The sequence below is a fragment of the Bailinhaonella thermotolerans genome (genome assembly GCF_003594875.1).
Taxonomy (GTDB): Bacteria; Actinomycetota; Actinomycetes; order Streptosporangiales; family Streptosporangiaceae; genus Bailinhaonella; species Bailinhaonella thermotolerans.
Genome location: NZ_QZEY01000005.1, coordinates 115,108 through 170,793, shown reverse-complemented (window position 1 = coordinate 170,793; position 55,686 = coordinate 115,108). Strand labels below are relative to the sequence as shown.

Genomic DNA, 55,686 nt, shown 5'->3' with positions numbered 1-55,686 from the left:
GACGAGGGCCGCATCACCGAACAGGGCGACCACGCGTCGCTGATGCGGGCGGGAGGCGTCTACGCTGACCTCTTCACCCTCCAAGCCGCCGGGTACCAGTCAGCCGGAGAGGTCTCATGAAGCGAAGCCGCATCGTCCTCGCCGCCGTCGCCGTGACGGGCGCGGCCGCCGCCCTCTGGGCTCGCCACCGGCTGCTGATCACCGACGTCACCGGCCCCAGCATGCGCCCCACCTACCAGGACGGCGACCGCCTGCTCTCCATCCGGACCACCCGCAGGACGCTCCTCACGCCGGGCCAGGTGGTGGTCCTGCGCAACCCCCGTCCCCACGGCGTGGAGGGCTCCAGCGAGACGCCGTACCTCATCAAGCGCATAGCCGCCGTGGCCGGTCAGCCCGTGCCGCCCGACGTCCCCGGCCGGACCGTCCCCGAGGGGCAGGTCGTGGTCCTCGGCGACAACCCCGCCCAGAGCCTCGACTCCCGCCACCTCGGCCCCATCCCGCTGACCCACGTCATCGCCCGGGTCTACCGCCGCATGACCCGCTGACCCCGCCCCGCCCTCCCGGCCCACCAGCGCCCCCGCTCCCCGAGGTACGGCCTGAGCCGGGAGGAGAGGCGGGGAGGCGGGGCCTTGGGCGTACGGCCCTGCTGATTCCGGTCCCAGTACGGCCGAACCGGTGGGAGAACCCGGTATCGGCGCGACGTATCACGTATGACGGCGAGAAGTGGCACGTATGACCCGGCGACCGGGCGCGGCGGGAGCGCCCGCCTTCTGCCGTACGGCCCGAGCCGGGATGGCTTCGGGCGGCGGAGAGCCGCGCCGTACGGCGGCGGGGCCCAACGTGAGCCTCCGGACGGCGAGAGCGCCCGCCGTGCGACCTGACCCAGGCCCGCCGTGCACCTGGCCCGGGGGCGCCGTGCGGCCTGACCCGGGATCGCGGCGCGGCCTGAGCCCGGGGGAGCCTTGGAGCGGGAGGATCGCACGCCTTACGGCCGGAGCCCGGCCGGTGCGGGCCCGGCGAGAGGCGGTCTTCCGGTGTGCGGCGTGAGCCCGGGGGCGGGCTTCGGTGATCTGGGCGGCCGGGCGCGAGGGGGTGATATCCGCGCGAAGTTCCACGGATGAGGAGATATGGCGGAGGTTCCTCACTTTTCCGGTGCGAGGCGGGGTCCCGGCCGCGGCGCGTTCCTAGCCTCGGGGCGTGGACATCGTCAGGGCCTGGTGGCGGATGGCGGCGTTGCCGGCCGTCGTCCTCGCCGACGCGCTGCTCATGCTGGCGGCGGGCTGGATCGTGGCGAGGACCCCACCTCGGGGCGAACCGTGCGAGGGAGCGAGCGTACGGTGCGCGGGCGCGGACCCGACGCCCGCGGGGTGGATCGCCGAGATGGACTTCCGGGTGGCGGTGACCTTCTGGTCGTTCGGGAGCGTGGCGCTGATCATGCTGGCGAGTGCGCTGTGGGGGTGGCGGCACCGGTTCCGGGCCCTGGCCGTGGTCCAGCTCCTGGCCCTGGCCGTCCCCGTCTACGTCGTCGCTCTCGGAGTGCTGAGCTCCTACCCCTCGCTTCGCTAGAGCCGGCGGCGGGCACGGCCTGCGGGAGGGAGCAGATTCCCGGGGTCCCTAGGCGGGAGCGGCCACGACGTGGATCTCGAAGTCGTCGCCGGTCACGACCATGCCCGGGCGGATCTTCCGGGTCTTGCGGAGTTCGAGTTCGCCGTCCACCTCGACGTTGCCGTCGGCGATGAACTGCTTGGCCGCGCCGCCGGTGTCCATGATGTCGCAGACCTTGAGCAGGTCGCAGAGCGCGATGTGGTCGCCGGTCAGGTCGAAGGTGAGTCTCACTCGTTCAGGATAGGTGCGTCGTCGGCGACGTTCTCGCGCAGGCGCGCGAGGAGGGCGTGCAGGGCCTCCAGGTCGCCGGGCGCGAGGCCCCGGCGGAGGCGGCTGTCGAAGGCGACCGCCGCGTCGGCCAGCCGGCGGAAGAGGAGCTCGCCGGGCTCGGTGAGCTCGACGACGTGGACGCGGCGGTTGGCGGGGTCGCGGCGGCGGGTGATGAGGCCGCCGGACTCCATGCTGTTCAGGTGGTGCGTGAGCGTCGCGCCCTGGATGCCGATCGCCTCGGCCAGCTCGCGCTGGGTGCCCAGGCTGCGCGTCTTCAGCGAAATCATGATCAGCCAGACGGGCAGCGAGCCGCCGGCCTCGGCGAGGGCGCGGTCGAAGGCGCGGCTCACCGACTTGGCGGTCTGGCTGAGGTCGAGCCCGATCGGCGGCGGCATGGTGACGAGGGTATCACTATCGGTAGAGATGAAAGCGTTTGATATCTAATCATTAGATGTCTATCGCCGGAGAGATCGCACACAGGTCGTGCTCAGGTCAGGGAGGAGACGCCATGACGTTCGAGGGAAAGGTCGCGCTGGTCGCGGGAGCCAGCCGCGGGATCGGCGCCGAGACGGCGCGGGCGTTCGCGCGGGCCGGGGCGGCGGTGGTGCTCGGCGCGCGGGACGAGAAGGCGCTCGGCGCGGTGGCCGGGGAGATCCGCGCCGAGGGCGGCCGGGCGGTGGCCGTGCGCACCGACGTCGGGGACGCCGCGTCGTCGGAGGCGCTGGTACGGCGGGCGCTGGAGGAGTTCGGACGGCTGGACGCGGCGTTCAACAACGCGACGGACGGGCCGCTGCCGGCGCCGCTGGCCGAGATCGACCCCGAGGAGTTCGACCGGGGGATCCGGACCAACGTGCGCGGGACGTTCCTCGGCATGAGGTTCCAGATCCCGGCCATGCTGCGCACCGGCGGCGGCGCGATCGTGAACATGGCCTCCGTCGCCGGGGTCCAGGCCACCGCCGGGCTCGCGGCGTACGTCGCAGGCAAGGCCGGGATCATCGGCCTGACCAAGGTCGCCGCGCTCGACTACGCCGACCGGGGCGTCCGCGTGAACGTCGTGGCTCCGGGCCCGATCCTCACCCACCACCTGGAGGCGGCGGGAGAGGAGGCGCGGCGGCTGGCCGGGCTCGCCACGCCGATGCGCCGCACCGGCCGCCCCCACGAGGTGGCCGACGCCGTGCTCTGGCTCTGCTCGGAGGGGTCGTCCTTCGTCACCGGGGCGGTCATCCCCATCGACGGCGGTCAGTACGCGGGCAACAAGCCGCCGCGGATGTACCGGCAGGGGCACTCCATGGAGCCCGGCGCCGCCTGAAAGCCCGGGCCGGGACGCGCCCTACAGGGGGAGCGGGGTGTTCTGGTCGTGGAGGAGGAGCCAGCCCTCGGCGGTCCGGGTGAAGACGAGGCTCACGAGGTTGCGCTTGTGGATGGGCGCGCCTGAGGCGTCCACGTCGCGGTAGTCGGCCTCGAAGAGCGCGGAGAGCGTGCCCTCGGTCTCCACCAGGGAGAGCGGGTGCAGCTCCTGCGTCCAGTCGAGGTCGGCGAACCACTCGCGGTGGAAGTCCTCCACGGATCGGCGGCCTTCGAGGCGGTTGCCGTTCGGCAGCACCACGATGACATCGTCGTGGAGCGTCGCGGAGTAGGCCTTCAGGTCGCGGTCGGCGATGGCCGCGAGGTGGATCTGGACGACGGACTCATCAGAGGTCATCGCCCAAGCTTAGGGATATTCGCCCCCATTTCCCGATCACTTCGCGCCCCGGTTTTCCAGCCGGCCTCAACAAGCTCACACCGGCCGCCCTCCCCGGCTCGCCCCAACGCCCTTTCCGTCTCGCCGGCCCACGTTCCCCGGCTCACGAGCGCCCTTCCGGCTCGCGCCGGCCCACGCTTCCCGGCTCACGAGCGCCCTTCCGTCTCGCGCCGGCCCGTCCTCCCCGCCTGGGCCGCACCCGGCTCGCGCCGGCCCGTCCTCCCGGCCCACGCCTGGGACCGAACCCGGCTCGCGCCCGGGGTCACACCCCGGCTCGCGCCCGGGCTCACCAGGGGCGGCCCGTCTTCACCTCGTCGAGCTGGGGTCTGGACAGGTGGAGCACCTCGTAGTGGTCGCCGCCGACCTCCTCCACGGACTCCTGCCACAGCGTGAAGTGCACCATCTCCCAGTGCCGCGGATCCACCGCCAGCACCGTGGCGTAGACCCCCGGCATCCGGGCGCGCGCGGCCAGCTCCTCCGCCGCCTTCGTCACCGCCGCCGACGGGTCCTCCAGCGCCGGGATCGCCCGGACGTATCGGCTGGCGGCCCGCGGCGGTGACGCGCCGTGAGCGGGTCCCCGCTCCCACTGCACCCCCGTCCAGTGGTGCACGGCGGGCCGGCCGAAGTCGCGCACGATCCCGGCGAACCCCGCCCCGCCCCACAGGAACCGGTTCATCCCCCCGGTGTCGTCCCACAGGTAGAACGGCGCGTACTGGTTCACGGGCGACCCGGCCGCGCGCTCGCGTATGAGGTAGGCCTTGAACCCGAGCCCCTCGAAGTCGTCGAGGGCGTGCCCGCGTGTCGCGACCCGCTCGCGGATGATCCGCATGTCGTAGTCGGCGGGCAGCGTGATCTCGTACTGCATGGCGTACATGGGGCCTCCGATCAGCCGGGCTGTATCGACGACAAGACGCTATGGTCCGGCTTTCATCCCGTCCACGAGCGAACCCCGTTCTGTGGACGGCGCCCCCGCCATCCCTAAGCCTGTGGACAATTCATCCACAGGCTGTGGACAACCCTAGAACTCCGACCCGCTGGGCCGCTCGCGGGGCGGCTCCTGCTCCTCGTCGCTGTGCCATTCGCCCGGGAGCCCACCCTTCCTCTCCTGCTCCGGCGGATGCTCGCGCCCGCCGTACGGCGGTCCGATGGGCGTCTCCCCGGGCCGCCCGCCCTGCGGAGCCCGCTGCCGCCGGGCCTCCGCGTCCTTGCGATCCTGCTCGGCGGACATCTCCGGCTCGTCATTATCCGAGGCCGGGTAGTCGGGTCCGGTCGTCATGTTCCCTCCTCGACTGCGGGCGGCGACAGGAAGCGCCGCCATCAGCGCTACCCGCGACCGTTCCAAATAGGCGTCCCCGCTGGTCGGGCGGCATGAGGGGCGAATGAAGCGCCCTTAACTTAATGCCCTGAATTTTCAAGGTATTAGGCGCGCATTGACACTAAAGCCGCAAGTGCCGTGCACTTCCTCTAATCCCCCAACCCCGAGACGGTACGCAGAAGCACCCTTTCACGCAAATCCCCCGTTGTTAGAGGAGCCCCCGCGTGAGACCAACCCCCAAGTTCGCCGGTCTGGCCCTGGCCGCGGGCCTCGCCGTGGCACTGGCCGTGACCCCGGCCGGCGTCGCCTCGGCCCAAGGCCGTACGCAACACGCGCCGCAGCAGGCCGACCCCAAGGCCCAGGCGGCCGCGGCGGCCGACCGGCTGATCGCCGCCAACCCCGGCGTCTTCCACAAGTCCGCGAAGGACACGATGGAGCGCCAGGCGGTCACCGAAGGCGGCGGCCTGTACTACGTCTCCTATGAGCGGAAGTACGCCGGCATCCCCGTCGAGGGCGGCGACTTCGTGATCGTGGTGGACGGTGCGGGCAAGGTACTGAGCACCTCTGTCGCCCAGACCGAGGCGCTCAACGTCCCCACCACCCCCAAGCTCTCCGCCGACCAGGCCGACGAGAAGGCCCGGGGCCGCGCCGCCGCCGGGATCCGCGACACGTCCGAGCCGCGTCTCACCGTACTCGCCAAGGGCGACGGCGTCCTGACGTACGAGACGGTCGTCGAGGGCGAGCGGAACGGCCGGCCGTACAAGCTGCACGTCTACGTGGACGCGCAGACCGGTGAGGTCGTCGAGACCTGGGACGAGGTCCGCGAGGGGCAGGGCAACAGCTACTACCACGGCCCGGTGACCATCGCCACGACCCAGTCCGGCACGCAGTACACCATGGCCGACCCGGGCCGCCCGGGCATCCGCTGCGGCGGACAGGACGGCGGCACGTACTCGGGCCCGGACGACAACTGGGGCAACGGCACCGGCACGAACCTGGAGACCGCCTGCGTGGACGCGCTGTACGCGGTCCAGAAGCAGTGGGACATGCTCGGCTCGTGGCTCGGCCGCAACGGCATCAACGGCCAGGGCGGCGGGTTCCCGGCGCGCGTCGGCCTCGCCCAGGCGAACGCCTACTGGAACGGCAGCTTCACCAACTTCGGCCGGTCCCAGGACGGGCAGCGCCAGGCCACCCCGACCGACGTCGTGGCGCATGAGTACGGCCACGCGATCTTCCAGACCACGCCCGGCGGCTCGACCGGCAGCAACGAGACCGGCGGCCTCAACGAGTCCACCGGCGACATCTTCGGCGCGCTGACCGAGTGGTACCTCAACGAGCCGCGCCGGCCCGAGCCGCCGAACCTGGACCCGCCGGACTACGACGTGGGCGAGGAGGTCAACCTCGTCGGCCGCGGCCCGATCCGGTACATGAACCAGCCGTCGCGCATCTCCGGGCACCCCGACTGCTTCAGCTCCAGCGTTCCCGGCATGGAGGTCCACGCGGCCGCCGGCGTCCAGAACCACTGGTTCTACCTGCTGTCCGAGGGCTCCAACGCCAACGACCCGGGCAACGGCCGCCCGAACAGCCCCACCTGCAACGGCTCGACCGTCACCGGGATCGGCATCCAGAAGGCCGGCAAGATCTTCATGGGCGCCCTGAACCGCAAGGTCTCCTACTGGACGCACTCGCTCTCCCGCAAGGCGTCCCTGGAGGCCGCGATCCAGCTCTTCCCCGGCTCCTGCGCCGAGTTCGAGGCCACCCGCGCCGCCTGGAACGCCGTCAGCGTCCCCGCCGCGTCCGGTGAGCCCACGACCTGCCAGGGCGGCGGCGACACCTTCGACATGACGATCAACCCGGCCTCGGCCTCGATCACCCCCGGCCAGTCGGCGACGTCCACCATCACCACCCGCACCACCGGCGGCAACGCCCAGACCGTGACGTTCCGGGTGTCCGGCCTCCCGGCCGGCGCGACCGCCACCTTCAACCCGCCGTCCGTCACCTCCGGCGGCACGTCCACGATGACCATCGCCACGAGCGCCACGACCCCCGAGGGCTCGCACCAGGTGACGATCACCGGCGACGGCACCGCGCAGGACAAGACGGCGGTCTTCACGCTCAACGTGGGCACCACCGGCGGCCCGGTCTTCTCGGACGACTTCGAGACCGACAAGGGCTGGACCGCGGGCGGCACGGCGACCTCCGGCCGCTTCGAGCGCGGCAACCCGCAGCCCACGAGCTACTCGGGTACGGCGTTGCAGCCCGACACCACCCCGAGCGGCGTGAACGCCGTGGTGACCGGCGCGGCGGCGGGCGCGAGCGCCGGTGACTACGACCTCGACGGCGGCGTGACCACCATGCAGTCCCCGGCCATCGCCCTCCCGTCCGGCGCCAACCTGACGCTCAGCTTCTCGTGGTACCTGGCGCACCTGAACAACGCGAGCAACACCGACTACCTCCGCGTCAAGGTCGTCTCGGCGACCACCGGCACCGTCTTCGAGCAGCTCGGCGCGGCCACCAACCGCGCGGGCACCTGGAACACCGCCACGGTCAACCTCTCCTCCTACGCCGGCCAGTCCGTCCGCATCCTCATCGAGGCCGCTGACGCCGGCACCGCCAGCCTCGTAGAGGCCGGCGTGGACAACATCTCCATCACCCGGAGCTGACCCTCTCCACCCCCGAAAGACCGGCGGGACGCCATACGGCGTCCCGCCGGTCCCCTTTCCGCCCCGGTACGGCCCACGCCCGCGCTCCCCGGGCGTACGGGCCGGTTCGGCCCGCGCCCGCGCTCCCCGGGCGTACGGCCGCCGCGAGCGCGGGCCGTACGCCCAGGAGAGCGGGCCCGGGGGAGGCCGGTCGGCGCGGGGCCGTACGGCGAGAGCGAGTGGGGGCGCACGCCGGGAGCGAGCGGTCAGGTGCCGTCGTAGGTCAGGTCGCGGGCCGTGTCGGTGACCCTGACGGAGCGCACCTTCGGGTCCTTGAGCAGCGCCGACAGGTCCTTCACCCGCAGGTCCGAGACGAGGAAGGCGTAGACGCGTTCCTCCCGGAGGGCCTCGTCCCATCCCGGCCGCTCATGCCAGAGCCCCTGCTCGACCAGCTCGTCATGCCACATCCGGGCGTACTCGAACGGCGATCCGGGGCATGGGCGGTCCTTCTCCGCCTCGTGGCCGCAGTCGGCGTACCGGGGAATGAGCACGGGCGGATGGAGGGGTTTCCGGGGCGATTTCGAGATGGCCAGAGTGTGCGTGATCGCTCCCGGAGGGGTGTGCGGCAGGTCCCCGAGGGGCAACGGGTGTTCCAGTTCGACCACCGCCGCCGCGAAATCCCCTTCCGGCAGCCGGTCGAGGATCCGCCGGCTCCGCCGTCGCTCCTCGGCCGTTTCGTGCGGGAGCCCGTTCCCCACTCCGCTGAACTCCGAGTCCAGTGGATACCAATGGTTGCCGTAGGGGACGTCCATTCCGCCGAGAGTCCACTTCGTGAACCGGAACCGTTCCCCGCCTGCCTGTTCCCCCGTCTGATCCCGCCGGGGGTCCCGTCGCCGCGCGGCGACCGGCCCCGCCGTGAACTCCAGCTCCATCGAGAGCAGTCCCGTCTCGCAGCAACCGGAGGAGATCGAGAGCGAGTCGTGAGTGGGATGGCTCAATCGGAAATGCGCGAGAGCCGCTTCCCTGAACCGCGCCTCCCCGTCCCCGCTGCGCGCGTAGAAGCCGTTCCCCACATGAATCAGCGCCAGCAGGATCCCGACCGGCAGCCCCACCGCGAGCGCCAGCCGTACGAGCTCTCTCACCAGCCTGGTCAGAATGGGCAACCCGTCGTCATCACGGTTCACGAGCATCCGGTCCCGCTCCTCGGGTAAAGAGTCACTCGACCACGCCGCACGGCTCCCGCGCCGCCTTCCGGCGTCCGGTTTCCGTGAGGGCCGAAGCCGGCGAGGACCGGGAGCCGAACCGGCCGGTGAATGCGGAGGGCGCACCGAATCCTCGCGTATCGCACGCCCCGGAGTCCATGCCTCCACCGCCCTCACATCAGCCCCGAATAAACGGCCGGCGATTAGGCCATGGGTCCCTGGTCGTGCCAAGGGATATCGTCAGCGAAATGAGGAGGCGATTCGAGCGCGCGATGTGGCTCATGCGCAGGCGTGACCCGCAGCTCCGGGAGGACGGTTTCCACCTGCTCCTGCCCCACGCCGCCGAGCACGTGGACGAGCTGATCGCCGAGTTCACCGCCGAAACGGAAGACCACGGCCTGAAGTACTGGCTCCTGGAACTCATCGGCGAATCGCGCTCGCCCGCGGCCCTCCCGACCCTGATCGCCCAACTCCACACTGAGGACGAATCCCTGCGCCACTGGGCCGCCCGCGGCCTCGAACTGCTGGCGACCCCCGAATCCCGCCACGAACTCTGGAAGGCCCGAACAAACGCCCTGATCGAGTAGGCGCCCGGGCGTGGCGCCGGGCGGGGGTAGTGGTGGGGCTACCTCGGGGACTCTTGTTGGGGCTACTGCGGGGGGCGGGGGTGGGGGCGTTGGATTGGGGTCATGACGAGTTCTGGGGAGATGGGCGGGGTTCGGTGGGTGGAGGGGGCCGGGCTGACGCTGGGGCCGCTGCTGGTGCTGGCAGGGGTGATGGCGCGGCTGGGGGTCGGGGACTTCTTTCCCGAGCAGCTCGCGGGGTTCGCCGAGCGTCCTGAGGCGATGACCTTCTCGTACGGCGCGTTCGCGGCCGGGGTGGCGTTGCTGGTTCCCGGGGTCGTCGCGCTCGCGCGGCGGGTGGGGCGGGTCCGCCCGGGGTGGGCCGCGTGGGGTGGGGCGTTGGTCGTCGCGGGCCTGATCGCGCGGGTGTTTCACGCGGGGATCAACCACCTGGCGGCTCAACTGGTGGAGGCGCGGGGGCCGGCGGCGGCGCAGGCGGTGGTGTCCGCGCAGTACGGCTCGTTCCACGTCTTCCAGCCGCTCAACCTCGCGATCGTGACCGGGTGGGTGGTGCTGGGCGTCGGAGCGTGGCGGGCCCGGGCGCTCGGGGACGGGGTGCTCGGCGCGGTGCGGTGCGTGGGGCTGGCGCTCATGTCGGCGATGCCGCTCGGGGTGCTCAAGGGGACGGGCCCCATGTCGATGGTCGCGGCGATCGGGCTGTGCGCGGCGCTGGTTCCGCTCGGGGTCGCGGTCCTCAAGAGCGGCCCGGCCCCGCGATGGTGGGCGTATCCGCTGGTCGTGGCCGTGGGCGTGGGAGCGGTGCTGATCGGCGTCGCGGGGTAGGACGGCCGCCGGGCGGAGCGCGCCTCCTCGTCCCCGGCGTACGGCTCGGCCCGGTTTTGTCGGTGGGGGTTGGCAAGGTTGGGGGTGCGTGAAGGGGCCGGGTGCGGCCGGAGCGGCGGTGGACGGACGTCCCGCCGGGCGCGTGGTGGAGACGAGGAGGCGGCGGAGATGACTGTTCTCGATGACCTGCGGAGTGACGTCGCGGGGCTGGCCCGGCGGGGATTCGGCGGGGCCGTTCACATGGCCGGGGACGCCGGCTACGACGCGGGACGCCGGGGGCTCTACCCCGAGGTCGACTCGCGGCCGGTGGTGGTCGCCGAGGCCCGGAGCGCCGAGGACGTGCGGGCCGCGGTCACCGCGGCGAGGGAGAACCTGCTGCCGCTGGCGGTCCAGGCGACCGGGCACGGCACCCGGGTCGTCGCCGACGGCGGGATGCTGCTGCGCACCGACCTGATGCGGGGCGTCCGGATCGACCCCGTGCGCCGCGTCGCCCGGGTGCGGCCGGGCACGAAGTGGGGCCAGGTGCTCGCCGCGGCCTCGGCCCACGGGCTGGCCCCGCTGTCCGGGTCGTCGCCCGACGTCGGGGTCGTCGGATACACCGTGGGCGGCGGGCTCGGCTGGCTCGGGCGGCGTCACGGCTTCGCGGCCGACAGCGTGACCGAGGCCGAGGTGGTGACGGCCGACGGCGAGATCGTGACGGCGAACGACCACCGCAACGCCGACCTGTTCTGGGCCCTGCGCGGCGGCGGCGGCAACTTCGGGCTCGTGACCTCGCTGGAGTTCAAGCTCTACCCGGTTCACACCGTTTACGCGGGGTTCGCGTGGTTCCCCATCGAGCGGGCCGCCGAGACGATCGCGTTCCACCGGCAGTGGGGCGCGCTGGTGCCCAACGCGATGAGCACCGCGATCGTGCTGACCGCGATGCCCGGCGCGCCGGAGCGGCGGGCCATGCTGATCAAGGTCATGTACGCCGGGGAGGCCGACGAGGCGCGCCGCCTGCTCCAGCCGCTGTGGGAGGTCGCGGGCCCGGCCCACGCCGAGGACCTGCGCGTGATGCCGTACGCCGAGGCGGCCATGGGCGGCACGCCGGCGCGGCACCTGGACCTGTTCGACGAACTGCCCGACCCGGTGATCGAGACGCTGGTCGAGGCCGGCCGGCTCGCCACCGTGGAGATCCGGCACTGGGGCGGCGCCCTGTCCGACCCCGGTCCCGGCGCGGGCCCGGCCGGTCACCGCTCGACCGCCTACTCGGCGATCATCGACACCGTGCTGCCCGGCGTGGCCGACCGCCTGCGCCCGCACGCCAACGGCGGCTCGTTCCTGAACTTCCTGATCGACCCGGCCCGCACCGGCACCGCCTTCACCTTCGCCAACCTGCACCGTCTCCGCGAGGTGAAGCGCGCCCACGACCCGGACAACTTCTTCCGCCTCAACTTCAACATCGCCCCGGCGGACCCCCGCCACTGACCGTCCCACCGGCCCGCCGCACGACCATCCACGTCGTACGGCGGGCCCGCTCATGCCGTACTGCGGGGCTCATGCCGTACGCCGGGCTCATGCCGTACGGCGGGGCGCAGGCCGTACGGCGGGGCGCCCCGCACGACATGAGCGGGTGCTCAGGTGGTGCGGGCCGGGGCGGGGCGAGTGGCGGCCAGGAGGGTGCGGGCGGCGGACCTGGCCTGCCGGGCCGGGGTGGGGGAGCCCTCGATGCCGGCGGTGGCCATCGCGCCGTTGGCGAGGATGGTGAGCTGGCCGGCCAGCTCCCGCGGCCGCCCGGCGGCGGCGACCAGGGCGGTGAACAGGTCCCTCAGGTCCTGCTTGTGGGCGCGGGCGATGTCGCCGACGGGCCCGGCCACGCCGCCCAGCTCCCCGAAGGTGTTGATGAAGGTGCAGCCGCGGAAGTCCGGCTGGCGGAACCACGCGTCCAGGAAGTCGAAGACCGCGAGGATGCGCTCCTCGGGGTCCTCGTGCGCCTCGACCCGGGCGGTCACCGACGCCCGCACGTCCTCGTCCCGGCGGCGCAGCACCGCCTCCACCAGCTCGTCCTTCGAGGGAAAGAGCTGGTAGAGGCGCTTGAGGGAGACGCCGGAGGCGGACCTGATCTCGTCCATGCCGACCGCCTGGATGCCCCGTTCGTTGAAGAGCGCGTACGCCGTCTCCAGCAGGCGCGTCCGCGCGGTCTCGGCGTCCATCCCAAATCTCCCTCGATGTCCGACTTGCATGGAGAACCAACGTTCTCTAGTGTATCGGCCATCGGGGAGAACGATCGTTCTCCCGCAGCGGAGGAGAACGATCGTTCTCCGACTGTGAGATTGGGAGAAGTGTGATGTCCGCGTTCCTGACCCAGTACAAGACCGAGATCATCGACGGCCTGGAGGTCTTCTACCGCGAGGCCGGCGACCCGGCGAAGCCCACGCTGGTGCTGCTGCACGGCTTCCCGTCCAGCTCGCACATGTACCGCGACCTGATCGCCGAGTTGTCCGACGAGTTCCACCTGATCGCCCCCGACCACGTCGGATTCGGCCGGTCGGCGACGCCCTCGGTGGAGGAGTTCGAGTACGGCTTCGAGGCGCTCACCGGCATCACGCTCAAGCTCCTCGACCGGATCGGCCTCGACCGGTTCGCCCTCTACATCCAGGACTACGGCGCCCCGATCGGCCTGCGCATCGCGAGCAGGCGGCCCGAGCGCGTCACCGCGCTGATCACCCAGAGCGGCAACGCCTACATGGAGGGCTTCACCCCGTTCTGGGACGTCCTGTTCGCCCACGCCAAGGACCGCGCGACCCACGAGCCCAAGGTCCGCGAGCTGCTCACCGCCGAGGCCACCCGCTGGCAGTACACCCACGGCGTGCCGGCCGACCGCCTCGACCGGATCGCCCCCGAGACCTGGCTCCTGGACCAGGCCGGGCTGGACCGGCCGGGCAACAAGGAGATCCAGCTCCAGCTCTTCTGGGACTACCAGTTCAACCTCGACGGCTACCCGGCCTTCCAGGAGTACTTCCGCACCCACCGGCCCCCGACGCTGATCACCTGGGGCCGCAACGACGAGATCTTCGGCCCGGCGGGGGCGGAGGCCTACCTCCGCGACCTCCCCGACGCCGAGCTGCACCTCCTCGACGCCGGCCACTTCGCCCTGGAGACCCATGGCCAGGAGATCGCGACCCTGATCCGCGACTTCCTCCGCCGGGCCGTCCGCTGACCGCCCCGAGCATCGGTACGGCTCTCGCCCCCGGACCTCCCGGTCCCGGCGCCGCCGCGCGACGCGGGGGGCCGCGAGAGCCGTACCGGATGGGCGGGACGAACCCGCGGACGAGAGTCCGGATCGCCCGGAGCCCGGCATACCGGGCCGAGACCCCGCACGCCGGCCGCCCGAGGCGAGCCGGGGATCCCTGGAAAGGTAGAGAAATGCCGCAGATCTCCCTGCGCCGTCCCGTGTCCGCCGCGGCGCTCGGAGCCGCCGGCCTGGCCGTCGCCGTCTTGCTCACCCTCGCCGCGGCCGACGCCCTGACCGGCCTGGACGTGCTCGCGATCCCGTTCATCGCCACCGCCGGCGTCCTGGCGATGGCCCCCTCCGCGCCCCTCGCCCGCCCCCGGGCCATCGCCCTCGGCTACCCCGCCTCGGTGATCCCCGCCCTGCTGATCACGTACCTGGCCGGTCCCTCGCAGCTCACCGCCGCGGCCTCCGGCGCCGTCGCGATAGCCCTGCTCATCCTTCTCAAGACCCCGCACGTGCCGGCCGTCGCCGCCGCCGCGTACGTCGGCTTCACCGACCCCGGCCCCCTCTACCTCCTGGCGGTCCTGCTCCCGGCGGTCCTCATCCTGCTCCCCTTCTCCTACGCCGCGGCCCACCTCCTGCCCCGCCTCGCCCCCAAGGCCTGATCGAGGGGGGACCCGCTCGGCCCCGTCAGCGCTGTCAGGCGAGGAAGTCGAAGGGGGTGCCGGCCCCTGTCTCGCGGGCGCGGGAGTGGGCGAGCCAGGCCAGGGCGACGTCCTGCCAGGGCAGGCCGACCGGGGCGTAGACCGTGGTGTCGCCGGGGGAGCGGCGCGCCTCGACCGTTCCGCGCAGGAACTGGGAGAGCGTGCCGGCGGCGGTCTCGGCGGGCAGGCCGGCGTTGCCCAGCGCGCCCATGGCCAGGGCCAGGGGGATGTCGTCCACGAAGACGCGGCTCCGGCGGAGGAGGGCGGGGGAGAGCTCGTTCTTGCCGGGCTCGTCCGCGCCGAGGCTGGTGACGTGGGCGCCGGGCTTGACGTCGTGCTCGTCGAGCAGGGGGGTCCGGGTCCACGTCGCGAGGATCACGATGTCGGCCTCGCGGGCGGCGTCCACCGGAGTCGGGGCGATCTCGGCGGACATCTCGGGAATGTCGCCCGCGCCCGGCGATCGCCGTACCCCGGCGGCGAAGGACTCCGCGCGGGCCGGGTCCAGGTCGTGGACCGTGAGGTGGGTGACGCGGCGGCGGGCCAGGAGGCCGCGGAGGACCAGGGCGGACTGGGCGCCCGCGCCGATCACCGCGACCCGGGAGGCGGCGGCCGGCCGGGCCAGGGCGTGGGTGGCCAGGGCGGCGGCGAGGCCGGTGCGCCAGGCCGTGATGGTGGCGGAGTCCATCACCGCGAGGAGTTCGCCGGTCGCGAGGTCGTGGAGGCAGACCACGCCGCGGAGCGCGGGGCGGGATCCGGGGAACTTGGCGTTGACCTTGACCGTGTACGCGGGGATGCCCGGGACCAGGCCGGGGATCAGCGCGGTCGCGGTGCCCGGCCCCGGGAGGTCGGTCCGCACCCGCTGCGCCTCGATCTCCGCGGGCTCCGCCAGGAAGCCCCGTTCCAGGGCCTCCATGCACGACTCCAGGTCCAGAAGGCGTTCCAGCTCAGCGCGTCCCAGCAGCAGCGTCACAGGACGATCTTCGCATTCGCCCCATCGCCCCCGTACGGCGGGAGCCCGTCCGGGCTTCGGTCGCGCCGGCGGGCTCAGGCCGTACGGGGGTCAGAAGACCGCGGTGGGGGCCTGGAGGAGCTCGGCGGCCCGGGAGGTGGGGAAGTGGAGCCGGATCGTCGCGCCCCGCGGGGTGTTGCGGATGTCCACGTGGTCGCAGATCTGCCGGGTGAGCCACATGCCGTCGCCCGGAGCCTCGGTCAGCGTGGGGGCGCGGAGGCCGAGGATCGGGTCGTCGATCTCGGCGCCGGGCTGGTCGATCTGGCAGAGGAGGGCGCCCGGGCTGGTCCACAGGCGGACCGTGGGCCGCGCGGCGCTGCGGGACGACAGGTAGGTCACCGCCTCGTTGACGGCCGTGACCAGGAGCATCGCCCGCTGGGAGCGTATGCCGCGGGCGGCGGCCTGGGCGCTGAGGAAGTCGCGGAGCGACCGGAAGCCGGCGTCCCTGAGGGTGGCGGCGTCCGCCGGGGGCGGCGGCAGCGGGGTGTCGCACTCGGCGAAGAACCGCAGCGGGTCCACGAAGTGGCCGCTCTCCTCGGCCCGGTCGCCCTGCATGCAGGACGGATGCGTCTGCTCGGCGGCCAGCAGCACGTCGTCGGGGACGACCCGGCTGTCGTAGGGGCAGATCATCCAGATGCCGGTGGGGGCCAGCACGAGGTTCAGCGCCGATTCCATGCGCTTCCAGGCGAGCACGTCGCGCGTGGACCGGCCGTTCCACACGGGTTCGGCGATGATGCGCACGTGGCGTCCGCCGTTCCGCTTCGAGGCGTCGAGCCAGTAGCGGTGGAACGCGGCGACCCGCTGCGGGGGGCGGCGGCCGAAGTACGCCGTCTCGGCGTAGTCGACCTCCTCGGCGGCGGGCCCCAGGGCGTCGTAGAGGAGCTCGATGTTGCGCGCCGTGGTGGCGGCCAGGACGGGTTCGCCGGCGGCGAGACCCTGCTCGGCGAACGGCACCGCCATCGCCAGGAACTCCTCGTCGGACCCGTAGATGTTGCCCTGGTGAACCATCGGCGCCGGCTCGGTGACCGTGTCCCGGGTGATCACGTATCGGCACCTCCTTCGTTCAAGTGCAGTCCCGGAGTGCTGTCCCACCCCAGGAGGACGAGCAGTTGCCGCAGATGCGGGGACAGCCCGGCCAGAACCAGGCGCCCGCCCTCGGATGACCGCCGGTGGGCCGTGCTGGCCAGCACGCGGAGCCCGGTGACGTCGATGTGGTCCAGGCGCGTCGCGTCGATCGTCAGATCCCCCCGCCTGCCCGCTCCGGGCGTCAGCTCGCGCTGGAGCGCGACCGAGTTGAGCGAGTGGACCACGCCGTGCAGGCGGAGTCCGGGCGGATCGAGTGTCGTCGTGATGCGGAGTTGACCGTCGTCATAGGCAGGGTTCATAGGCGGCACTTCCTCAGTGGCCCGCTTCCAGCCTCCCAAGCGTAACCGAGCGGCGACCCGGGTCGGCTCGCTCCGCCAAAGCCGTACGGCTCGCGCGGGGGGCGCGAGCCGTACGGCAGGGAGGGGTCAGCGGCCGAGACCCAGGCGGATCGCCGCCTCGACGGGGGAGTAGGCGCCGTCGGCACGGTCGATCGAGAGCTGTTCGCGGGGGAACAGCGGCGGCTGGGCCATGAAGCGCGGCCGGGTGCCGTGGTGGGGCTGGGCGGCGTGGACGAGGAACGGGTGGCAGAGGTACACGTCGCCCGGCCGGCCGGTGGCGAGCGCCGTCGGCAGGTCCCGGGTCGCCTCCTCGGCCTTCGGGGAGAACTCCAGGATGCTCGCCCCCGCCTCGCCCAGCGGCTCCAGCAGGCGCGCGACCGTGAGGTGCGACCCGGCCCGGATCCGCGTGGGGGCGTCGTCCGGTCCGACCTCGGAGAACAGGAACAGCATCAGCAGCGCCCGGTCGCGGGAGCGGACGTTCGCCCGCCAGTTCAGGTAGTCGTGGTACTGGGCCGGGTCCTCCGGGGCGAAGCTGGCCTCGATGTGCCAGCCGTCGTCGCCGGGCTCCTCCTCGCTGGGGAAGCGCACGGGCACGGTGCCCAGGCTCCCGCGCGGCCACCAGCGGTCCTTCCCGACGAGCAGGTCGAACGCCGCGTGCAGCTCCGGCGTGTTCGCCGCCTTCCGGAAGGGCTCGTCCGCGTGGTCGCCGAGGCGCACCACAGGGTTCTTCCAGGTGGACGGGTCGTCCGGGTCGCACCCGGTGTCCCGCCACAGGATCTCCCGGCACTCGGCCGCCAGTTCCGCCGGGAACGCGCCCTCGACCTTGACGAACCCGTCCCTGACGAACTGATCCACGTTCATGCCCCCGAGTCTGCCCGGCGCCCCCCTTCCGGATCGACCCGTTTTCCGCCCGTACGGCATGAGCCCCCGGCTCCCCGGCCGTACGGCTTCGCCCCCGGCTCCCCGGCCGTACGGCTTCGCCCCGGCTCGCCTCCGCCTCGCCGTACGGCGGGCGGTGCGCCGCCTCTCTTGTGAGGACGCCGGAGCGGCGCCGCCTCGCGCGGGAGGCGGCGCCGCTCCGGCGGGTGGGTCAGTCGCAGGAGGCCAGGGCCTTGTCCTCGGCCGCCCGCTGTTCGGGGGTGAGCTCGGCCGGGCGTTCGTCGGCCCAGACCAGGACCTCGCCCGGCGCCCACGGCGCGACGTCGTGGACGCGCCAGTCGCCGGGGACGTCCGCGGCGGGCTCGGACTTCGCCATGTTCACCCGGAACTCGGCGATCTTCGCGTTCTTCTTCGCGAGCACGGCGCGCAGGTCGTCCACGGTGAGGTTGCGCCACTTGACGCAGTGGAGCAGCTCGCCGGGCGCGTCGGCCAGGCCCGCGCTGCTGTACTGCTCACCGGGTTTGGCCGGGCGGGCGAACCCGAGGGCGCCCGGGCCCCGGTACCCCGCCGGGATCTTCAGGCTGACCGCGCACCCCCCGCCGGGGCTGTCGCAGTCCTTGATGACGTGCTCGATGGGCTTGCCCGTCCCCGGATCCTCGGCGAACACGAGCCGCCCGGCCAGGCTCGGAGACGCGGGGGTGAAGGACAGCCTGATGTCGAATCCGCGCTTCCTGAACTCCGCCCGGTACCGCTCCGGGTCGGCGTAGAGGTCCTTCACCGTGACCTTGTAGCCGCCGTCCCCGGTCGGCTCGAACCGCAGCGTCGCCGCCGCGGCCGCCTGGGGGCCGATCCCCGGCCGGCCCGTCGTGGCGGCCGGGTCGCTCCCGCCCGTGCCCCGGCCCGGCGGCAGCAGGCTCGCGCCGATCACGCCGGCCACCGCGAGCGCCCCGGCCGCCGGGATCACCACGGCCCAGCGGGTGCGGCGGGCCCGCCGCGCGGGAGCGGGCGAGGCCGCCGCCAGGATGTTCTCCCGCAGCTCCGCCGCGCCCGGCCCCCGCTCGGGCGGGAGAGGGGCGGGGTCGATGGCCGCGACCATTCGATCGATCTTGCTCACAGGTGCTCTCCCCTCAGCACGGAGGCCGTCCGGCCCTCCCCGGTCACGCCGATCTCCTTGGCCAGCCGCTTGCGCGCCCGGTGCAGCCGGATGCGGGCGGCGACGCCCGTGCATCCGAGGACACGCCCGATCTGCTCGCCCGTCAGGCCCTCCCAGCAGGCGAGGGCGAGCACTTCGCGGTCGCGCTCGGGCAGCGCGTCGAAGGCGGCGCGGACGTGCTCCAGCCCCTCGGGGAGCTCGTACGTCCCGGCGGAGGCCGCCAGCTCGTCGCGCAGCCGGTCGGACAGCCCGGCCCGCCGTACGGCGCCGCGCCGCTGGTTGGCCAGGACGCGGCGGGCCACGCCGTACAGCCAGTGCAGGGCCGCCTCTCCCTCGGGCACGTCGTGGATTCGGCGCCAGGCCGTGAGGAAGGTCTCCGAGATCGCGTCGGCGGCGTCGTCCGGCGTCTCGGCACGACGGGCCACGTACTGGTGGATCGCCGGGTAGCAGGCGTCGTAGATCGCCTCGAAGCGATCTCGCATCACCGGTCTCCTCGTATCTCTAAGGCATCGGACGACAAGGTAGGTGTCCGGCACCCCGACCCCCCGTTTCACCGCCCCCGAATCCCCCGCGCCCCAACGAGAAGAACCCGCCCCCCACCCCGCCCGACAAGCCGCACGGCGGCACCCCGCATCCCGCACAACGAGTCGTGCGGCGGCGTCGCATCCCGTACGGCTAGCTAGCGCGGGGGAAGGGCTCGCTGCCCGGTGCGGCAACCCCTACGTTGGGCGGTCCACCGGCCGTGCTCATCGACGCGCGAGCGCGTGGCGGGCTGTCGCGGCATCATCTGCCCGAGCCCTCACCGGTTTCCGCGCAGCCTGGCACCTTGTCACCAGTCTGTCGAGGCCGCCTCAGCCTTTCGACCGCTTGAGGGCATTCTTGTTCCGGCGCTCAGCGGAAGACGGCCACCTGCCGCCGCTGGGTCACTACCACTGTTCGATGCCGGCGACCGTTTTGCTGATCACCTCGGTGATCCTGGCGAGCCCCTTCACATCGAGCGGCACCTTTTCCATGATCATAAAGACCTGGTACGCTCCCTTGTTCCCCGGGTGCCGTCTCACATTGGAACTTCTGGGGAATATCTTGTCCAGGCGCATATTGATGGACTCGCGCGCGGACTTTCCGGTCTTGAAGCCGGGGACCGGGATCTTGTCTATCACTGAGAACTCGATCTCGATCACCGCCATCCGATTGACGCGAACATCTTTGAGGCGGACGATTATCTCTATCTGCCCCGACGGGCTCGTCATCCGGCAGTTGTCTTCGGTGCAGGTGTACTGCTTGAGTCCCGCATAGGCGTGCCCGACTCTCCGGCAGAGGTCGTCCTCATCGATCTGGTCGCTGCCGCTGGCGATGTGGATCAGTGACTCGGCGTTCCTGAGCGGAGTTACGAACTCGACCACTGACTGAGGGCGCTCGGCGGGAGTCTTGGAGGTCGATCGTGTGTACAGATCGATCAGAATCGCCGCGGCGCGATCGTCGATCCAGCTGCCGAGCTCGCGGGTGAGGATCTGTTTGTTTCGATCGAAGTTCTCACCGCTGGGGTCCCGGCCGGTCACCAGGAAGTACATCAACTGGGCGAGACTGAACACGTCGACGGTCTCGCTTCGCGAATGCTTGGCGTTGGGTTCGAACAGCTGCTCGGGCGCGGCATAGTTGATCACCCCGCCGACGCCGATGTTCGTGGTGACCGTCCTGTTCGTCTCGTGATAAGCCAGATCGAAGTCCGTCAGGTACGGCGTGAACCGGTCGTCGTCACTCCGGACGATGATGATGTTCTCGGGCTTGATGTCTCGGTGCTTCACCTTCTGAGAATGTGCGTGCTGCACCGTCTCGCAGATGTCTATCATCAGGCGAAGGATGAGCTCAGGATTGTCATTGCCGATGTGGGAACGTAGATTCTCGCCAGGGATCGCGTCCATCACGAAGCCGAACGGGGCGTGCATCAGCGAATGGACGCGAACGATACGCGGGTGTTGGAGTTTGCGCATGTTGTGATAGCCATTGGTGAAGCGCTGCACCTTGACTTCGTCATCTAACTCATTGCCGTGGAACAGCTTCATCGCGTAGAGCTTGCCGTCCGCGCCCTCGATCTCCCACACATGGCCGTAACCACCGTGGCCGAGATGCCTGAGGACCCGGCCGTACCGTGTCTCTTCGCCGGGGCTCAGGTCGGCGAGATTCTTCCTGAACTCCCGCACGCGGCCCGTCAGATTCACCCAGTCCTGGTTCCGTCGCAAGTCTGCGAGGCTTCGCTCGGTCTCGTCGAACCACCCCACGATGCTCTCCAGCTCTGCCGAGCAGATCTTGGAGCCCTGTCGCAACCGGATGTTTCTTTCCGACAGCTCTCTAAGCTGAAGATGATGGTATTGATCGACGAGGTGATGGGCCTTGGCCAGGGTCTGCAGGAGCTCTCCGCGATCGATTTGCCTGCCTTGGCGCGGAGTGAATCCCTTGCCGAGGACGACCGTGCCCGCTATGTCGCCCTTGAATACAGGGGTCTGGAACTCCTTGGGTATCGCCTCGGAGATGTACTCGAACAGGCTCAGCAGCGTGACTTCCCCATCCCAGTTGACGGCGGCGTCGAGCAGACCTTCGGTCAGGGCCCTGGTGAAGACGCCGCCGGCGCCTTCCGGGAGTTCGAGGGCGACCTGCTCCGGACGGCAGGCCGCGAGCACACAGCGGCTCTCGTTGACCGTCAGAACCTCACGTTCGATGTCCCCGCTCTGCAACGGCCTGCTGCCTGTCCACGTGAAGGCGGCTCCGGCGTGACAACAGTCGAGAATGCTGACCACGTGACGGAATCTGAGGCTGGCCGATTCCATGATCTGAGCCAGGTGGCTCAAGGAAATCCCGGGGTCGAATGGTTGAGAGTCGTAGGTCACCAGGTGGCCGGCCTGCCCGAGGACCTGACCATGGCCGGCGAAGTAGAAAAGCAGAATCTCTCCGCCTGCTTCGCTGTAGGCGATCTCTGAGAGGCTCTGCAATATTTTCGACCGAGTGGCCTGGCCGTTCAACAGTATCTTGGAGTCGAAATCATATTGATCGAACGAGAGACATGTGGCCATGTCCTTGGCGTCTTGCTCGCAGCCCTGTAAGGCGGGAGCCGAAACGTAATGGTCGAGCCCGACGATCACTGCCCGATTCATGTTGACCCTCCGGTGGGACGTCGGGCGGAGTTGGGTATGGGTGCACAGAGTACGTCTAGGAACAATCGTGTACCAATACCTATTGGTTACATCTTTGACCATGTCATGTGTCATGGTGCGGAATGTAACCAATGCCTCACCCCCAGCGAGTGACGATGTCGCCGGCGTCGCACCTGCATCTCCCGCCACACCCGAGCGCTTATGGGCGGGCGGGGATGCCCGGTTCGGTGGGTGCGCGCTCGACGCCGAGGGCTAGGGAGGGGTCAGATGCCGAGGCGGGTGGCGAGGCCGTCTAGGACGCACTCCAGACCCAGTTCGAACTGCCAGACGGTGTCGTCCTTGCGGCGGCCGTGGCGTATGTAGTCGCGGTAGGCGGGGTAGCGGCCCGACTCCAGGAGCCAGCGCATGCGGGGCGCGTAGGCGTGGCGGAGCTCGTCCATGTCGGAGACGCCCTCGCGGCGCAGCAGCTCGGCCAGCTCGATCTCGCCGGCGATGATCCCGTTGACGTAGGAGCGGACGGTGCGCAGCACGACCATCTTCGTGTCGGCGTCCAGCCCGGTGCTGTCGAGGGTGGCCAGCAGGCGGTCGGCGCTCGCGGTGACGGCCGGGGTCAGCGGCTCGCCCAGCCGGACCAGCCAGGGGTGCCGCAGGTAGGTGGCGCGGGTGGCCCAGGCGCGGGCGCGCAGGGTCTCCCGCCAGTCCGCGCCTTCGGGGATCTCCACCTGCTCGTAGGCGGCGTCGACCATCAGCTCCAGCAGCTCGTCCTTGCTCCGGACGTACCGGTACAGGCTCATGGTGGCCACCCCGAGCCGGTCGGCCAGCTTGCGCATCGACACCGCGTCGAGCCCCTCGGCGTCGGCCATCTCGATCGCGGCTTCGGCGATCTGCGCGTGCGTGAGCTGCACGCGCGGCGCTCGCGCCCCGCGCTCCAGCCGCCGCCACAGGAAGTCCCCGGCCTCGTTGTCGTCCGCCATGCGCGCCCCTTTCCCTTCGCCGTAAGCGTACACCGTATTCGGAGTTGTACATCGTACGCAGCGAGCGTACGGTGTACTCACGAGGTACGGCGTACGCGGCGGCGATACGCCGTACGCGAGCCGTACCGCCGACGAACGAGGGGAACCGGAAATGACGGAAGCAAGGCCGCTGAAGGTCGTGGTGATCGTGGGCAGCGTCCGGGACGGACGGATCGGGCACCTGGTGAAGGACTGGTTCGTCGGTCAGGCGGGACCACGCGAGGACATCGAGCTGGACGTCGTGGACCTGGCCGAGGCGGCGCTCCCCGACGGGCTGCGCGGGCACTTCTTCGGCGAGCGGCCCGAGGAGGTCGTCGCCCTCCAGCCCCGGCTCAGGGCCGCCGACGCCTTCGTCGTGATCGTGCCGGAGTACAACCGGGGCTACCCGGCCGCGCTGAAGGTGCTGATCGACTCGTACGGCCCCGGCGAATGGGGCTACAAGCCGGTCGCGTTCGTGTCCTACGGCAGCATGCGCTTCGGCGGGGTCATGGCCGCCGAGCAGCTCCGCCCGGTCTTCACCGAGGTGGGCGCGACCACGATCCGCGACAGCGTCGCCTTCAGCCAGGTCTGGGAGCTCTTCGGCGAGGACGGCTCCTGGCCGAGGGAACCCGAGGGCTGCAACGCCGCCGCCAAGGTCATGCTCGACCAGCTCACCTGGTGGGCCCACGCGCTGCGCGACGCCCGGGCCGCGCGCCCGATCGGCCGGTGAGGACGGTGCTGTTCCGGCTCCTCCGGGAGCGCGCCCGCCCCTACCGCGGCGCGATCGCCCTGGTGATGGTGCTCCAGCTCGCCCAGTCCGTGGCCGCCCTGCTGCTGCCCACCCTCAACGCCCGCATCGTGGACGAGGGCGTGCTGCGCGGCGACACGGGCGCGATCCTGTCCTCCGGCGCGATCATGCTCGGCGCGACGCTGGCCCAGCTCGCCGCCTCGGCCACCGCCGGATACTTCGCCGCCCGCACGGCCATGGCCATCGGCCGCGACCTGCGCGCGGCCGTGTTCACCCGGGTCCAGGGCCTGTCCGCCAGGGAGATCGCCGCGTTCGGCGCGCCGACGCTGCTCACCCGCTCGACCAACGACGCCCAGCAGGTGCAGACGCTCGTCCTCATGGCCCTGACCAGCCTGGCGACCACCCCGATGATGTTCATCGGCGGCATCGCGATGGCGCTCGGCCTCGAACCCCGCCTGTCGGCCCTGCTCCTGGCCGTGCTGCCCGCGATGGTGGGCGTGCTCGGATTCCTCCTGTGGCGCATGGGCCCGCCGTACCGCGTCATGCAGGGCCGGCTCGACCAGGTCAACCGCGTGATCGGCGAGCAGATCGCCGGGGTGCGGGTCGTGCGCGCGTTCGTGCGGGACCGGCGGGAGCGGGAGCGGTTCGCCGAGGCCAACGAGGGGCTGACCAAGGCGGGGCTGAAGGCGTCCCGGTTCATGGTGCTCATGTTCCCCGCGGGCATGCTCGTCTCCAACCTGGGGGCGGTCGCCGCGGTCTGGATCGGGGGCCACCTCATCGACGACGGCTCCATGCGGCCGGGCACCCTGATCGCCTTCCTGAACTACCTGGCGCTGATCCTCGGCTCGGCGCTGTTCGCCACCTTCACCGTGATCATGGCACCGCGCGCGCAGGTCAGCGCCGAGCGCATCGGCGAGGTCCTGGGCACCCGCTCCAGCCTGGTCCCGCCCGCCGCGCCGGTCTCCCCGCCCGTACGGCGGGGCGTGCTGGAGCTGCGCGGGGTCGGCTTCCGGTACCCCGGCGCGGAGCGGCCCGTCCTGCGCGGCGTGGACCTGACCGCCCGTCCCGGCCAGACCACCGCGATCGTCGGCTCCACCGGCAGCGGCAAGTCCACGCTGCTCAGCCTGATCCCCCGGCTGTCCGATCCCACCGAGGGGACCGTGCTCATCGACGGCGTGGACGTGCGCGACCTCGGCCCGTCCGACCTGGTCGGCCTGGCCGGGATCGCCCCGCAGCGCTCCCACCTGTTCGCCGGGACCGTGCGCTCGAACCTGTCGTACGGCAGGCCGGGCGCGACCGACGCCGAGCTGTGGCACGCGCTGGAGGTGGCGCAGGCCCGCGAGTTCGTCGAGGCGCTGCCGGACGGGCTGGACGCCGAGGTCGCGCAGGGCGGGACGAACTTCTCCGGCGGGCAGCGGCAGCGCCTGGCCATCGCCCGGCTGCTGGTCGCCCGGCCCCGGATCTACCTGTTCGACGACACGTTCTCCGCGCTGGACGTGGTGACCGAGCGGGCCCTGCGCGAGGCCCTGGCCCGCGAGACCCGGGAGGCGACCGTCGTGCTCGTGACCAACCGGGTCGCCACCGCGCGGCACGCCGACCGCGTCGTCGTGCTCCACGAGGGCGAGGTCGCCGGCGTCGGCGCCCACCACGAGCTGATGCGGACCAGCCGGACCTACAGGGAGATCGTGTTCTCCCAGCTCACCGAGGAGGAGGCCGCGTGAACGGCACCGTCAGCCGCCTGCTGGGCCTGATGCGGCCCGAGCGCGCCGCGCTCGCCGGTTCCCTGGTCTTCGCGGGGCTCGGCGTCGCGCTGACCGTGGTCGTGCCGAAGATCCTCGGCTCGGCCACCGACCTGATCATCTCCGGGACGCGGGGCGGCGGCGTGGACTTCACCGCCCTGGGCCGGACGATCCAGCTCGTCCTGACCCTCTACCTGCTGTCGTTCGCCGCGACCGCCGTGCAGCAGCGGCTCACCGTCTCGGTCGTGCAGCGGCTGGCCGCCCGGCTGCGGGACCGCGTGCAGGGGAAGCTGTCGCGGCTGCCCCTGGCGTACTTCGACCGGCAGGCGCGCGGCGAGGTGCTCTCCCGTGCCACCAACGACGTGGACAACCTCTCCACGAACCTCCAGCAGGTGCTGAGCGTGCTGCTCAACGCGCTGTTCACGCTGGTGGGCGTGCTGGCGATGATGGTGTGGACCTCGCCGCTGCTCGCGCTGGTGGCGCTGGTCGCCGTGCCCTCGACGGTCGTCGTGGCCCGGCTGCTCGCCCGGCGCGCCCGGCCCCGGTTCGCCGAGCAGATGGCGGCGACCGGCCGCGTGAGCGCCCATGTCGAGGAGGTCTACGCCGGGCACGCGCTGGTCCGGGTCTTCGGGCGGCAGGAGGCGGAGGCGGAGCGGTTCGCCGAGCACAACGAGGCGATGTTCCGGGCGGCGTTCCGGGCGCAGTTCCTGTCCGGCCTGGTCGGGCCCGTCATGATGACGCTGCTCAACCTGAACTTCGTGCTCGTCGCGGTCATCGGCGGGCTCCGGGTGGCCGCGGGGGCGCTGTCGATCGGCGGCATCCAGGCGTTCCTGCAGTACACCCAGCAGTTCGGCCAGCCGGTCAACCAGGCCGCGCAGACCGCCACGCTCACGCAGTCCCTGCTGGCCTCGGCCCGGCGCGTGTTCGAGCTGCTGGACGAGGAGGAGCAGATCCCCGACCCGGCCGAGCCGGCCCGCCTGGAGCGGGTGGCCGGGCGCGTGGTCTTCGAGGACGTCGCCTTCCGCTACGAGCCGGACCGCCCGCTCATCGAGGGCCTGTCGCTCGTCGCGGAGCCGGGCCGCACGGTGGCCATCGTCGGGCCGACCGGCGCCGGCAAGACCACGCTGGTCAATTTGATCATGCGGTTCTACGAGCCGACCGGCGGGCGGATCACGATCGACGGCGTGGACATCACCCGCATGACCCGCGAGGACCTGCGGAGCCGCCTCGGGATGGTGCTCCAGGACACCTGGCTCTTTCACGGCACGATCGCCGACAACATCGCGTACGGCGCCGCGGGGGCCACGCGCGAGCGGGTGGTGGCGGCGGCCGAGGCCGTGGACCTCGACCGGTTCGTCCGCACCCTGCCCGACGGGTACGACACGGTGATCGACGACGAGGGCGGCAACCTCAGCGCGGGGGAGAAGCAGCTCGTCACCATCGCCCGCGCCCTCCTGGCCGACCCGGCGATCCTGATCCTCGACGAGGCGACCAGTTCCCTGGACACCCGCACCGAGGTCCTGGTCCAGCGCGCGATGGCCGCCCTCCGCGAGGGCCGTACCAGTTTCGTCATCGCGCACCGGCTGTCCACGATCCGCGACGCGGACCTCATCCTGGTCATGGAGGACGGCCGCGTCGTCGAGCAGGGCTCCCACGCCGAGCTGCTGCGCGCCGGGGGCCACTACGCCCGGCTCACCGCCGCCCAGCTCCCCACCGCCGCGTGACCTCGCCCGGTACGGCTCGCGCCGGCACGGCGCGCGAGCCGTACCGGGCGAGGGAGGGGCCGCGGAGTCCTGGGAGCCCGGGTCCCCGGGGGGCGCGGGTCCCCGGGGCCGCGGGTCGCACGGCCGCCGAGCCGGTCAGGACCGGAAGGCGCCGGCGTTCTCGGCGGCCCACTGGGCGAAGGTGCGGGCGGGCCGGCCGGTGACCCGCTCGACCGTCGGGACGACGGTGTAGCCGACCTCGGGGGTGTTGCCGAGGGCGTCGATGAGGAAGTCGATGACGGGCGGGGGCATGCCCTCGGCGCTCCACTTCTCCCGCGCCTGCTCCTCGGTGAGCTCCACGAACCCGATCTCGCGGCCGACCGCCTCGCTGAGGATGCGGATCTTCTCGGTGGTGGTCAGCGCCTCGGGACCGGTGATCGTGTACGTCCTGCCGCCGTGGCCGTCCTCGGTGAGCGCGGCCACCGCGACCGCGGCGATGTCGGCCTCGTGGACGAGCGCGCTCAGCCGGCCGCCGAACGGCTCGCGCACCACGCCCTCCGTGCGCACCGCCTCGGCCCACCACAGCCGCGTGTTGGACATGAACTCGACCGGGTGCAGGTACGCGCACTGGATGCCGCTCGCCGCGAGGGCCGTCTCCAGCTCGCCCTCCTCGCGCCCGCCGAGCAGGGTCACCCGCCGCACGCCGTTGGCGACCAGCAGCTCGACGATGCGCCGCCCGTTCTCCAGCGCGCCGTAGTCGTCCCCGGCGAAGTTGATCAGGTGCACGCCGACGACGCCGGCGAAGGCGGCCTCCAGCGTCTCCGGCTTGGCGAGGTCGCCGCCGACCACCTCCACGCCCTCGGGCAGGTTCGCCCGCTCCGGCGTCCGGGACAGGGCGCGGACCGCGTGACCCGCCTCGACGAGCTGCTCGACGACGTGACGGCCGACGGTCCCGGTGGCGCCGGTGACGAGGTAGGTCATGGTGCTCTCCTTCGAGATTTATCCGAACGGAATGTTCAGTTCCACTATACAGGAACGGAATGATTCATTCCACTAGAAATCGAAGCGCTCCGGACGAGACGCCCCGCTGAGCAGCGGGTCTCGACATGAGAGACGAAACTTCTTGATATCTGAGACGCGCGCTAGGGTTCGGTGATCGGGCCGAACGAAGGGGTTGCCCATGAACGCCGTCTACACGCACGGCCACCACGAGTCCGTGCTGCGCTCGCACCGGTGGCGCACCGCCGAGAACTCCGCCGCCTACCTGCTGCCGCACCTCGGACCGGGCATGCGGCTGCTGGACGTGGGGAGCGGGCCGGGGACGATCACCATGGACCTGGCCGGCCGGGTCGCGCACGTGACGGCCACCGAGGTGACCGAGGACGCGCTCGCGCTGGCCCGGGCGGAGGCCGCGGCGCGGGGGGTCGCGAACGTGGACTTCGCGGTGGCGGACGCGCACGCGACGGGGTTCCCCGACGGGGCGTTCGACGTCGTCCACGCGCACCAGGTGCTCCAGCACCTGGGCGACCCGGTGCGCGCGCTGCGCGAGATGCGCCGGATCACCCGGCCCGGCGGGATCGTCGCGGCCAGGGACAGCGACTACGCCGCGTTCGCCTGGTACCCCCGGGTGCCCGCCCTCGACGAGTGGATGGCGCTCTACCAGCGGGTGGCGCGCGGCAACGGCGGCGAGCCCGACGCGGGCCGGCGCCTGCTGTCCTGGGCGCGGGAGGCCGACTTCACGGACGTCACCGCGACCTCGTCCACCTGGTGCTTCGCCACGCCCGAGGACCGCGCCTGGTGGGGCGGCATGTGGGCCGACCGCGTCCTGTCCTCGGCGATGGCGGCCCAGGCGCTGGCGACCGGAGCCGCCACCGAGGCGGATCTGCGCCGCGTCTCCGACGGCTGGCGCGAGTGGGCGGCCGCGGAGGACGGCTGGTTCTCCCTCCTCCACGGCGAGATCGTCTGCCGCGCCTGACCCCGGCCCCCTGCGCGTCCGGTACGGCGGGCGCCGCGCTCCGCCGTACCGGGAGGGCCGTCAGGAGCGCAGGGCGCGCGCCATGCGCGTGACGGCCTCGTCGATCAGCTCGGGGGAGCAGCCGAAGTTGAAGCGGGCGTGGCCTTCCCCGTGGAGGCCGAACGCCGGGCCGGAGCCGAGGGCCACGCGGGCGCGGGCCAGGAACTCGGCGGCGGGGTCGTCGCCCAGGCCCAGGGCGCGGAAGTCCAGCCAGGCCAGGTAGCTCGCGCGCGGCTCGGGGAACGTGACGCCGGGCAGGGCCTCGGCGAGCCTGTCGCGCAGCAGGGCGACGTTCGCGGCCAGCGACGCGGCCAGCCGCTCCAGCCAGGCGTCCTCGCCGGAGAACGCGGCGATCGAGGCGATCAGCCCCAGGTGGCCCACGCCCCAGGGCAGCTCCTCGGGCATCTCGCCCAGCAGGTCGCGCCGCCCGTCCGCGATGATCAGCGCGCACTTGAGCCCGGCCACGTTGAACGCCTTGGACGCGCTGGTGAACGCGATCCCGGTCTCGGCCGCCGCGTCGCTGACGGTGAGATATGGGTCGAACCCCTGCCCGGTGTGGGTCAGCGGCGCGTGGATCTCGTCGGAGAGCACGATCGCGCCGTACGTCCGCGCCAGCTCGGCCAGCGCGCGCAGTTCTTCGGCCGTGTGCACGCGGCCGAAGGGGTTGTGCGGGTGGCACAGGAGCACGACGCGCGTGCCGTCCGCGAGCGCCCGCTCGATCCCGTCCAGGTCGAGCCGCCCGCCCCGCTCCCTGTCGATGAGCGGCACGGCGACGGTTCTCGCGCCGGACTCCCGCAGCCAGGGATAGAAGGACGGGTACACCGGCGGCATGATCAGCACGCCGTCGCCGGGCCGGATGAGCCGCCGCAGCACCTCGACGACGCCGACCCCGACGTCCGCGCAGGTCGCCACGCCGTCGGGCTCGACCTTCCAGCCCCACCGCCGCAGCGCGAACCCGCGGAACGCCTCCACCAGCTCGGTGACGTCCCCGGCGTACCCGGTGTCGCCCCGCTCGACCGCCTCGTGCAGCGCGGCGGCGATGCCCGGCGCCAGCCGTACGTCCATCTCGGCCACGGGGAGCGGCAGCACGTCGGAGGGGTAGGTGGTCCACTTGGCGCTGCGCCGCCGGCGGAGCTCGGCGGTCGGGATGTCGAAAACGGTGCTCATCCGGAAATCCTGACATAGGCCCCGAAAGGCAGCAGTCGCGTCTCAAGCGCCGGTACGGCTGTCGCGTGCCGCCGCTCCCGTGTCAAGGGACGAGCGGCGGCGGCCATACGGATCATCGGAGCCATACCATACGGTATGGTATGGTCAGGTCATGGCAGGGAAACGGGACTGGCTGGAGACGGGGCTCCGCGTGCTGGGCCGGGACGGCGCGCGGGCGCTGACGGTCGAGCGGCTGTGCGCGGAACTCGACCTGACGAAGGGGTCCTTCTACCACCACTTCAAGGGCATGGCGGGATTCACGGCGGACCTCCTCGCCTACTTCGAGATCGAGCACACCGGGCGGCTGATCGACGAGGTCGAGGCCCGGGGACCCGAGGGGGGCCGGGCCAAGCTGGCGCGGCTGCTGGACCTGGTGGTGGCGGACGAGACGCGGCACGCCGGGCTGGAGTCGGCCGTGCGCGCCTGGGCGTTCCAGGACCCGAAGGTCCACGCGGTGCAGGAGCGCGTGGACCGGCGGCGGGTGGACTACCTGCGCGGCCTCTGCCGGGAGATGGGCGTCCCCGACGCCGAGCCGATGGCGGAGCTGTTCCACCTGGTCCTCGTCGGCGCGCAGCAGTCGGTGCCGCCCGTCGGCCCGGACGCCCTCCGCGACGTCTACACGCTGGCCCTGCGCCTGGCTCCCGAGGAGGAGGAGAAGGCATGAGCACGCTGACCCGCTGGGTCCCCCGGCTGATCTTCATCACGTCCGCGTTCCACTTCGTCTGGGCGTTCGCGCAGCGCAACGCCTGGGCCGAGATCGCCCGTGGCGGCTTCTTCGCCACCGCCGCCGATCCCTCGGCCCCGGGTTACGACCTGCGCGACTCGACCGTCTGGTTCATGGTCGGCGGCATCGCCCTGCTCGCGCTGGGCGCCCTCACCCGCCACGTCGCCCGCGTGACCGGGCGCATCCCGGCCCAGATCGGCTGGTTCTTCGTGGCGATGGGCATCCCCCTGACCGTCATCTACTTCCCCGTCACCGGGGGCTGGGCGGTGCTCGCCATCGGCGTCGTGGCCCTGCTGGCGGCCCGCCGCGCCGAGCCCCGCGCCGCGTCCGCCCCCTGACCGATCCGGCCGCGCCCGCCCGCCGTACGGCGGGCCGCCGGCGTACGGCGGGCGAGGGGGCGATGTGACGCAAGGTGACGAGGCGTGCTCGCGGGGTTGGGAAGGCGGCGGGGTGACAAAGGTGAGGGAGGGAACCTTGTAGGGAAGGGCTCTACTCCTTCCGATCTTGCCGCGAGAGGGTCGGGGTGTGACGACACTCTTGGAGACCCTGACGGAGAAGGCGCTGCGGCGGGAGACCCCGACGCGCGAGGAGGCGATGGCCGTCCTGGGCGGGGAGGGCGAGCTGCTGGACGTGGTCGCGGCGGCGGCCCGGGTCCGGCGCGAGTTCTTCGGTAACCGGGTGAAGCTCAACACGATCATCAACATGAAGTCCGGCATGTGCCCGGAGGACTGCTCGTACTGCTCACAGCGGCTCGGTTCCAAGGCGGAGATCCTCAAGTACACCTGGATTTCGCCCGAGGAGGCCGCCGAGCACGCGGGCCGCGCCGTACGCGCCGGGGCCAAGCGCGTGTGCCTGGTCGCCAGCGGGCGCGGGCCCGGCGACCGGGACATCACGCGCATCGAGAACACGATCGCGGCGGTCAAGGGCGACCATCCGGACGTCGAGGTGTGCGTCTGCCTCGGCCTGCTCGGGGAGGGGCAGGCGGAGCGGCTCGCCGACGCGGGGGCGCACGCGTACAGCCACAACCTCAACACGAGCGAGGAGCGGTACGCCGACATCTGCTCGACCCACACCTTCGCCGACCGTGTGGACACGCTGCGGCGCGCGACCGAGGCCGGACTGTCCCCGTGCTCCGGGGCGATCTTCGGCATGGGGGAGTCCGACGAGGACATCGTGGACCTGGCGTTCGCGCTGCGCGAGCTGGACCCCGACTCGGTGCCGGTGAACTTCCTCATCCCGTTCGACGGCACGCCGCTCGGCGGGCGCTGGGAGCTGACGCCGGACCGGTGCGTGCGGATCCTCGCGCTGTTCCGGTTCTTCTTCCCCGACGTGGAGGTACGGCTCGCCGGCGGGCGCGAGATCCACCTGCGCAGCCTCCAGCCGCTCGCGCTGCACCTGGCCAACTCGATCTTCCTGGGCGACTACCTGACCAGCGAGGGCCAGCCCGGCGCGGACGACCTCCAGATGATCGCGGACTCCGGGTTCGTGGTGGAGGGCGCGGACGAGCCCACCCTTCCCGCCGCCCGCCACGACCTGGTGACGATCCGGCGGCGCGGCGCGGGCAGCGCCAAGGCCCGCCGCGCCGAGGCCGTACGGCAGGGCGAGCCCGCCGCCGCCGACGGGCCCGGCGCCGATGGGTGAGGACCTGACCCCGGCGCGGCTCCTGGAGCTGGACCGGGACCACGTCTGGCACCCCTACGCGCCCATGCCGGGCAGGATCCCGCCGCTGCTGGTCGAGTCGGCCGCCGGGGTCCGGCTGCGGCTCGCCCAGCCCGCGTACGGCGTGAGCGAGCTGGTGGACGGCATGTCGTCGTGGTGGTCGGCGATCCACGGGTACGCCCACCCGGTGCTCGACGCGGCGGCCCGCGACCAGCTCGGCCGGATGAGCCACGTGATGTTCGGCGGCCTCACCCACGAGCCCGCGATCCTGCTCGCGCGGCGGCTCGTCGAGATCACGCCGGAGCCGCTCCAGCACGTCTTCTTCAGCGACTCGGGCTCGGTCTCCGTCGAGGTCGCGATGAAGATGGCGCTGCAGTACCAGCGCTCGCGCGGCCTGCCGGGCAGGCGGCGGCTGCTGACCTGGCGCGGCGGCTACCACGGCGACACGTGGCACCCGATGTCCGTGTGCGACCCCGACGGCGGGATGCACACCCTGTGGAGCCGGGCGCTGCCCGCGCAGGTCTTCGCGGACCCGCCCCCGGCCGAGTTCTCGCAGGCGTACGTGGACCACCTGGACGCCGTGCTGGGCGCCCACGCGGACGAGGTCGCGGCGGTCATCGTGGAGCCCGTGGTCCAGAACGCGGGGGGCATGCGCTTCCACTCCCCGCGGTACCTGACCGCGCTGCGCGAGCTGACCACCGCCCACGACGTCCTGCTGATCTTCGACGAGATCGCGACGGGCTTCGGCCGCACGGGGGAGCTCTTCGCCGCCGGGCACGCCGGGGTCAGCCCCGACGTGATGTGCCTGGGCAAGGCGCTGACCGGCGGCTACCTGAGCATGGCCGCGACGCTGTGCACCGAGCGCGTGGCCGAGGGGATCGCCGGGGGCGAGGTGCCCGTGCTGGCCCACGGCCCCACCTTCATGGCCAACCCGCTCGCGGCCGCCGTCGCCGCCGCGTCCCTGGACCTGCTCCTGGAGTCGGACTGGCGCACGGAGGTGGGGCGCGTCTCGGCCGCCCTGTCGGCCGGCCTCGCCCCGGCGCGCGACGTCCCGGGCGTGCGCGACGTCCGCGTGCTCGGCGCGATCGGCGTGGTCCAGCTCGACCACGAGGTGGACATGGCCGCCGCCACCCGGGCCGCCGTCGAGCGCGGCGTCTGGCTCCGCCCGTTCCGCGACCTCGTCTACACCATGCCGCCGTACGTCACCGGCGACGAGGACCTGGCCCGGATCTGCGCCGCCGCCGTCGCCGCCGCGGAGGCCGGCTGACCGCTCAGGAGGCGGCGGCCCCCGTGAGCCGGGGCGCGGCGTCCGCGCCCCGGCGGGCGGTGACGAGGATGAGCACGCCCGTCACGAGCAGCCACAGCACGAAGGGGTTCGCCGCCACCCGCTCGATCCCGCCGAAGCCGAGGCCCGCGTAGGACCCGCTGACCAGCATCGCCGTGGCCACGAGCCCGACCGCGCCGCACAGGAGCGTGAACACCGCCGCGCCCCGCCGTACCCGCCACAGGGCGGCGGCCAGCACGAGCAGGCCGATGTTCTGCCCGGCGAAGGCCACCAGCGCGAACAGGTTGTGGGTGGGGAGGTCCACGTTCTCCGGCACCAGCGCCGCCCCGATCGCCCCGGCCCCGGCCAGCCCGAGCAGGATCAGCCCGGCCGTCCGCGTCTTGCCCCGGGGCCACCACCGCGCGGTCAGCGCCGCGCCCGCGATGATCAGCACGCCGAAGGCCACCTGCGAGGCGTTGAACGCCGCGTGCAACGGCGAGCAGACGTCCCGCCCCTCGAACGGCGCGCACGCGGTGTTGCCGAGGTCGCTGATGGCGTGCTCGCCGAAGCTGTACGGCGTCCGCCACGCGCCGGCCGCGACGATCTCGACGATGAGGTTCTGGAGCGCCAGCACCCACAGCACGGCGCCCACCCGGATCACGTTCATCCATCCCCCTGAGATGAGCCGGGCGAGCTCCGGCGGCACCGCGCGCCTCCCCGAAGGCGACGGCTGGTGATCATGACGCGGCCATCATGCCAAGCCCGCCGCGCCGCGCGGAAGGCCCCGCGAGGCGGTCGCCGTACGCCCTGGAGTCCTGCCCGCGCCGCCTCCCGGAGTCAGCGTACGGAATGGGGGGGCGCGGGATAGGATCGCGCGAAATCCCGACCCGGTGGAGGACTCGTGTCCGTGTCCCGGCCGCTGACCCTGCTCATCGCTCTCACCTGCGCGGGAGCCCTCACCGGCTGCCAGTCCGGCGCCGGGGCGGGAGGCGGGGCGGGAGGCGGGGCGGGGCGCGCGGCGGAGGAGCCTCCCGTCGCGCGCGGTCCGAGGTCCCCGTCTCCGGCGCCGGCCTCCTCCTCCGCGGCCCCCCGGTCCGCCGCCACGCCCGCCTCGGGCAAGCCGTCCCCCGCCGCGTGCCCCTCGCCGGCGGAGATCGCCGACGCCGTCACGGCCTACGACGGGAGCCGCGGCGTGATCGTCTCCCGCGACATCACCTGCGAAGGCGACTGGGCGACGACCTCCATGCGCTACCCGGGCAGCGACCCGGCCCGCGTGGTCGTGCGCCGGCAGAAGGGCGAACTCCGCCTGGTCACGTACGGCACCGACGCCCTCTGCGAGGGCGAGGAGATGACGGGCGTCCCCAGCAAGATCAGAAAGGCCCTCGGGGACTACTGCTGACCCCGCCCGAAGCCGGGGCGGCGGCCGTACGGCGGGCGGCGATGACCCCGGCGGCGCAGACGATCGCGAAGCCGAACAGGACGAATCGCGCCGAGTCGAGCATCGAGTCGCCCCCGAGGTTGACCAGGACGCCCGCGATCGCCGTGCCGAACGCGATCGACAGGCTCGTCACGGTCGCGACCGCCGCCGCCGCGCGCCGTCCCTCCTCGGGGTCGGGGACGCTGGTCATAGCGGCCACCGACAGGTGGGGGTAGGCCAGGCCGATGCCCGATCCCGCCGCGAACAGCACCGGGACCCAGGCGATCACCAGCCAGAGCGGGGTGTCCTGCCGCTGGAGCAGGCCGTGCGCGAGGAGGCCGAGCGCCAGCACCAGCGGCCCGGCGACGCACAACCGGCGCACGGTCCGCCGCCGCGTGGCCGACGAGCTGACGAGCTGGGTCAGCGACCAGCCCAGCGAGACGGCCGCGCCGAACAGCCCGGCGGCGAGCGGCGCCAGCCCGCCCAGCCGCTGGGCGAAGAGCGGGACGAACGACTCGACCGCGACCCCGAAGGCGAGCAGCCCCAGCGTGAGATAGATCCACTTCAGCGGCGAGTCCGCCCGGTAGACGGCGACCGGGAAGACCCGCCGCTCCCCGCGCCGCTCGTGCGCGATGAAGACGATCATCAGGAGCAGCGCCACGACGACGCCGCCCGCCATCGCCGCCGTGCCGGGCAGCACCCCGGCCAGGCTCACCGCCGCCGTGGCCGCCGTGACCAGCAGCAGCGACACGACAGGGACCGGCTCGCGCGCGCCCACGACTTCGCCTCGCGGCAGCACGCGGGGGACGAGGACGCCGCAGACCCCGGCCATCGCCGCCATCGCCCCGAACGCCAGGCGCCACGAGCCGAACTGGGCGAACAGCCCGCCGAGGGCGGGCCCGGCGAAGTTGCCCACGCCGTACATCGCCGACATCAGCGCGTTCCTGCGCGTCCACAGCCGGGGCGGCAGCGCCGCGCGGATGACGGCGAACCCGAGCCCGGACAGCAGCCCCGCCCCGAACCCCTGCACCGCGCGGCCCGCCAGCAGCGCCGGCATCACCGGGCTCAGCGCGCACGCCACCGAGCCCCGGAGGAACACCGAGAACCCGAGGAGGTAGGCCCCGACGTTCCCGAACCGGCCCAGGAACCGGCTGACCAGCATCGTCGCGATCACCATGGCGACGAGGCAGACGGTCATGTTCCACGCGTAGAAGCCGCCGCCGCCGATGTCGGCCACCACGGTCGGCAGCAGGCTCGACGCCAGGTAGATGTTGACCGCCCCCACGAGCACCCCGCCCGCCAGCACGATCGCGGCTCCGAGGTGCTCCGGCCCCAGCAGCTCTCCCCAGGAGGGGGCGGGCGCGCCGGGGCCGTCTTCCCGAGGGGCGGCCTCGGCCGTGGCGGGCCGCCCGTTGTCGTCAGCACTCATGACTTCAAGGCTGTCGTTGAAGCGGTCCCGGAGACTTTCGCCGCCGTCTCCTGCGCGGGCCGCCGCCAACCCTCAACCCGCGGTGCAACCCCCCGCCGCCGGGGGCGGGGGTTCAGGCGAAGGCGGTGGCGTGGGTGGTCGCCCACTGGTCGAAGGTGCGGGCGGGGCGGCCCAGGATCCGCTCGACGTCGGGGTGGACGCGGGACTCGTCGAGGGTGCCGTCCACGTTGAAGCCGAAGAAGGCGTCCACGTACTCGCGCGGCATCCGCGCCTCCAGGTAGGCGCGGGCCTCCTCGTCCGACAGGCCAACGAAGCGCAGGTCCCGGCCGAGGACGCGGGCCAGCACGGCGACCTGCTCGGCGGGCAGCAGCGACTCGGGGCCGGTCAGCTCGTGGACGCGCCCGTCGTGGCCGTCGCCGGTCAGCGCCCGCGCCGCCACGGCCGCGATGTCGAAGGGGTCGACGCAGGCCGCCCGCACGCCGGGGAACGGGACGCGGACCACGTCCCCCTCGCGCAGTTGCGGCAGCCAGCGCAGCGCGTTGGACATGAACGCCCGGGCTCGCAGGAACGTCCACGCCAGCCCCGACGCCCGCACGGCGCGCTCGGACAGCGTCATGTACCGGGAGACGGCGTTGCCCATGTCCTCCAGCGCGGCCGAACCGCCCGACAGCAGCACCACGTGCCGCACGCCCGCCTCCCCGGCCCTGGCCAGCATGCCCGGCATGTCGTCGTAGCCGGGCAGCAGGAAGATCCCGCGCACGCCCCGGAGCGCGCCGGTCAGGCTCTCCGGCCGGTTGAGGTCGCCGACGACGGGCTCGGCGCCCTCCGGGACGGCCGCGCCGGCCCTGCGGACCAGCGCGCGGACGGGTTCGCCCGCCGCGATCAGCGCCCGGGTCAGCTCCCCGCCGACGTTGCCGGTGGCACCGGTGATCAGGTACATCGCCACTCCTGGATCTCTCGGGCGGACCCGGGCGGGCCCATCGCCGCGCGCCGCCGTCTCCGCCTCGCCTCCCGGAGGCGACAGCCCCCGAAGATCATGAATTCCATCCCGGCCCGGCACGCCGCACAAGTGCATTTGTCATGAGATGCGCAGGTTCATCCGGAGCCCCGGGCGGCGGCCGTACGGCGAGCGGCGGCTCTCGGCGGCACTCAGGGGAGGAGCAGGCCCCAGTGGAGGGCCCAGGGGAGGAAGAGCGCGCCGCCCGCGGCCAGGACGCGCTGCCGGAGCGGGAGGGCCTTCCAGCGGCGGGCGAGGACGACGCCCGCGACCACCGTGGCCAGGGCGAGGACCTGCAGGACGACCCAGACGACGGGACGGCCGGCGAGGAGGGGGCCGAGGTCGATGCCCCGGCCGTTCGCGGCGCCGATCATCTGGAAGGCGCCGAGGAGGGTGCCGGGCACGGTGACGAGGCCGAGTACGGCGAACGCGCGGCCGGCCCGCGACGGGACGGCGCGCCGGCGCAGCCCGGTGACCAGGTATCCGGCGAAGACGCCGACCAGGAGGGCCGCGGCGGCGAGCTGCGCCCGCCACCCCTCCCACCAGGCTGAGGGCGGCAGGTCGCGGCTGAGGGAGCGCTGCGCGGGGGCGGCGCCGGCGCTGGACGGCGGCACGCGCCCCGCGGTGACGTCCCGCACCCAGCCCCCGACCGTGGACGCGTATCCCGGGGCCAGCGCGTCGGCCTTGTCCCGGCCGGAGACCCACAGGGTGTGACCCCCGCCGAGGAACCTGACGGTGAGGGAGCCCGGGACGTTCGCCCGGAAGACCTCGGCGCTCTCGGCGGGAGGGACCTGGTCGTCCCGGTCGCCCCAGATGGCCAGGACGGGCTGCCGGACCCGCCGCAGGGTGCCCGCCGCGTCGGCGCGGTCGCCGGGGAAGAGGCCGGCGTCGCTGGTGAGCCGGTAGAGCTCGCGGCCGAGCACGGACCTGACCGATCCCTCGATCCCGGCCCGGTCGAGCTTGTTGACCATGTTCCACGCCTGCGTCCGCAGCGCCCCGAACCCCGGCCCGCCCACGGTGATCAGGAACTTGACGTCGGCGGACCGCGCGGCCGCGATCGGCGCGACCCAGCCGCCCTCGCTGAGCCCCCAGACGCCGGCCTTGGCGGGGTCCACCTCGGGGCGGGCGCGCAGCACGGCGAACGCCCGCAGCGCGTCGTCGGCCAGTTGGCCGAAGTCCCGCCGCGTCTTGCTGTACCCGGCGGCGCGCTTGTCCGGCGCGAGGACCACCATCCCCTGCCGCGCGAACTCCACGGCCTCGGTCTCCAGCGCCCGCCAGGGCCTGCCCTTGCCCGACCCGTGGATCAGCAGCAGCCCAGGCAGCCGGCCCCGCGCCCCCGGCGGCACGAAGATCCGCCCGCCGAGCCGCTGCCCGTCACCCGTGGTGAAGGCGACGTCGTGCGTCACCACCGCCGGCGCGACCGGGGGCGGGCCCGGCGATGGGGCCTGCGGCTCGGCCGCCGCCGTGGCCGCGGGGGCCGGGAGCAGGGCGGCGGTGAGCGCCAGCGCGCCCAGGATCGTCCTCATCGTGTTCTCCAGGTGTCGCGGAAAGACACCGAGGAGTCTCCGCGAACCGCCCGCGCCCCACATCGCCCGCGCGGGCGGTCACCCCTCTCCCCCGTACGGCGGAGCGCCTCGCCGCCAGGGCGGAGCGCTGACCTGGGGAGACGCGGCGGCTCACTCGCGCGACGGACGGGCGGGAGCGGGGCCGGGGCGGCCGGCGGCCATACGATGGCCGCATGTCAGAGCGTGGGGAGACGTCGTCCTCGGCCGTCCACCGGCACGAGCGGGTCCCGGACCGGGAGCAGTTGGAGCAGGCCAGCGCGGTGTTCGCGCTGCTGTCCGATCCCACGCGGCTGCACCTGCTCTGGCTGCTGTCCGAAGGCGAGGCGGACGTCACCGAGCTCGCCGAGGCCAGCGGCGCGGCGCGCCCGGCCGTCAGCCAGCACCTGGCCAAACTGCGGCTGGCGAACCTGGTCCAGTCCAGGAGGGACGGCCGCCGGGCGGTCTACTCCCTGCGCGACGGGCACCTGCGCGGGCTCGTGGCGGAGGCGCTGAACCACGCCGACCACAAGGTCACCGGGGAGCCCTGGCACTCCTGATCCCGGGGCGGGAATTTCTCCGCATCCCCCTCTGGTTAACATGTGCGCAAATGCGCACATGAGAACCAAAGGCCGGTGACCGGCCTGGGAGGGCGGAGTGATGTTGTCCGTACTACGCGATCGCACCTACCGGCACCTGTTCGCGGCGCAGGCCATCGCCCTGGTCGGCACCGGGCTGGCCACCGTGGCGCTCAGCCTGCTCGCCTACGACCTCGCGGGGGGCGGCACCTCCGCCGTACTCGGCACCGCGCTGGCCATCAAGATGGTGGCCTACGTCGGCATCGCGCCGCTGGTCGGCGCCTACGCCACCCGGATCCCGCGCCGGACCCTCATGGTGGCCGCCGATCTCATCCGCGGCGGCGTCGCCCTGGCGCTGCCGTTCGTCACCGAGGTCTGGCAGATCTACGTGCTGATCTTCCTCCTCCAGGCCGCGTCGGCGACCTTCACCCCGACCTTCCAGGCCACCATCCCCGAGGTGCTCCCGGCCGAGCGCGACTACACCCGCGCGCTGTCGCTGTCCCGGCTCGCCTACGACCTGGAGAGCCTGTTCAGCCCCGTCCTCGCGGCCGGGCTGCTGACCCTGATCAGCTACAACTGGCTGTTCTTCGGCACCGTGGTCGGCTTCCTGGCCTCGGCCGCGCTCGTCGTGTCGGTCCTCCTGCCCCGGCCGGCGGCCGTACGGCGAAGCGGCGGCGTCCTCGCCAGGACCACCTACGGCGCCCGGCTCTTCGGGAGGCGGGCGGGGCTGCGCGCCCTGCTCGCCCTGAACATGAGCGTGGCGGCGGCGGGCTCCCTGGTCATCGTCAACACCGTCGTCCTGGTCCGCGACCACCTGGGGCGTACGGCGGGCGACGTCTCGATCGCGCTCGGCGCGTTCGGGGCCGGGTCGATGGCCGTGGCCCTGCTGTTGCCCCGGGTGCTCGACCGGCTCGGGGACCGCGCGGTGATGCTGCCCGCGGCCGCCGTGCTCGCCCTGGCCCTGGCCGCCTTCACCGCCGTGGTGGCGGCGGGGGTCCTGTCCTGGCCGGTGCTGCTGATCACCTGGGCCCTCCTGGGCGCCGCCACGTCCGCCGCGCTCACCCCGACCGGCCGGCTGATCCGCGGCTCGGTGCGGCCGGCCGACCTGGCGGCGGCCTTCGCGGCGCAGTTCTCCCTCTCCCACGCGGCCTGGCTGGTCACCTACCCCCTCGCGGGCTGGCTCGCCACCACCGCCGGGATGACCGTGACCGCCGCCGTGCTCACCGCGTTCGCCCTCGTGGCCGGCATCACGGCCCGCGTCCTGTGGCCGGCCGCCGCGCAGGCCCCGGCCGCCGCCGTACCCGCTCCCGCCGCTCCCGCTTCCGCTTTCGCTCCCGCTTCCGCTCCCGCTTCCGCTCCCGCTTCCGCTCCCGCTTCCGCTTCCGCTTCCGCTTCCACTTCCGCTTCCGCTTCCGCGGTCCCGTCTGCTCCCGCCACCGTCGCGCCGGTCCGTACGATCACCCGCCCGCGCGACGACGAGCGGCACGGCCTGGCCGCGTGAGCCGGCGGGGCCCGGCGCGGCCGTGCGAAAACCGTCGGCCGGTCGTGCGCGCGGTCCGTCAGGGTCGTCCCACAACCCTTCATCCCAGGAGTGACGATGCGAGCGCTGACCTTCAACCCGGACCTCTCCTTCGCCGACGTGCCCGACCCGGTCCCCGCGCCCTCCCAGGCGCTGATCCGGGTGGCGGCCTTCTCGCTCAACTTCGGCGAGATCGCCTACCGCAGCGCGACGCCCCGGCCCGGCCACGTGCCGGGGTGGGACGCCGCCGGGGTGGTCGTCCGGGCCGCCGCCGACGGCTCGGGGCCCGCCGCCGGGACCCGCGTGGTCACCTTCGGTTGGTCGGGGGCCTGGGCGGAGCTGCGCGCCGTGGACACCTCCGAGCTGGCCGTCGTCCCCGACTCCGTCGATCTGGGCCTGGCCGCCGCGCTGCCGGTCGCCGGGGTCACCGCGCTGCAGGCCGTCCGCAGGCTCGGCCCGGTCACGGGCCGCCGCGTCCTGGTCACCGGGGCGTCCGGCGGCGCCGGCCGCTACGCCGTACAGCTCGCCGCCCGCGCGGGCGCGCACGTCGTCGCCTCGGTCGGCGGCCCCGCCCGCGCCGAGGGGCTGCGCGAGCTGGGCGCCTCGGAGGTCGTCTTCGGCCCGGAGAACCTGGCGGGGCGGGTGTACGGCGTGCTGGACCACGTGGGCGGGCGGCAGCTCGCGGAGGCGTTCTACCGGCTGGAGGACGACGGCGTGGTGATGGCCATCGGCCGCGCCGCCCGCGAGGCCACGCTCATCGACTTCGAGCTGGCGGGCACGCGGTCCGCCCGGGGCCGGATCGAGAACTTCAACGTCGCGACCCCCTTCGGCGGCGACCTCGCGCACCTGCTCGAACTGCTGGCCGCGGGCGAGCTGGACGCGCAGGTCGGCTGGCGCGGCCCCTGGGACAAGGCCGTGGAGGCCGCCGACGCCCTCCTCTCCCGCCGCGTCCCCGGAAAGGCCGTCCTCGACCTGTGACACGCGGCGGCGGCCGTACGGCTCGCGCGAGGCTCAGTCCGTGGGGCGGGCCGCCGAGGTCGCCTCGCGCAGGGTGGCCCAGGCGTCCCCCACCGGGCCCAGGTGGCGGAGCTTGTCGGGATTGTTCACCGTGTGGATGGTCTGGACCCGCCCGTCGCGGATGTCGAGCGTCCAGGTGTTGAGGACCTTGCCGTCCCGGTCCCGGAAGACCGCGCCGGGCCGGCCGTTCACCTGGCGCGGCTCCAGCGTCCCGTCGATCCGGGCGAAGAGCGCGAGGAGGTCGGCGAGCACGCGGCCCACGTTCTCGGCGCCCACGAAGCGCTCGGCCCACCGGGGGGCCCGGCCCCCGCTGTCGCCGACGAGCTGGACGTCGGCGGCCAGCAGCGCGGTCAGCCCGTCGACGTCCCCGTCCCGGAAGGCGTCCAGGAACCGCCCGGCCAGCTCGTCCCGCTCGGCCCGGCCGGCCTCGAAGCGGGGCCGCCCGGCGTCCATGTGACGGCGTGCCCGCACCACGAGCTGGCGGACGGCCGCCTCCGAGCGCCCCACGGCCGAGGCGATCTCGGGGAAGCCGAAGTCGAACACCTCCCGCAGCACGAACACCGCCCGCTCCAGCGGGCTGAGCCGTTCCAGCAGCAGCAGCGCCGCCGTGGACAGCGAGTCGGCCAGCTCGGCCGCGCGCGCCGGGTCCGCGTACGGGTCGGCGAGCAGCGGCTCGGGCAGCCACGGCCCGGGGTACTCCTCGCGCCGGACGCGGGCCGAGCGCAGCACGTCGATCGAGATCCGGGTCACGGTCGCCGACAGGAACGCCTTGGCCGAGCGGGGCTCGGTCGCGGTGGCCTGGTACCGCAGCCAGGTCTCCTGGACCGCGTCCTCGGCCTCGCTCACACTCCCCAGGATCCGGTAGGCGATCGCGAACAGCAGCGATCGCAGTTCCTGGAACTCGCCGGCACGGCTCGCGCCGGCTTCGGGCGCCCCCTCGGCGGCCATCGTCTTCCTCCCCGTCCAGACCTCGTCCCCGCCACTCCGGCGACGAGCGCGAACCCCGTTCAACCGTGAACACCGCCCGCCGCCGCGATCATCCGTACGGCTTCACCAGGGGAGCGGGCCGTCCTCGGCGAAGAACCCGGCGGTGGGGCCGCCCGGGCCGAGGGTGGCCAGGCGGACGATGACCGCGGCGCCCTCGGCGGGGGTGAGGAACCCGTTGTGGTCGTTGATGTCGGTGTCGACGTAGCCGGGCGCGGCGGCGTTGACGAGGATCCCGTCCTCGCGCAGCTCGTTGGCGTACTGCACGGTCAGGGCGTTGAGGACGGCCTTGGACGGCGTGTAGGCGGCCGAGGGCAGCAGGGCCGAGAAGGGGCCGTCCGGGTCGCTGGTCAGGGTCAGCGAGGCCGCGTGGCTGCTGACGTTGACGATGCGCGCCGCCGGCGACCGGCGCAGCAGCGGCAGCATGGCGTTGGTCAGCGCGATCACCCCGAAGACGTTGGTCTCGAACACCGCCCGGACCATGTCCAGCGGCACGGCGCTGGGGATCTGGTCGGTGGCCTTCTCGGGCGAGACCCGCCCGGAGCCGGTGATGCCCGCGTTGTTGACCAGCACGTCGAGGCGGCCGAAGCGCTCCTCGACCGTCGCGGCCGCCGCTCGGACGGTGTCCTCGGCGGTGACGTCCAGGGTGATCGCGTGCGCGTCGTGGCCCGCCGCGCGCAGCTCCCGGGCGGCCTCCTCGCCGCGCCCGGCGTCCCTCGCGCCGACCAGCACCGTCATGCCCAGCGCGCCCAGCCGCTCGGCGACCGCCCGCCCGATCCCCTTGTTCGCCCCGCTGACCAGTGCGACCCTCTGCTGCGCGGTCCGCTCTTCCATCTCCGGCTCCTCATCGTCAGGACGGTTCGCTCAGAACCCGTCGTCAGTGCCCGAGACGAGACAGCCCCGCCCCCTGTGACACGAGAACCGGAAGAATCCCAAGAAATCTCCGCCGCCCCCGTACGGCGGGCGGGGCTACGCGCCGGCGAGGGTGGGTCGCGGAGCTCGGCGGGGGGTCGCGGGGCGTCTTTCCCCGGGCGCGGCGCGGCTCCCCGCCGGCGACTGATCCGCGCTGTCGTTCCAGGTCGTCATATGGGGGCATTCGGGGCGGGAGCCGTACCATGAGGGGGTGCACGGCCTTCTGCGCTCCGTGTGGGACGAGCCCCGGCCTCCGAGCCCGCCGGGGCCGGGGTGGCGGGATTGGGCGCTCGTGGGGACCCTCGTGCCCGTCACCGTGCTCGAAGGGGTGCTGCGGCCGGACCTTCCCTGGCGGGCCGTCTCGACGGTCGTCGCGGTGGGGCTCGTGCCGACCCTGCTGTGGCGGCGGTCCCGGCCGCTGCTGCTGGTCGCGATCTGCTTCGGCGTCTCGGCCCTGGCCCAGTGGCTGATCGGCCAGCCGCTGGAGATGTACTCCCTGGTGTACCTGCTGCTCCTGCCGTACTCGCTGTTCCGCTGGGGGTCCGGCCGCGAGACGGTGGCGGGGCTGGGGATCATCGTCGCCGCGATCGGCCTGTCGGCCGCCTACCGCGGCACCACCCCCTCCGACCTGGTCGGCTCGGCTGCGGTCGTCTGCGCGTCCTTCGCGCTGGGCTGGGCCTTCCGGTACCGGGCCAAGGCGCGCACCCGCGAGCTCGACCAGATCAAGCTGCTCGAACGCGAACAGCTCGCCCGCGAGCTGCACGACACCGTCGCCCACCACGTCTCGGCGATGGCGATCCGCGCCCAGGCGGGGCTGGCGACCGCGGCGACGCGGCCCGACGCGGCGACCGAGGCGCTCCGCCTGATCGAGGCCGAGGCGGCGCGCGCCCTCGACGAGATGCGCGCCATGGTCCGCGTCCTGCGCCGGAACGAACCCGCCGACCTCGCGCCGGGACGGGGGGTCGCCGACCTGGCGGGGCTCGCGAGCCGGGGCCGGGCGGGGCCGGCTGTCGAGGTCGAGGTCCCCGACGGCCTCGACGGGCTCCCCCCGCAGGTCGGGGCCGCGATCTACCGCATCGCCCAGGAGGCCGTCACCAACGCCCGGCGGCACGCCCGCCACGCCACCCGCATCGAGGTCCGCGTCACCGCCGACGACGACTCCGTCCGCGTGCGCGTCCGCGACGACGGCGAGACCGCCTCGGCCGTGACACCGGGTTACGGGCTCCTCGGCATGATCGAGCGCGCCGGCCTGCTCGGCGGGAGCTGCACGGCGGGCCCGGACCCCGAGCGCGGCTGGACCGTCACCGCCGTCCTCCCCCGGGCCGGGGCGGCGGCGTGAGCGCCCACCACCCGGACGCCGGCACGGCCGGCGAAGGCGGGAGCGCCCACCCGGACGGTACGGCCGGCGGCGGGAGCGTCAGCGTCCTCGTCGCCGACGACCAGGAGATCGTGCGGACCGGGCTCGCGATGATCCTGGACGCCCAGCCGGACATCGAGGTCGTCGGGCAGGCGGCCGACGGGAGGCGGGCCGTCGAGCTCGCGCGGCGGCTGCGACCCGACGTGTGCCTGTTCGACATCCGCATGCCCGGCCTCGACGGCATCGAGGCCACGCGCCGCCTCGCCGGCCCGGACGTCGCCGACCCCCTGGCCGTCGTCGTGATCACCACGTTCGACCTCGACGAATACGTCTACGCCGCGCTCCGGGCGGGCGCGCGGGGCTTCCTGCTCAAGAACGCCGGCTCGGAGCTGCTCTCCCAGGCCGTCCACGCCGCGGCCAGAGGCGACGCGCTCATCGCCCCGAGCGTCACCGCGCGCCTGCTCGGGGCCTTCGCGCACGCCGGTCCCGCCTCCCCGTCGGCGCGCCCCGCCGAGCCGCTCACGGCCAGGGAGGAGGAGATCCTGGCCGCCGTGGCGCGCGGCCGCACCAACGGCGAGATCGCCGACGAGCTGCACATCTCCCTCAGCACCGTGAAGTCCCACATCGCCAGCCTCATGACCAAGCTGGACGCCCGGAACCGGGTCGAGATCGCCATGTGGGCCTACGAGACCAACCGCGTCAGGAGCTGACCGGTTCGGTACGGCGCGCCGCCCCCGGCACGGCGGCCCGCGTGCGGATGAACCACTCCGCCACGGCCAGGTTGATCACCCAGCCGGCGGCGAGGAGCAGCGCCCGGGTCGTCTCGCCGGGCGGGCCGGGGAGCAGGAGCGCCGGGATCTGCGTCAGCGCCTGCGTGCCCGCGCCCAGGCCGATCGCGTAGCCCCGGGCCATCCAGGCGCGGTGCCGCGCGACGTCCCGCCGCCGGATCGCGGCCAGGCCGAGGACGAGGGACAAGGCCATGGCCGAGCCGAACCCGAACCGGAAGACGGCGAGGAGCTCGTCGCCTTCCGGACGCGGGTGGAACCAGGTCAGCCACAGGCCCGAGAGCGCCACGGCGAGCCCGCACGGCACCAGGACCCGCCCGAGGGCGCGGTGCGTACCGGGCGCGCGGCGGCGTATCCCCGGCGCGAACTGGAACGCCCCCGCCACGCCGTACACGATCGCCGTGACGATGTGGAGCACCAGGGACGGGGGCGCGGGCGAGAACCGGGCGTCCGCGGGCAGGACCGCCGCGCCGCCGGCGAGCTCGCTCAGGCGCAGGGCGCCGGCGACGACGGGAACGGCGGTGAGCGCGAGCAACCCGGCGGGAACGAGGATCCCGGCCGCCCGGCGGGGCGCGCGGCGGGCGGGAGGAAGGCGGGCGGGAGGAAGGCGGGGGGCGGGAAGGCGGCGGCTCGGCGGACTCGCGTCGGTCATGCCCCGATCGTCGCGGCCGGGACGGGCGCGGCTCATCGGCGGACCGGCCCGGTTCCGATGGCCCGATCGGCCGGGGAGGGCGTCGTACTTTCGGCCGTAGAACGACCGGCCGGGGCGCGCGCACACTGCCGTACAGCGCCCGAGTCCCCGAACCGATGAGGAGGACGCGATGAAAGCGTTCGTCCTGCGCTCGTACGGTCCGCCCGACGCCCTCGAACTCGCCGACGTCGCCGATCCGGTCCCCGGTGACGACGAGGTCCTCGTCCGGGTCCGCGCCACCTCCGTCCAGCCCTTCGACTGGCACCTCATGCGCGGTCAGCCGTACGTGGCCCGGCTGATGCCGGGGGCGCTCGGGCTGCGCGCGCCGCGGCTGCGCGTCCTGGGCGGCGACGCGGCGGGCGAGGTCGAGGCGGTCGGGAAGGCCGTGACCGCCTTCCGCCCCGGCGACGCGGTGTACGCGATGCCCGGGGGCGGCGGCTTCGCCGAATACGTGCGGGTCCGCGAGAGCGACCTGGCGCCCAAGCCCGCGAACCTGTCGTTCGAGGAGGCGGCGGCGGTGCCGCTGGCCGGCCTCACCGCCCTGCTGGCCGTGCGCGACGCGGGGCGGGTGCGGCCGGGGCAGGCGGTCCTCGTCAACGGGGCGTCGGGCGGGGTGGGCACGTTCGCCGTGCAGCTCGCCAGGGCGTTCGGCGCGGAGGTCACCGGCGTCTGCGGCCCCAGGAACGCCGATCTGGTCCGCTCGCTCGGCGCGGACGAGGTGATCGACTACACGAGAACGGACTTCACGCGACTGGGCCGGCGCTACGACCTGCTGGTGGACATCGCCGGGGGCCACCCCCTGCGCGCCTGCCGCCGGGTCCTGACCCGCGAGGGCGCCTACGTCTTCGTCGGCGGGCCGGGCGGGCGCTGGCTGTCCCCGGTCGGTCACGTGATCGCGACCACCGCGCTCGCGCGGTTCGTGCCGCAGCGGCTCGCGGTGGCCGACGTGCTCGGCGCCCCGGACGCCGGGCGGAACCTGAGGGCGCTGACCGAGCTCATCGAGGACGGCCGCGTCACCCCGGTCATCGACCGCCGTTACCCGTTCGCGGAGATCCCGGCCGCCGTCGCCTACCAGGAACGGGGCCGCGCCCGCGGCAAGGTCGTCGTCACGGTCTGACGCCGCCCTCCGCCGTCCGGCCACGCGGCTCGCCGTACGGCGTGAGCCCGGCCCGGCGGCGGGGTCAGGTGCGGGAGAGGGCGCGCAGGACCTCGAAGGTCTCCTGCTCGTCCTGCTCGGTGCCGTGGTCGCTGAGCTTGACGATGACCGTCCGGGTCGCCGGGTTCACGTAGATGTACTGGCCGTGGATGCCGAGGGCGGAGTAGTCGCCGGTGCCGCCGGCCGGGTGCCACCACTGGGCGGAGTACCCCGAGGTGCCCAGCTTGTGGGGGGCGGGGGTGGCGATGCGGGTGATCCAGGCCGGGGGGATGACCTGGCGGTCGCCCACCCGCCCGTTGTCCAGGACGAGCCGGCCGATGCGGGCGTAGTCCCTGGCGGTGGCGTTGACGCAGCAGTACGCCTTCTCGGTGCCGCCGGTGTCGTCGAGGTTCCAGGTGGCGGGCCGCTCGGCCCCGACGGGCCCCCAGATCCGCTCGGCGAGCAGGTCGGCCAGCGGGCGGCCGGTCACCTTCGTGAGGATGAGCCCCAGGATCTGGGTGTCCACGCTGCGGTAGGTGGCCCTGCTGCCGGGGGTGTAGGCGACCTTCCGGTTGTCCTTGACGAAGCCGGGCAGGTCGCGGGTGAGGTACATGCGGGCGGTGCCGGTGAAGGGCCAGTACGGGTTGTAGTTCTCCCACACGTCCACGCCGGAGGCCATGTCGAGCAGGTCCCGCACGGTGATCCTGTCGTACTCGCCGCCGGTCCTGAACTCGGGCAGCAGGTCGGTCAGCCGGTCGTCCTCGGACAGCTCGCCCCGGCCGATGGCCTGGCCGACGAGCAGGGAGACCAGGGACTTGGCCATCGACCACGACGACAGGCGCGTCCCCGCCGTGATCCCCTCGGCGTACCACTCGTAGCCGATCCGGCCGTCGCGCAGGATGAGGAAGGCGTTGGTGTGGGTGTCGCCGAGGAACCGGGCGAAGGGGATCCGTCCCCCCTTCCACGGGACGGCCGCCGGGACGGGCCGGGGATCCGCGGTGAGCGGTACGGCCCGGGCGGGCGCGGCCACGGGACGCGCGGGGAACAGGTCGCCCCACCGCGACGGCACGGTGGTCTGCACCCGGTAGAGGGTGTGCGGCGGCGGAACGTCCATGATCTCGGTGCCGGCGTAGGCGACGCCGGCCAGGACCACGAGCGCCGTCGGCACGGCGATCAGCGCGCGGCGCGCGACGCGGCGTCCCCGGCCCGCCCTCGCGGCTCCGCCGGATGCCACGGCGGCGGACGCGCCGGGCTCAGCGGCCGGCCCGGACGCGGCGGCCGGGCCGGGCTCAGCGGGTGCGCCGGGCTCAGCGGGTGTGCCGGGGCCGGCGGGCGTGCGGGATCCGGGGGGTGTGCCGGGGTCTTCGGGGTCGCCGGGGCCGGAGGAGGGCGCCGGGCGGTCGTGCTGGGAAACCATGATGGGAGGCTCCGTGTGGTGAGGGGATGTGACCGGGACCTGAGGGCCGGATCGGACGCCGTGACCGCCCGTCCCGGGAGTCGTGGGCCTCGCCGCGGCACGAGGCCGGTGGCCGCGACGCGTCAGCCGCCGGACTCGACGGCGGCTGCGACCGAGAGCCAGAGCGCGTGCAGTAGCCCGGTGAGCACCTCGTCCTCGTCCTGGCCGGCCAGGTGCGGCAGGTGCGCGGCGATCGCCGGGTAACGGTCGGCCGGCAGCGTCGCGTAGGCGCCCGCCCACGCCTGCTGGTCGCCCTGGCGCACGTGCGGAGGCAGTACGGCGTAGCCCGCGCGCGTCCCCGCGAACGACAGGACCGCCTCGGCCAGCATCCGCTGGTGCCGGGCGACGGACTCGCCCCGCAGCCCGATCTCCTCCAGCGCGGTCAGCATCATCTCCACCACGGCGAACTCGCCGGGCCCGCGCGTCATCCGGCACGCGACCGCCGTCCCCACGTAGGGGTGCGCCACGTAGACGTCCACCACGCCGCGGGCCAGCGCCTGGAGCCGCTCCCTGGGGCCGAGCCCCGCCGGGACCCGCGCCGCCGCCATCTCCAGCAGCCGGTCCCCGACCGCGAGCAGCAGCGCGTCCCGGTCGGGGAAGTGCCGCCACACCGCCGACCGGTCCGCCCCCAGTTCCTCACCCAGGGCCCGCCCGGTCAGCCCGTCGGGCTCCCCGCGCGCCGCCACCCGCACGGCGGCGTCCACGATCAGTTCCCGCGACAGCCGCTTCCCGCCCACGGACGCCTCCTTAACAACAGTGGTGTCATCGCTGATGACACCACAGATGATGAAACCGGGCAAGAGGGACGCCCGTGGCGAACCGGCCGCCGAGTACGGCGAAGGCCCCGGCGCTCGCCGTACGGCGGCGGCCGGGGCCTCGGGGGAAGGGCCGGAATTTCGGTCGGCGGGGAACCCAGGCGGCGGGGAACCCAGGCGGCGGGGAACCCAGGCGGCGGGGAAGCCGGGCGGTGGGGGAATTCAGGCGGTGGGGGAATTCAGGCGGTGGGGGAATTCAGGCGGTGGGGAAGTCGTGGCGGAGGATGTGGTCCAGGCAGCGCTCGGCCACGGCGGCGATGGTGAGGGCCGGGTTGACCGCGGCGGTGCTGCCGGGCATCAGGGCGCCGTCCAGGCAGTAGAGGCCCCGGTAGCCGTGGAGGCGGCCGTACGGGTCGGTCGCCCGGCCCAGGACGGCGCCGCCCAGCGGGTGGGCCGTGATGGCGTACACCGCGGAGGGGTTGACCACGACGCCGCCGCCGGGGATGTGCCGCGCGGTGCGGGCGGCCAGGCGGCCCGTCTCCCGGCCGGCGGTGGCGTCGCTGCCCGGGGTCCACGCCAGCCGCGCCCGGCCGTTCGCCGCGTCGTGGTGCCAGCGGCCGAGGCGGTCGGGGAGGCCCATGCCGAGGCAGAGCATGGCGCCGGCGTCCACGGGGAGGGGGAGGGGGACGTTCTCGATCGAGGCGGTCGCGTCGGCGTTGCGGGCGATGAAGGCGGGCGGGCCGCCCTGCGGCGCTCCGGTGCCCGCGAGCAGGGTCTTGATCGTGGGCGCCTGGTCGCCGTTGGTGCCCCAGTCGCCGCCGACGTGCTCGTTGAGCCGGGGGAGGGCGCCGGTGTCGCGGGCGGTCACCAGAAGGCGCGGGGTGTGCACCGCCCCAGCGGCCATGACGAGCTTGTCGCAGGTCAGAACGGCGCGCTCCACGACCCGGCCGGCGAGGTCCAGGCGGTCGGCGCTCACGCGGAACGTCCCGTCGCGGTTCGCGGCGATCGCGGTGACGCGGTGCAGCGGCCGGACCTTCGTCCTGCCCGTCGCCTCGGCGCGGGCCAGGTAGGTGCGGTCCATGCTGGTCTTGGCGCCGCTGTCGCAGCCCGTCAGCAGGTAGTCGCCGACGCTTGCCGAGGGCTTGACCCGGCCGTCCAGCTCGGCGCGGATGACGTCGAAGTCGAAGCCGAGGTCCAGGCGCTCGACGTCCAGCCCCGCCGCCCTGGCCGCCTCCCCGAAGAGGCGGTCGGAGCGGTACCGCGTGTGGCGCAGGACGTCGTCGGGGAACGGCGTCGCGCGCATCCGGCGGCGGGCGCGGGGGTAGTAGGTGCGGTCCAGCTCGCCGTAGTCGAGCGAGCCCCCGAACACCCGGTGGAACACCTCGGGCCGGGGCTGCGGCAGCATCCCGGCGTACGACAGGGTGGTGCCGCCGACTCCCGCCGAGCAGAGGATGACCAGGGTGTCGGCGACCAGGACCTCCAGCAGGCCGGGGTACCTCGGCAGCGCGGCGGTCGCGGTCCGGATCAGCGGTGAGAGCAGCGGCAGGTGGTCGAGCGCCTGGACCGGCGGCCTGCCGTCCAGCCACAGCAGCCGGTGGTCGGGCCGGGTGAGCGAGGGGAAGGTGCCCCCGCCGGGCCTGATCGGCCACCGCCGCCCGCGCTCCAGCACCACGTTCTCGATCCCCGCCCGGGCGAACCGGAAGGCCGCGATGCTCCCGCCGACCCCCGACCCGATGATCACCACCCGGTGCCGTTCCTCGCGTACGGCCGCCGCCCGGGCCGGCGCGCCCAGCGGGGCCGTGATCAGCGCGGTCCCGGCGATCGCCGCGAACCGCCTGCGGCTCAGCCCCCCGCCCGCGCCGCCGCCCGCTCCGCCGCCCGCCGCCGCGCATGTCCCGTCGCCCGCCGCCGCACCCGTCCCGCCGCCGCCGGCCGCCGTACCCGTTCCGCCCGCGCAGTCGCCCATGCCGTCCGCCCCAATCCCGATCCCGCGGAGGCGCGCGCCGCCGTACGGGCATCGAGACGCGCCTCGGACACGGTGAGTAAACATTCGATCTCGTGTCGTCACAGCGTGGCATATCGGCGGCCCGGCGTCCCCCGGATTCCGCTACTCTCCGCGTTCGCTCCGCCCTGCCCGGGCCGCGCGGCGTACGCGGCCGTCCTGCGGCGGGGGGTCGGCCGCGGCCCTGGTCAGGCCGATGCGGGTCTCGTCGGCCATGTCCTCGGCCAGGGCCAGGGCCTGGCCGAGGGTGGTGGCGGCCTCGCGGGGCCGGCCCAGGGCGCGGAGGGTCGCGGCCAGGCCGAACAGCGACTGCCACTCCAGCAGCCGGTCGCGCAGGTCGCGGGTGGTGCGCAGGGCCTTGCCGTACAGGACGGCCGCGCGCTCGTGGTCCCCGCGACGGGCGGCGACCTCGGCGGTCACGAGGGTGACGCGGGCCTCGGGCCTGCGGATGCCCTCGGCGAGCGCGGCGGCCCAGGCCAGCGTCGCGTCGGCGAAGTCCACCCGGCCGGTGGTGACGTAGACCTCGGCGATGAGGATGAGCAGCACCGCCTCGGTCGCCCGGTCCCGGCCGGCGATGGCCAGGCGGTGGGCCTCGGCCAGCAGCTCCCGGGCCCGCTCGGCGCGCCCGGCGCGCAGCTCCGCGCGTGCCAGGCTGCCCAGGGCCAGCGCCCGCATCGTGCCTTCGAGGTACGGCAGGGCCGACTCCAGCAGCTCGCCCGCCTCACCGTGACGGCCGGTGAAGACGTGGCACGCGCCGAGCGAGGCCCGCATCAGCGCCGCGCCCGTCTCGTCGCCCGCCTCCTCGCAGGCGCGCAGCCCGATGGTCGCGGTGGCGCGCCAGTCGCCGAGGTAGCCGCGGACCTCGAACAGGCGCACGCCGGTCAGCGCCAGGTCCCAGCAGATCCGGGTCAGGCCGAGGCGGGCGCTGCCGTGCACGGCCGAGACCAGGGCCGTGCGCTCGGCGTCCAGCCACAGGAACGGTTCGGCCAGGAGCGTGGCCGCGTCCTTCGGCGGGAGCCGCCACAGATCCCCGCCGCCGTGCGCGAGGCGGAAGCCGCCGGAGTACTCCCGCAGGTAGGCGTCCTGGGCGAGGCCGAGCAGGCAGCCGTACACCCGTTCCAGCGCGGCGTGCCGCTCCGCGGGCGGGTCGGCGGCGACGAGTTCCTCGGCGAAGAGGCGGACCAGGTCGTGCAGGCGGTAACGGTCCTGGCCGGCCGCGTCGGGGCCGAGCGGCTGCACGAGCTGGGCGTACGCCAGCCGTTCGAGCAGCTCACAGGCGTGACCGAGCGGGACGTCGAGGAGGGCGGCGACGGCCCAGGGGGCGAACCCGGCGCAGGCGTCCAGCAGCCCGAGGCGGCGGAACAGCAGCCGCTCGGCCTCGCCCAGCTCCCGGTAACTGAGCGCGAAGCTGGCGCGCACGTCCAGCTCGCCCGCGCGCAGCTCGTCGAGCCGCCGCCGTTCCTCGGTCAGCCGCGCGGCCAGGGTCGCGGGGGTCCAGCCGGGCCGGGTCGCGAGCCGGGCGGCGGCGATGCGCAGCGCGAGCGGCAGCCCGTCGCACAGCTCGGCCAGCTCCGTCAGCCCCGCGGGAGCCGCCGGGCCCGCGCCCGCCGTGCCGGTGAGGCGGGCCATCAGCGCCGCGGCCTCGTCCACCGGCAGCGTGCCCAGCGCGATCGGCCGCGCGCCCTCGCCCGCCACGAGGTCGGCGAACCCGCGCCGCCCGGTCACCACGACGCAGCAGCCCCCCGACCCCGGCAGCAGCGGCCTGACCTGGGCGGCGGACTCGGCGTCGTCCAGCAGCACCAGCACCTTCCGGTTCCGCAGCATGCTCCGGTACAGCCCGGCGCGCTCCTCGAGACCCTCGGGCACCCGGGCCACGCCGAGCGCGACGAGGAAGCGTTCCAGCACGTCCTCGGGCCGCGACCGGCCCAGCAGGGCGTAGAGCTGCCCGTCGGGGAACCGCCCGGCCACCCGGTGCGCCCAGTGCACGGCCAGCCCGGTCTTCCCCACCCCGCCGACCCCGCTGATCACCGCGAGGTGCAGGGGACCCGGCCCCTCCAGACACGTGTCCAGCGCGGCCAGCTCCCGCGCCCTCCCGGTGAACGCGGACACGTCGGCCGGGAGCTGCGCCGGGCGTATCCGCGCCGACGGCGTCCCCCACTCCCCTGCGGCCCCGCGCGGATCCGGCGGTACGGCCGGCGCGGGGTCCCGCCGGACGCCGTTCCCGGACGCGGCCTGCCCGGACGCGGGGTTCCCAAGCGCGGGGTTCCCAAGCGCGATCCTCCGCGGCGCGGCGTTCCCGGGCGCGCCGGGGGCGGCGTGCCCGGCTTCCCCGGTGGCGCGGTCGTGGAGGATCGCGGTGTGCAGGTCGCGCAGCCGGCGGTCGGGCTCGATGCCCAGCTCCTCGGCCAGGACCGCGTGGCCCTCTCGGTAGACGGCCAGGGCCTCGGCCCGGCGCCCGGCGAGGTGGAGGGCGCGCATCAGCAGCTCCCGCAGCCGTTCCCGCAGCGGGTTGGCCGCGACCAGGGGCGCCAGCTCGTCGGCTGCCCGGTCACCGAGCCCCAGGTCCAGCAGGGCCTCGGCGCGGCGCTCCGCCGCCGACAGCCGCAGCTCGCCCAGCCGCGCGGCCTCGGCGCGCACCGGTTCGACGTCGGGGACGTCCGCGTACGCCGGGCCGCGCCACAGCGCCAGCGCCTCGTCCAGCAGCGCGGCCGTGCGTTCGGGGCCCCGGGCCGCCGCCGCCTCCGCGCACAGCCGCTCGAACCTGCCGGAGTCCAGCTCCCCCTGGCGTACGGTCAGCACGTAGCCGTACGCGCCCCGGGTGAGCCGGTCGCCGCCCAGCGCCTGCCGTACGTGGTGCACGTGCCAGCGGAGGGTGGAGGACCGGGGCGGCGTCGTACCCCACAGCGCCTCGGCCAGGATCTCGTCGGGCACCTCGGTGTTGGCCCTGCTCAGCAGTACGGCCAGCACGGTCCGCCGCTTCCCCGAGGACGGCTCGACCCGGCGTCCTCCCACGGTGAAGGCCAGCCTGCCCAGCACATCGAACTCCACCCGAGCTCCCGTATGTGGATGTCGCTGGCCATGCGGATACAACAGTGCCACAACCGGGACCGATCGCCCACCGACAACGGCGGGTGCCGTCAGTCGTCTTCGGCGACCACCCGGATCGTCTCCAGGGAGGGGTCGGCGGCGTCCGGCACGACCATGCCGGCCTCCACGCCGTCGCCGAGGTAGTCGAGGACGCTCTCGGTCAGGCGTTCGCCCGGCAGGGCGGCGGGGACGCCCGGCGGATACGGGGTGAGCAGCTCGGCGGTGACCCGGCCGGCGGCCTTCTGCCTGGGGACGTGCTCGA

54 protein-coding genes (2 of these 54 cut by a window edge) are annotated in these 55,686 nt (G+C 73.6%); 25 read left to right on the top strand and 29 right to left on the bottom strand.

From position 1 onward, the window contains the following. The 3 genes from D5H75_RS41595 to D5H75_RS16135 form a co-directional block, all read left to right on the top strand. Positions 1–120 carry the end of an ABC transporter ATP-binding protein gene (locus D5H75_RS41595; protein ID WP_242454273.1) on the top strand. 2,364 nt of this gene lie to the left of the window's left edge, so only the last 120 of its 2,484 coding nucleotides appear in the window; its start codon lies beyond the left edge, outside the window; the stop codon is at positions 118–120. Continuing rightward, complete coding sequence (locus D5H75_RS41590) at positions 117–545, top strand: S26 family signal peptidase (protein ID WP_202638208.1); 429 nt, start codon at positions 117–119, stop codon at positions 543–545. The genes D5H75_RS41595 and D5H75_RS41590 overlap by 4 nt, the downstream gene beginning before the upstream one ends. 652 nt (positions 546–1,197) lie before the next feature. Next, entirely contained in the window at positions 1,198–1,566 is a 369-nt protein-coding gene (locus tag D5H75_RS16135) for a hypothetical protein (protein WP_147425174.1), read from the top strand. Positions 1,567–1,614: 48 nt separating this feature from the next. Here the strand turns inward: D5H75_RS16135 and D5H75_RS16130 are convergent, their stop codons facing one another. Together D5H75_RS16130 and D5H75_RS16125 are read right to left on the bottom strand one after the other, a co-directional pair. Then, positions 1,615–1,836, bottom strand: a complete 222-nt coding sequence (locus tag D5H75_RS16130; RefSeq protein WP_119927288.1) for an RNA-binding S4 domain-containing protein — start codon at positions 1,834–1,836, stop codon at positions 1,615–1,617. Beyond that, positions 1,833–2,270, bottom strand: coding sequence for a MarR family winged helix-turn-helix transcriptional regulator (locus tag D5H75_RS16125; protein ID WP_119927287.1), 438 nt, complete (start codon positions 2,268–2,270; stop codon positions 1,833–1,835). Before D5H75_RS16125 ends, D5H75_RS16130 begins: the two co-directional genes overlap by 4 nt. 113 nt (positions 2,271–2,383) lie before the next feature. Here D5H75_RS16125 and D5H75_RS16120 point away from each other — a divergent pair, with 113 nt between their 5' ends. Next, positions 2,384–3,184, top strand: a complete 801-nt coding sequence (locus tag D5H75_RS16120; protein ID WP_119927286.1) for an SDR family NAD(P)-dependent oxidoreductase — start codon at positions 2,384–2,386, stop codon at positions 3,182–3,184. A 21-nt stretch (positions 3,185–3,205) separates the two neighbouring features. Here the strand turns inward: D5H75_RS16120 and D5H75_RS16115 are convergent, their stop codons facing one another. The 3 genes from D5H75_RS16115 to D5H75_RS16105 form a co-directional block, all read right to left on the bottom strand. Beyond that, positions 3,206–3,577 carry a YybH family protein gene (locus tag D5H75_RS16115; protein WP_119927285.1) on the bottom strand — a complete coding sequence of 124 codons (372 nt, stop codon included), beginning with the start codon at positions 3,575–3,577 and terminating at the stop codon, positions 3,206–3,208. 325 nt (positions 3,578–3,902) lie between these two features. Further along, positions 3,903–4,490 carry a DUF4865 family protein gene (locus D5H75_RS16110; protein WP_119927284.1) on the bottom strand — a complete coding sequence of 196 codons (588 nt, stop codon included), beginning with the start codon at positions 4,488–4,490 and terminating at the stop codon, positions 3,903–3,905. Positions 4,491–4,634: 144 nt separating this feature from the next. After that, positions 4,635–4,892 carry a hypothetical protein gene (locus D5H75_RS16105; protein WP_119927283.1) on the bottom strand — a complete coding sequence of 86 codons (258 nt, stop codon included), beginning with the start codon at positions 4,890–4,892 and terminating at the stop codon, positions 4,635–4,637. Between the two features lie 263 nt (positions 4,893–5,155). Here D5H75_RS16105 and D5H75_RS16100 point away from each other — a divergent pair, with 263 nt between their 5' ends. Further along, positions 5,156–7,594, top strand: a complete 2,439-nt coding sequence (locus tag D5H75_RS16100; protein WP_242454272.1) for a M4 family metallopeptidase — start codon at positions 5,156–5,158, stop codon at positions 7,592–7,594. 245 nt (positions 7,595–7,839) lie between these two features. Here the strand turns inward: D5H75_RS16100 and D5H75_RS16095 are convergent, their stop codons facing one another. Beyond that, the gene (locus D5H75_RS16095; RefSeq protein ID WP_119927282.1) at positions 7,840–8,763 is read right to left on the bottom strand and encodes a hypothetical protein; all 924 of its coding nucleotides are present in this window, start codon (positions 8,761–8,763) and stop codon (positions 7,840–7,842) included. Between the two features lie 260 nt (positions 8,764–9,023). Between D5H75_RS16095 and D5H75_RS16090 the strand changes: the two genes are divergently transcribed. The 3 genes from D5H75_RS16090 (at position 9,024) to D5H75_RS16080 (ending at position 11,648) form a co-directional block, all read left to right on the top strand. After that, entirely contained in the window at positions 9,024–9,362 is a 339-nt protein-coding gene (locus D5H75_RS16090; protein WP_119927281.1) for a HEAT repeat domain-containing protein, read from the top strand. 102 nt (positions 9,363–9,464) lie between these two features. Continuing rightward, a complete protein-coding gene (locus D5H75_RS16085; RefSeq protein WP_119927280.1) occupies positions 9,465–10,181 on the top strand; it encodes a hypothetical protein in 717 nt (238 codons plus the stop codon). Between the two features lie 168 nt (positions 10,182–10,349). After that, positions 10,350–11,648, top strand: a complete 1,299-nt coding sequence (locus D5H75_RS16080) for an FAD-binding oxidoreductase (RefSeq protein ID WP_119927279.1) — start codon at positions 10,350–10,352, stop codon at positions 11,646–11,648. A gap of 149 nt (positions 11,649–11,797) precedes the next feature. Here the strand turns inward: D5H75_RS16080 and D5H75_RS44140 are convergent, their stop codons facing one another. After that, the gene (locus D5H75_RS44140; protein ID WP_119927278.1) at positions 11,798–12,373 is read right to left on the bottom strand and encodes a TetR/AcrR family transcriptional regulator; all 576 of its coding nucleotides are present in this window, start codon (positions 12,371–12,373) and stop codon (positions 11,798–11,800) included. A gap of 134 nt (positions 12,374–12,507) precedes the next feature. Between D5H75_RS44140 and D5H75_RS16070 the strand changes: the two genes are divergently transcribed. Together D5H75_RS16070 and D5H75_RS16065 are read left to right on the top strand one after the other, a co-directional pair. Further along, positions 12,508–13,380, top strand: a complete 873-nt coding sequence (locus D5H75_RS16070) for an alpha/beta fold hydrolase (protein ID WP_119927277.1) — start codon at positions 12,508–12,510, stop codon at positions 13,378–13,380. Between the two features lie 206 nt (positions 13,381–13,586). Next, positions 13,587–14,060, top strand: a complete 474-nt coding sequence (locus D5H75_RS16065) for an HPP family protein (protein WP_202638207.1) — start codon at positions 13,587–13,589, stop codon at positions 14,058–14,060. Between the two features lie 34 nt (positions 14,061–14,094). On the opposite strand, the gene D5H75_RS16060 is transcribed toward D5H75_RS16065, so the two are convergent. From D5H75_RS16060 to D5H75_RS16025, 8 genes are all read right to left on the bottom strand, one after another. Then, on the bottom strand, positions 14,095–15,069 hold the full coding sequence (locus D5H75_RS16060; RefSeq protein WP_119927275.1) for an ornithine cyclodeaminase family protein: 975 nt from the start codon (positions 15,067–15,069) through the stop codon (positions 14,095–14,097). A gap of 90 nt (positions 15,070–15,159) precedes the next feature. Beyond that, positions 15,160–16,152: a sensor histidine kinase gene (locus tag D5H75_RS16055; protein WP_119927274.1), complete on the bottom strand. Its 993-nt coding sequence runs from the start codon at positions 16,150–16,152 to the stop codon at positions 15,160–15,162. Continuing rightward, positions 16,149–16,493, bottom strand: coding sequence for an STAS domain-containing protein (locus D5H75_RS16050; protein ID WP_119927273.1), 345 nt, complete (start codon positions 16,491–16,493; stop codon positions 16,149–16,151). The genes D5H75_RS16055 and D5H75_RS16050 overlap by 4 nt, the downstream gene beginning before the upstream one ends. 126 nt (positions 16,494–16,619) lie before the next feature. Then, positions 16,620–17,393, bottom strand: a complete 774-nt coding sequence (locus D5H75_RS16045; protein WP_119927272.1) for a phytanoyl-CoA dioxygenase family protein — start codon at positions 17,391–17,393, stop codon at positions 16,620–16,622. A 229-nt stretch (positions 17,394–17,622) separates the two neighbouring features. Beyond that, the gene (locus tag D5H75_RS16040) at positions 17,623–18,525 is read right to left on the bottom strand and encodes a hypothetical protein (protein ID WP_147425173.1); all 903 of its coding nucleotides are present in this window, start codon (positions 18,523–18,525) and stop codon (positions 17,623–17,625) included. Continuing rightward, the gene (locus D5H75_RS16035) at positions 18,522–19,046 is read right to left on the bottom strand and encodes an RNA polymerase sigma factor (RefSeq protein WP_119927270.1); all 525 of its coding nucleotides are present in this window, start codon (positions 19,044–19,046) and stop codon (positions 18,522–18,524) included. Before D5H75_RS16035 ends, D5H75_RS16040 begins: the two co-directional genes overlap by 4 nt. Before the next feature lie 444 nt (positions 19,047–19,490). Continuing rightward, positions 19,491–21,701 carry a protein kinase domain-containing protein gene (locus tag D5H75_RS16030; RefSeq protein ID WP_202638206.1) on the bottom strand — a complete coding sequence of 737 codons (2,211 nt, stop codon included), beginning with the start codon at positions 21,699–21,701 and terminating at the stop codon, positions 19,491–19,493. Positions 21,702–21,976: 275 nt separating this feature from the next. After that, positions 21,977–22,687 (bottom strand): TetR/AcrR family transcriptional regulator, encoded by a 711-nt coding sequence (locus D5H75_RS16025; protein ID WP_119927268.1) that lies wholly within the window; start codon positions 22,685–22,687, stop codon positions 21,977–21,979. Positions 22,688–22,838: 151 nt separating this feature from the next. Here D5H75_RS16025 and D5H75_RS16020 point away from each other — a divergent pair, with 151 nt between their 5' ends. The 3 genes from D5H75_RS16020 to D5H75_RS16010 are packed head-to-tail and all read left to right on the top strand — an operon-like array spanning position 22,839 to position 26,916. Next, entirely contained in the window at positions 22,839–23,435 is a 597-nt protein-coding gene (locus D5H75_RS16020; RefSeq protein ID WP_119927267.1) for an NADPH-dependent FMN reductase, read from the top strand. After that, positions 23,432–25,174, top strand: coding sequence for an ABC transporter transmembrane domain-containing protein (locus D5H75_RS16015; protein ID WP_147425172.1), 1,743 nt, complete (start codon positions 23,432–23,434; stop codon positions 25,172–25,174). The genes D5H75_RS16020 and D5H75_RS16015 overlap by 4 nt, the downstream gene beginning before the upstream one ends. After that, positions 25,171–26,916 carry an ABC transporter ATP-binding protein gene (locus tag D5H75_RS16010; protein WP_242454271.1) on the top strand — a complete coding sequence of 582 codons (1,746 nt, stop codon included), beginning with the start codon at positions 25,171–25,173 and terminating at the stop codon, positions 26,914–26,916. The genes D5H75_RS16015 and D5H75_RS16010 overlap by 4 nt, the downstream gene beginning before the upstream one ends. 135 nt (positions 26,917–27,051) lie before the next feature. On the opposite strand, the gene D5H75_RS16005 is transcribed toward D5H75_RS16010, so the two are convergent. After that, the gene (locus tag D5H75_RS16005; protein WP_119927264.1) at positions 27,052–27,876 is read right to left on the bottom strand and encodes an NAD(P)H-binding protein; all 825 of its coding nucleotides are present in this window, start codon (positions 27,874–27,876) and stop codon (positions 27,052–27,054) included. A gap of 199 nt (positions 27,877–28,075) precedes the next feature. On the opposite strand from D5H75_RS16005, the gene D5H75_RS16000 reads away from it, so the two are divergent. Then, positions 28,076–28,870 carry a class I SAM-dependent methyltransferase gene (locus D5H75_RS16000; RefSeq protein WP_119927263.1) on the top strand — a complete coding sequence of 265 codons (795 nt, stop codon included), beginning with the start codon at positions 28,076–28,078 and terminating at the stop codon, positions 28,868–28,870. Positions 28,871–28,930: 60 nt separating this feature from the next. On the opposite strand, the gene D5H75_RS15995 is transcribed toward D5H75_RS16000, so the two are convergent. After that, entirely contained in the window at positions 28,931–30,076 is a 1,146-nt protein-coding gene (locus tag D5H75_RS15995) for a MalY/PatB family protein (RefSeq protein ID WP_119927262.1), read from the bottom strand. A 151-nt stretch (positions 30,077–30,227) separates the two neighbouring features. On the opposite strand from D5H75_RS15995, the gene D5H75_RS15990 reads away from it, so the two are divergent. The 4 genes from D5H75_RS15990 (at position 30,228) to D5H75_RS15975 (ending at position 33,765) form a co-directional block, all read left to right on the top strand. Continuing rightward, positions 30,228–30,779, top strand: a complete 552-nt coding sequence (locus D5H75_RS15990) for a TetR/AcrR family transcriptional regulator (RefSeq protein WP_119927261.1) — start codon at positions 30,228–30,230, stop codon at positions 30,777–30,779. Then, on the top strand, positions 30,776–31,177 hold the full coding sequence (locus D5H75_RS15985; RefSeq protein ID WP_119927260.1) for a DUF6463 family protein: 402 nt from the start codon (positions 30,776–30,778) through the stop codon (positions 31,175–31,177). Before D5H75_RS15990 ends, D5H75_RS15985 begins: the two co-directional genes overlap by 4 nt. A 187-nt stretch (positions 31,178–31,364) precedes the next feature. Next, on the top strand, positions 31,365–32,480 hold the full coding sequence (gene bioB, locus D5H75_RS15980) for a biotin synthase BioB (protein WP_119927259.1): 1,116 nt from the start codon (positions 31,365–31,367) through the stop codon (positions 32,478–32,480). Continuing rightward, entirely contained in the window at positions 32,473–33,765 is a 1,293-nt protein-coding gene (locus D5H75_RS15975) for an adenosylmethionine--8-amino-7-oxononanoate transaminase (protein WP_119927258.1), read from the top strand. The genes bioB and D5H75_RS15975 overlap by 8 nt, the downstream gene beginning before the upstream one ends. Before the next feature lie 4 nt (positions 33,766–33,769). On the opposite strand, the gene D5H75_RS15970 is transcribed toward D5H75_RS15975, so the two are convergent. Continuing rightward, positions 33,770–34,429, bottom strand: coding sequence for a DUF998 domain-containing protein (locus D5H75_RS15970; RefSeq protein WP_147425171.1), 660 nt, complete (start codon positions 34,427–34,429; stop codon positions 33,770–33,772). 234 nt (positions 34,430–34,663) lie between these two features. On the opposite strand from D5H75_RS15970, the gene D5H75_RS15965 reads away from it, so the two are divergent. After that, positions 34,664–35,161, top strand: coding sequence for a hypothetical protein (locus D5H75_RS15965; RefSeq protein ID WP_119927256.1), 498 nt, complete (start codon positions 34,664–34,666; stop codon positions 35,159–35,161). Here D5H75_RS15965 and D5H75_RS15960 read toward each other — a convergent pair. The 3 genes from D5H75_RS15960 to D5H75_RS15950 form a co-directional block, all read right to left on the bottom strand. After that, entirely contained in the window at positions 35,133–36,608 is a 1,476-nt protein-coding gene (locus tag D5H75_RS15960; RefSeq protein WP_119927255.1) for an MFS transporter, read from the bottom strand. The two genes, D5H75_RS15965 and D5H75_RS15960, sit on opposite strands and share 29 nt — an antisense overlap. Positions 36,609–36,720: 112 nt before the next feature. Then, complete coding sequence (locus tag D5H75_RS15955) at positions 36,721–37,548, bottom strand: NmrA family NAD(P)-binding protein (protein WP_119927254.1); 828 nt, start codon at positions 37,546–37,548, stop codon at positions 36,721–36,723. A 209-nt stretch (positions 37,549–37,757) separates the two neighbouring features. After that, on the bottom strand, positions 37,758–39,131 hold the full coding sequence (locus D5H75_RS15950) for an alpha/beta hydrolase family protein (RefSeq protein ID WP_202638205.1): 1,374 nt from the start codon (positions 39,129–39,131) through the stop codon (positions 37,758–37,760). 212 nt (positions 39,132–39,343) lie between these two features. On the opposite strand from D5H75_RS15950, the gene D5H75_RS15945 reads away from it, so the two are divergent. The 3 genes from D5H75_RS15945 to D5H75_RS15935 all read left to right on the top strand — a co-directional run bounded on the left by D5H75_RS15945 (position 39,344) and on the right by D5H75_RS15935 (position 42,221). After that, positions 39,344–39,706 carry an ArsR/SmtB family transcription factor gene (locus tag D5H75_RS15945; protein ID WP_119927252.1) on the top strand — a complete coding sequence of 121 codons (363 nt, stop codon included), beginning with the start codon at positions 39,344–39,346 and terminating at the stop codon, positions 39,704–39,706. A 100-nt stretch (positions 39,707–39,806) separates the two neighbouring features. Further along, positions 39,807–41,225, top strand: a complete 1,419-nt coding sequence (locus D5H75_RS15940; RefSeq protein WP_119927569.1) for an MFS transporter — start codon at positions 39,807–39,809, stop codon at positions 41,223–41,225. A 96-nt stretch (positions 41,226–41,321) separates the two neighbouring features. Further along, a complete protein-coding gene (locus tag D5H75_RS15935; protein ID WP_119927251.1) occupies positions 41,322–42,221 on the top strand; it encodes a zinc-binding dehydrogenase in 900 nt (299 codons plus the stop codon). A gap of 33 nt (positions 42,222–42,254) precedes the next feature. Here the strand turns inward: D5H75_RS15935 and D5H75_RS15930 are convergent, their stop codons facing one another. Next, positions 42,255–43,208 carry an RNA polymerase sigma-70 factor gene (locus D5H75_RS15930; RefSeq protein WP_119927250.1) on the bottom strand — a complete coding sequence of 318 codons (954 nt, stop codon included), beginning with the start codon at positions 43,206–43,208 and terminating at the stop codon, positions 42,255–42,257. A 102-nt stretch (positions 43,209–43,310) separates the two neighbouring features. Beyond that, on the bottom strand, positions 43,311–44,078 hold the full coding sequence (locus D5H75_RS15925) for an SDR family oxidoreductase (RefSeq protein ID WP_119927249.1): 768 nt from the start codon (positions 44,076–44,078) through the stop codon (positions 43,311–43,313). Positions 44,079–44,367: 289 nt separating this feature from the next. Between D5H75_RS15925 and D5H75_RS15920 the strand changes: the two genes are divergently transcribed. Then, on the top strand, positions 44,368–45,495 hold the full coding sequence (locus D5H75_RS15920) for a sensor histidine kinase (RefSeq protein ID WP_119927248.1): 1,128 nt from the start codon (positions 44,368–44,370) through the stop codon (positions 45,493–45,495). Further along, positions 45,492–46,223, top strand: coding sequence for a response regulator (locus D5H75_RS15915; protein WP_277949946.1), 732 nt, complete (start codon positions 45,492–45,494; stop codon positions 46,221–46,223). The genes D5H75_RS15920 and D5H75_RS15915 overlap by 4 nt, the downstream gene beginning before the upstream one ends. On the opposite strand, the gene D5H75_RS44135 is transcribed toward D5H75_RS15915, so the two are convergent. Beyond that, positions 46,213–46,950: a DUF2306 domain-containing protein gene (locus D5H75_RS44135; RefSeq protein ID WP_119927247.1), complete on the bottom strand. Its 738-nt coding sequence runs from the start codon at positions 46,948–46,950 to the stop codon at positions 46,213–46,215. The two genes, D5H75_RS15915 and D5H75_RS44135, sit on opposite strands and share 11 nt — an antisense overlap. A 169-nt stretch (positions 46,951–47,119) precedes the next feature. Here D5H75_RS44135 and D5H75_RS15905 point away from each other — a divergent pair, with 169 nt between their 5' ends. After that, the gene (locus tag D5H75_RS15905) at positions 47,120–48,106 is read left to right on the top strand and encodes an NAD(P)-dependent alcohol dehydrogenase (RefSeq protein WP_119927246.1); all 987 of its coding nucleotides are present in this window, start codon (positions 47,120–47,122) and stop codon (positions 48,104–48,106) included. A gap of 64 nt (positions 48,107–48,170) precedes the next feature. Here the strand turns inward: D5H75_RS15905 and D5H75_RS15900 are convergent, their stop codons facing one another. The 5 genes from D5H75_RS15900 to D5H75_RS15870 form a co-directional block, all read right to left on the bottom strand. Next, positions 48,171–49,358, bottom strand: coding sequence for a serine hydrolase domain-containing protein (locus D5H75_RS15900; RefSeq protein WP_242454314.1), 1,188 nt, complete (start codon positions 49,356–49,358; stop codon positions 48,171–48,173). A 305-nt stretch (positions 49,359–49,663) separates the two neighbouring features. Next, positions 49,664–50,317, bottom strand: a complete 654-nt coding sequence (locus tag D5H75_RS15895; RefSeq protein ID WP_147425170.1) for a TetR/AcrR family transcriptional regulator — start codon at positions 50,315–50,317, stop codon at positions 49,664–49,666. Between the two features lie 274 nt (positions 50,318–50,591). Beyond that, a complete protein-coding gene (locus D5H75_RS15890) occupies positions 50,592–52,301 on the bottom strand; it encodes a GMC oxidoreductase (protein ID WP_147425169.1) in 1,710 nt (569 codons plus the stop codon). Positions 52,302–52,442: 141 nt separating this feature from the next. After that, the gene (locus tag D5H75_RS40885) at positions 52,443–55,385 is read right to left on the bottom strand and encodes an AfsR/SARP family transcriptional regulator (RefSeq protein WP_202638204.1); all 2,943 of its coding nucleotides are present in this window, start codon (positions 55,383–55,385) and stop codon (positions 52,443–52,445) included. A gap of 89 nt (positions 55,386–55,474) precedes the next feature. Then, positions 55,475–55,686 carry the end of an aminotransferase class I/II-fold pyridoxal phosphate-dependent enzyme gene (locus tag D5H75_RS15870; RefSeq protein ID WP_119927243.1) on the bottom strand. It continues 1,258 nt past the right edge of the window, so the window shows 212 of its 1,470 coding nt (coding positions 1,259–1,470); its start codon lies beyond the right edge, outside the window; its stop codon occupies positions 55,475–55,477.

Bases quoted from the DNA above. Each gene is read 5' to 3' on its own strand.
- D5H75_RS41590 (WP_202638208.1), top strand. From the start codon at position 117: ATGAAGCGAAGCCGCATCGTCCTCGCCGCCGTCGCCGTGACGGGCGCG.
- D5H75_RS16125 (WP_119927287.1), bottom strand. From the start codon at position 2,270: ATGCCGCCGCCGATCGGGCTCGACCTCAGCCAGACCGCCAAGTCGGTG.
- D5H75_RS16120 (WP_119927286.1), top strand. From the start codon at position 2,384: ATGACGTTCGAGGGAAAGGTCGCGCTGGTCGCGGGAGCCAGCCGCGGG.
- D5H75_RS16115 (WP_119927285.1), bottom strand. From the start codon at position 3,577: ATGACCTCTGATGAGTCCGTCGTCCAGATCCACCTCGCGGCCATCGCC.
- D5H75_RS16110 (WP_119927284.1), bottom strand. From the start codon at position 4,490: ATGTACGCCATGCAGTACGAGATCACGCTGCCCGCCGACTACGACATG.
- D5H75_RS16105 (WP_119927283.1), bottom strand. From the start codon at position 4,892: ATGACGACCGGACCCGACTACCCGGCCTCGGATAATGACGAGCCGGAG.
- D5H75_RS16095 (WP_119927282.1), bottom strand. From the start codon at position 8,763: ATGCTCGTGAACCGTGATGACGACGGGTTGCCCATTCTGACCAGGCTG.
- D5H75_RS16090 (WP_119927281.1), top strand. From the start codon at position 9,024: ATGAGGAGGCGATTCGAGCGCGCGATGTGGCTCATGCGCAGGCGTGAC.
- D5H75_RS16085 (WP_119927280.1), top strand. From the start codon at position 9,465: ATGACGAGTTCTGGGGAGATGGGCGGGGTTCGGTGGGTGGAGGGGGCC.
- D5H75_RS16080 (WP_119927279.1), top strand. From the start codon at position 10,350: ATGACTGTTCTCGATGACCTGCGGAGTGACGTCGCGGGGCTGGCCCGG.
- D5H75_RS44140 (WP_119927278.1), bottom strand. From the start codon at position 12,373: ATGGACGCCGAGACCGCGCGGACGCGCCTGCTGGAGACGGCGTACGCG.
- D5H75_RS16070 (WP_119927277.1), top strand. From the start codon at position 12,508: ATGTCCGCGTTCCTGACCCAGTACAAGACCGAGATCATCGACGGCCTG.
- D5H75_RS16065 (WP_202638207.1), top strand. From the start codon at position 13,587: ATGCCGCAGATCTCCCTGCGCCGTCCCGTGTCCGCCGCGGCGCTCGGA.
- D5H75_RS16050 (WP_119927273.1), bottom strand. From the start codon at position 16,493: ATGAACCCTGCCTATGACGACGGTCAACTCCGCATCACGACGACACTC.
- D5H75_RS16045 (WP_119927272.1), bottom strand. From the start codon at position 17,393: ATGAACGTGGATCAGTTCGTCAGGGACGGGTTCGTCAAGGTCGAGGGC.
- D5H75_RS16035 (WP_119927270.1), bottom strand. From the start codon at position 19,046: ATGCGAGATCGCTTCGAGGCGATCTACGACGCCTGCTACCCGGCGATC.
- D5H75_RS16025 (WP_119927268.1), bottom strand. From the start codon at position 22,687: ATGGCGGACGACAACGAGGCCGGGGACTTCCTGTGGCGGCGGCTGGAG.
- D5H75_RS16020 (WP_119927267.1), top strand. From the start codon at position 22,839: ATGACGGAAGCAAGGCCGCTGAAGGTCGTGGTGATCGTGGGCAGCGTC.
- D5H75_RS16005 (WP_119927264.1), bottom strand. From the start codon at position 27,876: ATGACCTACCTCGTCACCGGCGCCACCGGGACCGTCGGCCGTCACGTC.
- D5H75_RS16000 (WP_119927263.1), top strand. From the start codon at position 28,076: ATGAACGCCGTCTACACGCACGGCCACCACGAGTCCGTGCTGCGCTCG.
- D5H75_RS15995 (WP_119927262.1), bottom strand. From the start codon at position 30,076: ATGAGCACCGTTTTCGACATCCCGACCGCCGAGCTCCGCCGGCGGCGC.
- D5H75_RS15990 (WP_119927261.1), top strand. From the start codon at position 30,228: ATGGCAGGGAAACGGGACTGGCTGGAGACGGGGCTCCGCGTGCTGGGC.
- D5H75_RS15985 (WP_119927260.1), top strand. From the start codon at position 30,776: ATGAGCACGCTGACCCGCTGGGTCCCCCGGCTGATCTTCATCACGTCC.
- D5H75_RS15975 (WP_119927258.1), top strand. From the start codon at position 32,473: ATGGGTGAGGACCTGACCCCGGCGCGGCTCCTGGAGCTGGACCGGGAC.
- D5H75_RS15970 (WP_147425171.1), bottom strand. From the start codon at position 34,429: ATGAACGTGATCCGGGTGGGCGCCGTGCTGTGGGTGCTGGCGCTCCAG.
- D5H75_RS15960 (WP_119927255.1), bottom strand. From the start codon at position 36,608: ATGAGTGCTGACGACAACGGGCGGCCCGCCACGGCCGAGGCCGCCCCT.
- D5H75_RS15955 (WP_119927254.1), bottom strand. From the start codon at position 37,548: ATGTACCTGATCACCGGTGCCACCGGCAACGTCGGCGGGGAGCTGACC.
- D5H75_RS15950 (WP_202638205.1), bottom strand. From the start codon at position 39,131: ATGAGGACGATCCTGGGCGCGCTGGCGCTCACCGCCGCCCTGCTCCCG.
- D5H75_RS15945 (WP_119927252.1), top strand. From the start codon at position 39,344: ATGTCAGAGCGTGGGGAGACGTCGTCCTCGGCCGTCCACCGGCACGAG.
- D5H75_RS15940 (WP_119927569.1), top strand. From the start codon at position 39,807: ATGTTGTCCGTACTACGCGATCGCACCTACCGGCACCTGTTCGCGGCG.
- D5H75_RS15935 (WP_119927251.1), top strand. From the start codon at position 41,322: ATGCGAGCGCTGACCTTCAACCCGGACCTCTCCTTCGCCGACGTGCCC.
- D5H75_RS15930 (WP_119927250.1), bottom strand. From the start codon at position 43,208: ATGGCCGCCGAGGGGGCGCCCGAAGCCGGCGCGAGCCGTGCCGGCGAG.
- D5H75_RS15925 (WP_119927249.1), bottom strand. From the start codon at position 44,078: ATGGAAGAGCGGACCGCGCAGCAGAGGGTCGCACTGGTCAGCGGGGCG.
- D5H75_RS44135 (WP_119927247.1), bottom strand. From the start codon at position 46,950: ATGACCGACGCGAGTCCGCCGAGCCGCCGCCTTCCCGCCCCCCGCCTT.
- D5H75_RS15905 (WP_119927246.1), top strand. From the start codon at position 47,120: ATGAAAGCGTTCGTCCTGCGCTCGTACGGTCCGCCCGACGCCCTCGAA.
- D5H75_RS15890 (WP_147425169.1), bottom strand. From the start codon at position 52,301: ATGGGCGACTGCGCGGGCGGAACGGGTACGGCGGCCGGCGGCGGCGGG.